The organism is Paenibacillus enshidis (assembly GCF_042136365.1).
Taxonomy (GTDB): domain Bacteria; phylum Bacillota; class Bacilli; order Paenibacillales; family Paenibacillaceae; genus Paenibacillus; species Paenibacillus enshidis.
This window is the reverse complement of sequence record NZ_JBHHMI010000008.1, coordinates 115,344-173,014: the sequence shown is the minus strand read 5'-3', so window position 1 is coordinate 173,014 and position 57,671 is coordinate 115,344. Positions and strand designations below refer to the sequence as shown.

The window sequence follows — 57,671 nt, the reverse complement described above, 5'->3', positions numbered from 1 at the left end:
AGGCGGCAACCCTGCCCGTATCCGGCCTGACGGCGCTTAATGCGCTGCGAAAAGGCGGCATGCTGCTCGGCAAGCGCATTTTCATTACAGGCTCTACCGGCGGTGTCGGGCTGTTCGCCCATCAGCTTGCGGCCCAGTCCGGCGCGTTCGTCGTAGGTACAGCAAGCACGGAGGAGAAGGCCAAGCTTGTCCGGGAGGCCGGAGCCGACGAAGTGATCGTCGGATATTCCGAAATTTCATCAGTCGGCAAATTCGGGCCCTATGATCTGATCATCGATTCGGTAGGCGGCGATACGCTGGCTGCTCTGCTGCCACAGCTTGCGCCGCAGGGCATCTGCGTCGCGGTGGGATTTTCCTCTTCAAATACGGCGACGATCGATATGATGAATATGGTAACCAGCGGAGGAAGAACCTTGTACAGCTTCTTTCTCGGTGAGGAGCTCACTCGTCAATCTGCCGCGGACGATCTAGGCTTGCTGGCCCGCTTGGTCGCAGACGGCCGTCTAATGCCACGGATTGAAGTGGAGGCGCCTTGGACCGAAATTGACACCGTCGCCCAAAGTCTGATAGAGCGGAAATTCTCCGGCAAAGCCGTGCTCCACATAGGTTGATTGTAAAGCTATGTAACAATGATGCCTGGAATCCAAAAACGGATCTGCAAAAGAACCAGCGGTGCTCCCTGACTCGAAACGAGTCTTGGCTGCCGCTGGTTTTCAATGAACTGAGGAGTTGCACCTCTACGTTCGGTATAGTAATGCGTCCCGCTTCAATATTCACACAGCTTATTCCCCTGAAAAATCCGTTGAAATCGTGACCTCTGCCCACTGCTCTGCCTCGGCTGCACGGGATCGGGACGATTCCCGGGCGAGCTTGAGCGCATCCGAACCGAGGAGCAAGCGCAAAGGCGGTTGTTCCAGATCGGCAATATCCGCTATGGCCTTCGCGGCACGAGCGGGGTCTCCGGGCATCTTCCCGTCGATTTCTCTGCGGTAACGATGTATCTTGCCCACGGTCTCCTCATAATCCTCACCCACTTCCCTTATTTGCATGGACGAGCCGCCCCAATCCGTGCGGAAACCTCCTGGTTCGATAATGCTCACTTTAATCCCAAGCGGCTTCACCTCATTGGTTAACACTTCTGAAAAACCTTCTACGGCAAACTTCGCCGCTTGATAAGCGCTGAGTCCGGGCGAGCCCCCAACCCGGCCACCTATCGAGGAAATTTGTATAATGTGGCCGGAGCGCTGCTTACGCATAACCGGAAGAGCAGCCTTCGTCATATGGGCAACGCCAAAAAAATTCGTGTCAAATTGAGCTCGCAAATCTTCCTCTTCCGTTTCTTCAATCGGTGAACTGTTGGCATATCCGGCATTGTTCACAAGCACATCCAGGACGCCAAACGTATCGATGGCTTGCTGTACCGCCGCTTCCACCTGCTCTGTATCGGTAACATCCAAAGCGACAGGAAGAATGCGGGCACCATACTTCACTGTCAAATCGTTCAATTGCTCCGGCCGACGCGCCCCTGCAACAACTTGATCCCCCCGTTGCAAAACTTCTTCAACCAGATTTCTTCCAATTCCGCGAGAGCTGCCTGTAATCAACCAAACCTTCCCCATATTATCTAAAACCTCCTTCAAATTGTTCAAAGCTATTATCCAGCAAACTATCAATTGAAAGTAGGTCATTCCTGCCCTATGTTTGCCTAATACTGCAATCCAACATTCCCGTACAAAAGCAGCGAGCCCCCAGGAAATCCTGGAAGCTCGCTGCTTGTTTGGGCCTATGTGTTTTTTCGTATCTCATGGATATCTTTTAGCGGCGGCAGACCAAAAATCCGCCGGTATTCCCTATTAAACTGCGTTGGGCTTTCATAACCGACTTCCCGCGCTGCCGTGGTCGCATCCGTGGCTCCACTCAGCATAAGACGCCTTGCCTCCTGAAGGCGAAGACTTTTTTGATACCGCAGCGGCCCCATAGTGGTGACTGCCTTAAATTTGTGATGCAGCCCCGAGACGCTCATATTGCACATTTTGGCCAGTTCGGCAATAGTGAATGATTGAGTGTAATTCTCCCTGATCCAGGTAATGGCTTTGCCTACTCCTTCAGACTGTTGATCAAAAAAGGCTTGCTGAAGAAACAAATAGCCATAGTCGCCTGTTAATAAATGAAAGATCATTTCCCGTTTGATCAGGCCAGACAGAAACGGGACATTTTGCGGTTCGTCCAGCAGCTTCAACAGCCGGATAAATGCATCCTGCAGATTGGAATTGCTTTTCCCGATAAAGGCCGCCCGGTTCCATTTTTTATTTTTCAGCTTGGCATGAATTCCGGCTTCCATGATAACGGAAGCGATCTCTTGCATCGACAGATCGATACGCAGACCAATATACGGGGATCTCTCTTGAGCACTTACGGTTTGTCCGGATGCAGGCATATCAATTAAAGAGGCCAAGTAATCGCCCGCTCCATAATAAATGATCTCTTCACCAAGATAAAGTTTTTTAGTCCCTTGCAAAATAAGACAAAAAGAAGGGGCCAACACGCTTTGCGTCAGCATCGTCGGCCGGCTGTGCTTATAGATTGAAAGAAACGGAATGATCGTTTGGTTGCGGCCCTCTGGAAACGCTCTTCTATCAACCATCATGAGCAATTGGTCCAACAAATTCAGACCGGATGGACCAGGCTCCGCAAAGTCAAGTGCGACAATCCCTTCCTGCTTGTTCTCCAACATGGATTCACCTCGATTTTTAATCAGGCCCCTGAATCAATTATGTCACTTTCAGGTTCTGATTTAAACCGTCGGAATCGTTCATGTCGTTAGCCTTCTCGCTTCCAGGCCTCCGTATTCAGTTCACTGTTGATCATCGCGGCAGCAAGTGAGCCCATAGAGGCGGCAGCAATAGCCTGATTGAATCGCGATGATACATCTCCAGCGCTATAAACGCCCGGAACGGTCGTTTTGCCGAATTCATCGACGACCACGATTCCCGCTTCCGTCATATCACATCCGATGGCTCGCGGCAATTCCGAACCTGTAACCAGATCAGGTTTAAAAAAGATCCCTCTGCATGGAATGGCCGTCCCATCTTCGAGAATAACCTGTTGCACGATCCCGTCCTGTGCATCGATATGTCGGATTGGCGAGTCAAACACAGGCACTTGATGCCGCTGAAGCTCCTCGCGCTGCGCATCTGTCAGCTCGTCAGGGCCGTTCGTGCAGAAGGTGAAATTGCTCGTCCATCCGGAAATCAATGGGGCGAAGTGCATAATATCTGCCCCCTTATTAATGATGACAAGCGGCTGATCCCTTAACTCCCAGCCGTCGCAATACGGGCAGACGAAGGCGCTTTTCCCATAAACCTCCTTCAGTCCCGGAATATCCAGCGGCCGATCCTTCATTCCAACGGCAAACAGCAGCTTTTTACTTGCAAAGGTTGTTCCTTGCGCAGTCGTAATTTGAAACTGACCATCCCCTCCTGCAATCGACACGGCCGTATCCTCAACCAAAGATACAGAAGGATAAGCGCTAATCTGTTCCTTCGCAATTCGCCGAAACTCACCAGGGCTTATTCCGTCGCGGGTGAGGAACCCGTGGGCCTCGCGGGTCACGGCATTGCGTGGACGGCCTTCATCGATCACCGCCACATTTTTTCTTGCCCGTCCCAGTACGAGAGCGGCGTTCAACCCTGCCGGGCCGCCGCCAATAATTGCTACATCGAGAAGTTGTTTTTTCGTTTGTTTTTCCATCTTTTCAAACCACCTTAATAGATATTTTATATCCACAATTAGAATAAAAAATAGCTCTTTTATAACTAATAAGGACCCTTAATATCTATAATAAACAACTCCACTGCAATTTGCAACGTTTGTTTGCCTTCGATCCGCCAAAAGCGCATCCAGTTTTGTTTTCAAATAAACAGACTGTTAAAATGGAAGTATAGAATCCTAATGGAAATGAGGCTTTTTGTGATGTCGTCCAGTATCATAGACGTACTGCAGCTTGAATATCAACGATTTTCAGCCAAGGAAAAAGAGATTGCTGATTACGTGATGCGAAATCGGCAATCTATTAACAATATCAATATTAAGGATTTGGCTTCATATACAAATGCGTCAACGTCAACCATTACCCGTTTTTGCAAGAAAGTGGGCTGCGATACGTTTGTCGATTTCAAAATCCGGCTGAACCGCGAGACCCAAAAGCCCCGCAATGATACGGATTTTTTTATCAAAACGCAAAATCTGTACAATGATATCATAAATGCCACAGCCGAAATGCTGGATACGGAAAGAATTAAAGAAGTCGTTGAACTGATTAAGGCCTCCCGCAGAACCTATGTTTACGGACTGGGCAGCTCCGGTCTCTCCGCTCTGGAATTTAAATACAGACTCACCCGTATGAATCTTGTGGTCGATGCTGTGACAGATTCACATATGATGACGATGAGCGCCTCCCTGCTCGGGAACGATGATCTTGTGATTGGATTGTCCAATTCGGGACGTACAACAGAGGTGAGTCAGGCGTTAAATCAGGCTAAAAAAAGAGGCGCCAAAATCATCGGAATCACTAACTTTGACCATACCCCTCTATCCGAGGTTTCGGATATTTGTCTGTTCACCCCGGAAATCGGACGATCGGGCGATGTGAATTTTATCAACAGCCAGCTTGCCATCATTTATATTTTGGACGTCATGTCTCTGCTCCTCCTTGAAGACGAGAATTTATTAAAGGCACGGCAGCAAACGCTGCTGGCGCTGTATTCAACGGAATAGAGCGGGCAGTCTCTGCGAGCAACGCTCCAAGAACGAAGCATTCCTCCCATCGCTGTTGACCCTCCGGGCCAAAGGAGACCGCTGCCCTTTTCCGGAATTGCTTCGTTCTTTCCGCTGCTTCGAGTATCCCCCCACTTCTAAATAAAAAGAAGAGCGAGTATTGGTGTGAAATTCGACACCAATACTCGCTTGATTAAGCTCAACAGTATTATTTTTTAGAGGATTCCGAATGCTTTAATTTTGCAATCTCCGCTACAAAACGTTCCGTAATCTGCTGCGGACGGGTGATGGCTCCGCCAACAACAACACAATATACGCCAGCTTGCAGGCAGCTTCCCGCCATCTCAGGTGTCATGATATTGCCTTCCGCCACAACGGGAGTCTTTACATGGGACACGATATCTTTTAATATGGCAAAATCATGATCATACAGTTTACTTCCGGCTGTCTCCTCTGTGTACCCGACCAAAGTAGAAGATATCAAATCAAAACCAAGCTGTTCCGCATAAACCGCCTCTTCTGTGGTCGAGATGTCTGCCATCAACAGAAGCTGTGGATACTTGCCGCGAATCTCGCTGACAAGCTCCTTCAATGTCTTGCCATCCGGTCTTGGACGCAGCGTTGCGTCCAATGCCACGATCTCCGCTCCAACTTCAGCCAACTCGTCGATTTCACGCATCGTTGGTGTGATGAACACCGGATTGGTTCCATAGTTTCTTTTTACAATTCCGATGACAGGCAGGTTAACCTGCTCCTTAATTTCTTTGATATCAACCGCCGTATTGGCACGAATACCAATAGCCCCGCCTTCTTTGGCCGCAACAGCCATTCTGCCCATAATATACGAACTGTGAAGGGGTTCATGCTCCAATGCTTGACATGATACAACGAGGCCGCCCTTTAATCCCAAACTATTCAAATCATTCATTGCCACTACTCCGTTTCCAAATATTCTTCAATTTCATTCTTGATTACCGTAACCTGTGGTCCATAAATCACCTGTACTCCGTTGCCGACAAATACGACACCTTTGGCTCCTGTAGCTGCAAAGGCATCCTTTTGCACCTTATCCTTGTCGATGACGGAAACCCGCAGCCGCGTAGCGCAGCAATCGAGGTCTGTAATATTGTCCGCGCCGCCAAGCGCGTTCAATATGGCGACCGATCTGGACTCTCCCGCCGGTGATGAAGTACCTCTGTTACTTGGAGCTGCTGCCCCCGGATCTGGTGCTGCTTCATCTTCACGCCCTGTTGTCTTCAAATTCAGTTTAACGATCAAAATGCGGAATGTGAAGTAATACAGGAAGAACCATAGGACACCGATCACCGGCACCAGCATCCAGTTGGTTTTCTCATTGCCCTGCAGAATTCCAAACAGGATAAAGTCAATTAATCCGCCGGAGAACGTCTGCCCGATTGTAATTTCGAAAATGTGCGCCAGCATAAAAGCAAACCCGTCAAATGCGGCATGAATCACATACAGGATCGGAGCTACGAACAAGAAAGAAAATTCCAAAGGCTCAGTAATCCCTGTCAAAAATGAAGTGAGCGCGGCAGACAGCATCAATCCGCCAACCACTTTTTTACGTTCAGGCTTGGCCGTGTGATAAATAGCCAGTGCTGCACCCAGTAAACCAAACATCATGGTGATAAAACGGCCTGACATGAATCTGGATGTGCCGATAAAGTACTTCTCAGTAGCGGGGTCCCCCAATTGCGCAAAAAAGATGTTTTGCGTTCCTTCGTATACTTTGCCCGCTACTTCCATCGTGCCTCCCAGGCCGGTTTGCCAGAAAGGAAGGTAGAAAATGTGATGCAACCCCAGCGGACCAAGCATACGCAAGAAAAATCCGTAAAACAGCGTCCCGATATAACCTGTTTTGTCAACGAGACTGCCGAGGCTTGCTATACCGATTTGGATGGTCGGCCAGATTAAAAATAAAGCAATGCCGATGAAGATCGCCGCAAAGGACGAAACAATCGGAATAAATCGCGAACCGCCGAAAAAACCAAGAAACTGGGGAAGCTCGATTTTATTGTACCGATTATGCAGCCACGCCGTGACCAACCCGACAACAATACCTCCCAGGACCCCTGTCTGCAAGGTTTGAATTCCCAGTACCATGCCCTGTCCCGCGCCAGCCAGGTTGTCCGTGACCAGCTTTCCGGTATTGATCAACATCGCATGGATTGAGGCATTCATAACCAGATAGGACAGACCCGCTGCCAAACCGGCTGTTCCTTTATCCGCTCTTGCCATGCCCACGGCAACACCGATGGCGAAGATCAAGGCGAGATTATCGAACACAATGCTGCCTGCGCTGCTCATCACGGTAAAAATTTGCTGCAGCCAGGTGATTTGCAAAAGCGGATACGAGTTGATCGTATTGGGATTCGATAATGCGCCCCCGATGCCTAACAAAAGACCGGCAGCTGGCAGTACCGCAATGGGCAGCATGAAGGACTTGCCGAATTTCTGCGCCTTCTCAAAGTATCGTTTCATGAGGACCACCCTTCTAAATCTATTTTCATTCACATAATAAATTTGAAAATAGTTTTCGTCAAGGGGAATATAAATCGCTTTCATGGCGTGTGAGATATTAGCGAAGATTGAGGCCCCAGAAAAGAAAAAAAGCTCCTACACCATTCTGGATATTTATAAAGCACGTGGACTACGCTTCACCAATTGTCAATTCGTTATAGAAGGAAGCGGAACTCTCCTGCGCCAAGAAGACGGCGAATCAAATTCACCGTCCTCTGCTTGTTCTATATATGTTGCGAATTAAAAATTAGTTGCAATAATCTTCGAAGCAAGTTCGCTTGTCATAAAATCCATCGCGGAAACACCGAAGCGGCCGCTCGTGTTCGTGGTAAAGAATTGATTGACCTTTGGATTGATCTCGTCCGAAATCGCTCGAATGTTCGGAATGCCGAACAAGGCCGGGCTGTACCCGCTTGTGAAGTTAATGTATAACATCGATGGATTGGACGAATTCGCTTCGTTGTATTTGTTCTGAATATCCGTCCACTTCTTGTTTCGGTCCGTTACTTTGTAATAATCCTGGATGTTCAAGTCGGCTGCATTATGGATTTCGAAAGAGGTATTGTCTTTCCAAGCCGTTGCATCAATGCCTTTCGGAAGCTGATCTGCCGCAAATCTTCGAAGAAGCACGATCTTGCCCCTGGCCTCGCCTAGAGTAGGGATGTGATCCGTCATCAACCATTTGTTCGGATTTTTATTAACGTACCACTTAAAGGTCTCCTCATAGGAACGTGTATTTTCGGCGGCGGTATGTTCCTGTTTCACGCTCATGATCACGGTTTCCGTCGGGTTGTTATTCAGGAACGAAATCACGGCATTCAAGACGCCGTCAAAGTTTTGATTCTGATACACCGCACCGTGGTGAATCGTGAAGGCGTCCTTGAAATGTCTCGTACGAATATCCAGATAGCGGACCCCACTGGACAACTGCTCTGCAATCGTGAGATCCTGCGTCTTGGCCGTACCGTAAACCGACTCGTACATCGCACCGGAATCATGTGTTCCCGGGATCGAGAGAGCGGATAGCGCGGTCTGATCGCTAATCTCCCCCATCCAATTGGAATTGCTGTAAGCCATGGATGTGTTCGCCAAAGACGTGACACACACAACAACGACGGCAACAAACAGAAGAGCTTTCTTAAACATTTTTGTACCACCTTGCCTCTCAATGGATTTATTATTGCTGACCTTCCAGCCAACTCTCCGTCTCTTCCTGCGCTCTCTTCATTCCTTCGGCAGGCGACAATTCACCTAACAAAATGCGCTCTACGTTCTCCGACAAAATATAACGCGGTTGTCCGGAACGATAAGGATAGCGGGGCGCCCACAGTTGGCTCATTTGTTTGAGAATAATGTCCATCTGCGGCTCTGCCTTCACACTTTCCCAATCTGCCGCTGCCTTAAGGACAGGCATACTCTGGGAGCGCTGTTCTTCCCACATGTATTTCTGAAAAACTTCGCTTCCGCTAAACTTCAGCCATTCCCAGGCAAGATCCTTGTTCTGGCTTGTTGTACCGATGGCAAACGGGCTTCCCGCAAACATGCCGCCCATTCCTTTCTCGGAATGCTTGAAGAGAAGCGTCGCCTGGTAACGGTCTTGCGTGCCGAATGTTTTGATGCTGTCGATGAAGCCGGGTGCTACGCGCAAGTTGATGGCGACATTGTTGTTATCCTTCAAGAAGTTCTCGCTCCCTTGGTCCACAAGCACACCCTCCGGAGCATACTGGCTCGCTTCCTTCAGCCATTCCGCCGCCTCGATCATCGTCGGCGAAGCGAATTCCACCTTCATGCCTTTCCACAAGAACCCGGTTCCCCACTGACCGCCAAGCGATTCGTTGACGTTCATGACAGTATCTGCGGCATCCTTTCCATTAAAGGTCAACCCATAGTTTTGTTCACCGGTTTTCGGGTTGTTTCCCGTCATCTTCGCCGCTTTTTCCAGCACCTCATCGATCGTTGGCGATTCGGACAAATATTCGACACCCCAATCGTCGAAAAGCTGCTTATCATACACAAGGACACGCGCATCGCCGATGAACGGCAAACTGTAAATTTCCGGCTCCTGGTCGTTCGGCCCCATCGCTCTCCAGCCGTCCACCTGACCGTTCAGATAAATACCCAGATCGAATTTGTCTTTTTCAATATAAGGCTGAAGCGGCTCCAGCAGTCCTTGTTCCGCGAACGTAGCGATTCCGGGCACTTGGTATACGTCAGCTGCGCCAGACTGGAGCATCGTCTGTGTCTTCTCGTTGTAGCTATCCCATCCCATAAGCACGAATTCGACCGTCACGCCGGGATGCTGTTTTTCAAACTCTTCTTTCAATACATGAACCCCTTTAGATGTCACTCCCGTGACAGGGTCCGTCGTGTCCTCAAAGGAGAAGCTTCCGATCAATTGCACCTTCACTGTTCCCGACAGTTCCTGCTCAGATGAACTCCCCGGTTCGGATGAGGAGTTCTGCGATTCGGATGCCGAACCGGCAGACTTGTTGTTCGATGCGCTCGTATCGGCGCTGTTTGTCCCGCTGCATGCGCTGAGTATGGCCATAACTATGAAGAACAGAGCAACGGCGCTAAACCTGGATTTTCCTTTGAACATCGTGATTCCTCCATAGATTTAAGTATTTACCTGCACTTTCTCCCTTTCTTCCCCCGCCCCATCACTCTCCTTTCAAGCCACTTAATGCAATGCTTCGAATGATATATTTTTGGAAAAACAGGAACACCAGCAGCATAGGCAAGATGCTCATCGCCGCCAGCACCATCGTAACCCCGGCGAGCCGGCCGCCGTTCTCCGTGGAGAAACTGGACAGGAACAACGGCACAGTCTTCAGATCCTGGTCGTTAATGACAACAAGCGGCCATATGAACGAATTCCAGCTGTCTTGAAAAGACAGGATTGAAAGCGTTGCCGTAATCGGGCCGGTCAGCGGTGCGAAGATGTAGAAGAACGTCTTGAATTCACCGGCACCGTCCATTTTGGCGGATTCCCTCAGCCCCTCCGGAAGCTGATCGAAATATTGCTTCGCCAGCACAAGACCGAGCGCATTAACGATCGAAGGAAGGATGAGCGGGTACTTCGTATTGATGAGACCTATATCGTTGAACATTGTAAACATCGGGATGAGCCGCGTTTCGAACGGAATCATCATCGTTGCCAGCACTGCAAAGAATAACAATTTCTTTCCCTTAAAGTTACCTCGTGAGAATGCATATCCGCCAAGCAATGCGGAACTGACGCTAAGAACGACGCAAAAGACGGCGATGACGATCGAATTCCAATAGGCCAGAAGCAATTTGTTATTCTCGAATACAAGTCCGTAATGAAACCACGAGAACTGCTTGGGGATAAGCCGTGGCGGGAATGGCATCGCAACGTTCGCCGTTTGCTCCAGACTGACGCTGATCATCCAGACGAACGGATAGATCATAGTGAAGCCAGTGGCTACCAGCAGCAGGAAAACCATGGCGTTCAAGATTTTCTGCCTATCCTTCATGCGAATCATATTGGATCACTCGTCCTTCCTAGATTTTTATGCGCAACAACTTGGTATTGAAATACGTGAAGATCAGAATAAGCACGAATAAAATATAGGCTGCGGCCGATGCAATACCGTACTCATGGCCGCCGAAACCGCGCTCGAATATGAATCCGACGACCGTATACAGCGACCGGGCCGGGCTACCTTGCAGCCCACCGAGCATGTACGCATCGGAGAAACGCTGCAGTCCTCCGATCCAGCCGAGGATGAACAGGATGGTCAGACTTCCAAGCATATTGGGCAGAGTGATCCGCCACCATTGCTGCAACGGCGAAGCGCCATCGATCGATGCCGCCTCATAGTATTCAATCGGGATCGCTTGCAAGTTCGCCAGATTAATAATGATAACGAAGCCAAGCCAGTGCCACACAGCCAGGATCACTGCTCCCCATTTGGCCGAGACGGGCTGTGACAGCCACACGACCTTCTCAAATCCGAGCAGCTCAGCAACATAATTCAACGGCCCATCTGGATGAAGGATCGCGAGGAACACCGTTGCCGCCGCCACCATCGAGGTTGCATTCGGAATATAGAACAACACCTTGAAAAAATACGAAGCCCGCCGCAAGCTATTAATCAGACAAGCGATTAGAAAACCGATCGGAATCGCGATCAGAAGTTGAAAAATCGTGATGTAGATCGTGTTGTAGACCGCGTACCAGAACGTCCCCGAGGTGAGCACGTCCGCGTAGTTCTGAATTCCGACGAACCGTTCCTCCGCCCCCCGCATGAAGCTGAGCCGCAGCGACTCGATCAAAGGATAAAGGGTAAAAATCAAAATGCCGAGCAATGTTGGGAGCAAAAATACATACCATACAGCATGCGATTCCCGTCTCGAGGCGCTCCTCCATCTTCCGAACGCCTTAGCTTTTGATTGTCTTGCATTCACCTGCAACATGATTGTCGGACAACACTTCGGCTGTCCTCCTCCCTTCTATCATGGAATCAGACAATATGGTATCGATACCATATTTGTCAAAGAAAATAGGCATCATCCGACGACCAACGCTTCGCTAGCTCCATGCAGGCGGATACGTCCATAACGGACACCGCGTCTACCCCCATGTCAACATACCTGCGGAGCAACGCCCCGTTCGCCGGCAGCGTATAAATCCAGACGAGCAAGCCGCGCTGTGCCGCATGCTTGATCAATGCTTCGCGGCACGATTCGTAATGGGCGTTCACCCCCTCAAAACCTGCTTGCTTCACCTGTTCGCAATATCGCCGGATATCCGCATCGTAATCGTCATCAGATGTGCTTAGCGGGATGTGTGGCAAATTCCATACGACATGCTTTGCCCGGATGCCATGTGCAAGATGGTCGGTAACACCCGTAAAGTACACTTGACTCCAGGCGTCCAGTCGGTCCACGACCTTCGCTGCGGCTTCATAAGCTTCGGGTGTCTTCAAATCCAGGTTGAATTGAATACGCTTATTGAGGAACTGTCTCAATACGGTTTCCAGCTTCTCGACCGGATCGTGTTCGGCACCCATCCATTCCGTATATGTGTAGAGCGAGACATCAGGTTCATCATCATGATAAAGCACCGCTGCGCCGTCCTTCGTCGCGCGAACGTCCACCTCCAGCATGTCGGCGCCTGCATCGAAGCCGGCTTGACAAGATTCTGCCGTGTTGTAAGGGGTTCCTTCGCAGCCGGTATGCGCGATGATCTGATAGCGTTTCATTGTGCCAACTCTCCTTCTCCAGTCAATTCTACTCCAGTTCCAGTGATCTCCTCCGCGATCAACAGTTCGTCCATCGTACGTTCCACCCTCTACAACATTGATATGGTATCGTTACCAGAAATGATTCTGTGTACATTCTAGTTGGCTTATGTAAAATCTATTGCTATTTTTTGTTTGACATTATGTAAATTGCACAAAACGAAAAAAAAATCACCCCTTCGGGTGACATAGATTGTTCTCTGGAAACACTACATTAACGCTCGACTACTTTCACGTACGACGAGTCGATGCTGCAATATAATATCCGAATCGAACGTGAACTCCGGGTGTACGATCAATTGATGCATATAGTCGACCGACTTCCTTCCAAGTTCCTCCACCGGTTGCTCCATTGAGGTAATCGCAGGGCGAACCAACTCCGTTATCCGACTCCCGTCAAAACCGACGATGGAGATATCTTCCGGCACCTGCAGTCCGTAATCCAGCGCACAATTGAGCGCCCCAACGGCCATATCGTCACTGGCTGCAAATACGACCGTCGGCAACTCATCTTGTCGAATGATTTCCTGCATCAGCCTGCGCCCTGAAGGCAGCTTGTAATCGCCGAATTTGACGAATCGTTCGTCCGGCTCCAGCCCATGCTTCTTCATCGCATCAAGAAATCCGCGATACCGATTCAATCCGGAAGTAATGTCATCCAAATCACCGCCGAGATAAGCAACGTTTACATGCCCTGTCTGAATAAGATGCTCCGTCATGTCGAAAGCGGCTTGATAATCGTCGATCATCACTGACAAGTGTGCGGATGACGGAGCTTTCACACTGGAAAACAAAATCGGCATCGAGGCGCCCGCAAAAAAATCAAGAATGCGGTTATCAAACTTCTGATGCATTACAATGATGCCATCGACCCTCATGTTTTGAAAAATTCGCAAGTACTTCAGTTCTTTCTCCATGCTCTCCGCGATGTTGCCAACAAGCAGATTATATCCTTTCGCACTTGCGGTTTCCTCGATGTTGCTTAAGATCGTGGAAGAAAATTGATTCGTCAAATCAGGAACAATGATGCCAATGATACTCGTCTTCTGCGACTTCAAGCTGCGCGCGATGTGACTCGGCGAATAATTGAGCTCTTCAATGACCCGATTGACCTTCTCGAGCAGCGCCTTGCTCACATACTTCTCACCGTTCAACACCCTGGACACACTGGTAACAGACACACCGGCTCTTCGCGCGACGTCTTTAATGCTTGCTCCCACCTTGCCACCCCTTAACCGATTACGTTCCTACAATTACGATATGATACGTCCGTCCATTCGTCAACTTTCATGATGGGCGAGAAAGACCGACGAAATTCAAGAGCGCCAAAAAAGGTTTGGCGTAACGTTACGCCCTCCTAACTTCCGCCCATAACATCAGGTTTGCCCCCTCTGAACACCTCAACCATTACCAAAGCTCCCATTCTAAATCCCTGGACAAAAGCTTCACTTGCAAGCATCGAATTAGATTCATCATTCAAATCCAATATTTGCTCAAGAGCTGCAAAATCCCTCTCCGAAAACCTCTGTTTGAGCTCCTCCATGGATTCAGTAATTTTTCTATTAAGTGGGCGATATTCGGGATCTGTGGGAAACATCCCCTCTGCAGGGTCCAGGTTGCCTCTGTAAAGTTCCTCCAAGATACTTTTCATTTCACACTTCCCCTTTAAGAAAATTATGTAAAAAGCCGTGTACAGTCGTTTATCACTTAAGCTAAGTTTAAGCTATGTGAAAACAATATAGTGAGTTTTATGCATTTTTCGCATAAAATCTACTTGTGAGTGGATATTTTCTCTCCAAATGAATGTATAATAAGCCAACCGTATCCAAAGAAATATATATAATTACACAGCAATCCGTTGAATTGTATAATTTCATTGTGGTAACATAAGAATAGAAAAAGGGATCGGCTGCAACCGATCCCCTTGTACAACCACCGCTAAAAGAGCGGGCAGCCATGGAAAGAACTCAAAAGAAATGAGCCGTTTACCTTGCCAGGGCGGCTCGTTTCCGTTTATCGAAAGACAGCACGGCAATTACAAACATGCCGAATGCAAGCATCAAGTATAATGCTTCAAAAACTGTCATAGCCTCACCTCCCTTCCGGGAGATTTGGCTGCCGCCCTGTTAGCTGATATGTTGTACAAGGCAGATTATACCACAATAAGCCCCGGGCAGTCAGTCCCGAGGCTATTTATTTATGTAGTTATTTGGCGTTTCGTTTAACCTTCGCATCTGCCTTTACGTTCAATGTCATCCAGAACTTTTCCAAAACTCATCACGGATACATCTCCTTCGCATTCTGGATTAGTTCCTGTAAATTCAGCTCATCCGCCGACATTTGTTCTCTCGAAATAATCCGCCATTCACTGTCCCTGCTTGCCCACCTTATCTATTACTTCCACTTTACGGGCTGCCCCATGCTGACGGACGCGGGAATTAGACTCAGCATGCCTTTGCACGGCGATCGTCTTCACTCAGTCTTACGAAGCTGTCCGGCGAACCCTTTGTGGGCCTCAAGAATAACTGTGCCTTAAGAGCCACTATTTCCACATGTTCCAATAACACCGGCTTCCATCTGGCCATCACCTACGATGCTGAAGATCTGGTTACTGTAGCCGGCTTCATCAAAGCTGGTCTGGGTGTTTCGATCCTTCCGCAGACCCCAGGACTGGAGCTGGAGGGACTTGTCTGGATTCCGATAGCCGAGGAAGGCTGGGAATGGGAGATTGGCCTGAAATGGCGAAAAGACCGCCACCTTCCGGCAGCGGCCAGGGAGTTTATTGATTTTATTAGACAGCGGTGAGGTGCTGCTATTTCAGTAAATGGCGGACAGCAATCTCCTTATTGGAGAGCCCGTCGGAATGCATCTATTGACCTCCGTTCAAATAATGGTTATATTTGTAATATATTATCAAAAAAATATTAGAGGTGGTTCGTTTGAACAATACAACCACGATTCTCAAAGAGTTGGAACAATTTATACAGAAGGATGGTTTAAACATCAATCAATTCGGGAAACGGTCCGGGATGAATGCAGGTACGGTGAGTTCCATCTTGAATAATAAGAGGGTGCTTGCCGTGGATCAGTTGGACCGGATTACGGCAACAATGAATCTACCCCATGGGCATTTTTACGAGCAGTACATGCAAGAGTATCTGAATGAAATTGCCCCGAATTGGCGCAGAATCAAACCTTTCTTATACCGCTGCACTGAGTTGGATAAGCTGGAGTGCATCAAGCAGGCTGTAAATTTGTTGATGGATAACCTGTTATATTTGTCTTCTCTGCTTGAGGTAGCGGAAGATTTTTTTGGCCAGGGCAAACATACTGCAGCAGCAATTCTTTACGAGAGCATAGCTTTAAGCGAGAAAAATCAGCATTCAGAGCGGTTAGCCTTTTGTCAGTACAGATTATTTCTAATCAGACAGGGAAAGGATCTTGAACAGAATTACCAGGCAGCCATACAATTTGAGCCTTTCGCTGATCGACTTCATGAGATTGAACAACTGGATGCACTGAAGGATTTGGCGAATACATATCGCTCATTACACCGATGGGAGAAGGTTTACACAACTGCTGTTAAGTTGCAACATATAGCAAAAATCCAATACTCGTTATCACATTCATCTAATAAGGAACTAACAGTAAGTCAAAAAAATCCATCAAGACCCCTATTTTTTTATGTGGCATATAGCAATCTGTTAATTGGTGGTTTTTTCCACGATCAGGGTAACTATGAGATGGCATTGGAAATGGCCTATAAATATGCAGATTTAGAATGGGTGAAGGAGACGGATGAAGAAACACTTCACTGGAAAGGTCTATTTCAAGAGTGGGCCAGAGCTAATATTTTTTTAGCTAAGTTAATGTCAGGTGACACAAAATTGCTTTCAGAATATGTGAACTACATTGAATCGAGAGAAATTGAAATGATTCGTGGCTTATGGAATGTCATGATGATGGCAAATCGATTTGGAGTTGATGTGGATCATATTCTCACAAAATTTGGTGCTGTACTAACCAATCTCCATGAACAAAAAGGAAACGAAATATATAACGATCAAAATATTGCCGATCAACATGTTGGTCTACTATCTGAGCTGGCGCAATATTATTTATCTAAAGGCCATTACGAAAAGGGATTTCATCATTTGTTAGACGGCCTGAAAAAATCTACTATAATTAATGATGAAAGCACTATGCTTCGGTTTATTCGACTATTTGAACGTTTCCGAAAGTTTGCATTAGTCGAAACAAAGCTGGAGTATCATAACTTAGTGGAAATGGGAGGAAAACATGAAGAAAATAATTTCTCTGCTGTTCGTAACTAGTTTAATATTATTTGTGACTTCGAACTCTATTATTCAGTTGTCATCAATCCACGGAGGTGGATAAGCTAGCCCATTCCGACAAAGATCAGTGGGCGAACCGTTGATTTCATTAGTCATGTTTCACATTTGAAAATCTTATTAAGTTCATTATCGACTATGGTCTGGCAGTAATTATTGCATTATTCATATATGTGTTGATTGGGAAATTTTTTACGAGAAGTGATGAAAAATAAAACATAAGGACTCCTATTGGCTATATACCGATGGAGTCCTTCAATATATCAACATCTCTCCACCGGGCCTCCATAGTCAACTAATTCGGGCATGTTACCGGATAAGAGAGAAACAAAGAAACTGGCTGAAAGCCAGTGCTTGACTGTAACATCGCGGAACAATGAATGAAAAAGCTAAATGTTAATCGCCGATCATTTGCAGCTCGATTTGCTTCATTTCATAAAAATATCCCTTTTGCTCCATCAACTCTGCATACGTGCCTGCCTCAATGACTCTTCCCTGGTCCATGACCAATATGCGGTCCATCTCCTCCAGGCCGGTCAGCCGATGGCAAATCAGCAGAAGCGTATCGTCAGCCGCCTGAGTCAGCAGGTGCCGGAAAACGCGCTGCTCCGTTACGTAATCCAGTGAAGATGTCGGCTCGTCCAGAAGCCATAACCGCCCTTTCCGGAGCATTGCCCGGGCCAGAGCCAGACGCTGCTTCTCTCCCTCCGACAAGTTCTCCCCTTTTTCATACACTGTATCATCGAGCGATTTATTCGGCAGTTGCGCTTTTTCCAGTATAGCTGACAACACTTCGTCGGAAGGAGGTTCCCCATTCAGCAGCAGGTTGTCCCGAATGGTGCCCCGGAAGAAATGGCTGTGCTGCAGCACAACATTGGACGCTTGCCAAATGCTCGCTTCATCCAGTTCCTGGGGCGAAACTCCATTTAAACGAATCTGGCCTTCTGTCGGTGTGCGCAGCTTGAGCAGCAATTCGATGATGGTTGTTTTACCTGATCCGCTCGCCCCGACAATCGCGGTTTTGGAACCCGGCGGAATATGAAGAGAAATGTCCTTCACCGCTGGACGCCACTCATCTTCATATTGAAACGTAACGCTGCAGAGATCAATCGAAACGGCCTGCTTATCTGAAAGAACACCGCTTGGTTGCGGCAGCTGCTTATCCGCGGCATGAACCGTTTCCGCAATCCGCCTTGCCGCATGCTCGCTATCCTGCTTATAAGCAGGCAACGTAGCCATTGCCGCAGCTTCTTCAAACACCGTGAGTGAAGCCATCACCAGCATAGCGAGAAACACGCCGGCAAGTGAGCCGTGTATAATCAAATAGGCGCCAAGCACCAGCACACCCCAGGAAATGAGGTATGTCACAAAAGTATGCAGCGATTGCCCGCGCAGCAAGTGCCGGGCTGCTGCCTGCTGCGCGGCTGCCAATGTGACGAAGGTTTGCTGCAGCTGCTGCTCGCGCTTTTTCAATTGCCCGTATACTTTCAAATCGCGGAACCCGTAAAGCAATTCAGTCACTTCAGTGGAAAACGCCGCCCGCTGCCGGCGCACATGGCCATGTATCTTTCTCTGCCCGAGCAGAACAAGCCCTGGAACCACAAAAGCCGTTGCCAGCATCCCCAGCACAAACAAACAGGCCACCCAGAACGAAAAGGCCGAAGTAAACAAAACCGTAGCCAAAAACACCATCACGACAACGACAGGGGGATAGGCGACACGTATAAAATAATGCTGCAAGCTTTCCACATCCCCGACAATCCGCGCGAGCAGCTCGCCGCTCCGCTGTTTGCCCAATATCCCAGGTGTCAAAGGAATTAGCTTGGCAAAAAAGGAGGTGCGCAAACGGCTGAGTATGGAGAACGTCGCCCGGTGGGAATACAAGCGTTCGGCGTAGCGGCTTGCCGCCCGCAGCAGGCCAAGTATTTTGACCAGTGACGTCAGCACAATCAAGGTATAAAGCGGCGGGGCAAACACCGTCTGGGAAATCATATAACCGCTTGCGGCAAAGAGGCATACACCCGCTATACCGGCGATGAATCCGCCTATGATCGCCATGACAATATCCTTCCGTTCCTGAAGCATCGCCTTTGTTAAAATAGCCAGGTCATTCATGCGAATCCTCCTTTGCGCTGAACCTCCACCATCTCGGCATATTGGGGCAGACGGGCAAGCAGCTCATCATGACGACCGCAGTCCAGCAGCACTCCGTTGTCCATAAACAAGATCCGGTCGGCATGCCGTATCGTGTACAAGCGGTGAGCCACGGTAATCATGGTCGCTTTTGTTGCAAGCTCGGCAATGGACCGCTGCAGGACGCGTTCGGTGTGCAAATCCAATCCCACTGTGGGCTCATCAAACAAAATGACAGCAGGCTGCTTCAAAAAAGCACGCGCCAGCGCAAGCCTTTGCTTCTCACCGCCTGACAACCCCCTGCCTCCTTCACCGACAAAGGTGTCATAGCCCTGCTCCAGTTCGGCTGCAACGTCAGCAAGCCCGGCGGCCTCCGCCGCCTGCACGACTTCAGCTCTGGAGACGTCCCGGTTCGCGCCAAGTGTTATATTGTCGGCAAACGTGCCGGCGAAAATATACGGATGCTGGGTAATGTAGCTCACGTGCTCAAACCATGAAGCTTCATCGTATTGCGCAAGCGGACGTCCGTTCACCAGCACTTCTCCCGCTGCCGGCTTCAGCAGACCGGCAATGAGATGCAGTAGAGTTGTTTTGCCGGACCCGCTTTTTCCGACAATGGCGATTTGCTCCCCAGGTCCAAACGACATGGAACCGGCTGCAAGCTCGAACGAATCCGGCGCATACCGAAAGCGGACATCCCTCAGCTCGATGGATGGCGGCATCCGAATCAGATCTAAATCGGCACCCTCTCCTCTATCCGTTGGTACGCTCTCTTCCCTTGTTTCTGCAAGCATTTCTTCCACTTTACGGACTGCACCCATGCTGGTGCGGCCGCTGTGAAACGCAGTTCCCGTGTTTTTTAACAGGCTGTAAAATTCGGGCACCAGCAGCAGAATCAAAAAGGCGGTGTGAAAGGACAACGATTTGAACACCAGCAGCTGCAACGCTAGCTCAAGCGCAACAATGCCTATGCTGAGCATCACGATCGATTCCAGCATAAAGGTATTGGTAAAGGCAATCCGCAAAATGCCCATCGTCGCATCCCGATAACCAAGGCTGCTGCGTTCAATTTCCTGCTGCTGGTGACGGGCCCTGCCATACAGCTTGAGCGAAACCAGCCCTTGCAGCGAGTCGAGGAACGTACCGGAAAACTCGGCCAGCTGCGCAAATTTCTCCTCCGATTTGTTCTTCGTTTTCAGCCCTACAAGCACCATAAATATCGGGATAAAAGGGGCGGTAACCAGCATAATCAAGCCGGAATTCATATGCAGTGTGAAAACAACGATCAAGATCAGAATCGGAATGACGGCGGCTTCCATCATCCGCGGCATATACTGGCTGAAATAACTGTCCGCCTCATCCACGGCATCCAGCGCCACACTCACCTTGCCACCAGTTTGCCCGCGCAGTGCCGAAGGTACGGAAGCATCGGCCAGCTTTCGCAACACCTTGGCCCGCATCTCCGTTTTGGCATTGGCAGCCATATGCAAGCCGACTCGCCCGTTTTCATACGACAGCAGCGCTCGCGCAGCCATGACAGCCAGCAAAAAGCCAAGGATGACAACAACCGACGACAAGGAAGCCTGCTGCACAAAAATCCGCTCGACGGCTTCAGCGAGCAACACGGCCTGGCCCGCAATGGCTGCACCAAGCGCAAGCGACAGGCCACCCAGGAGAACAAGACGTTTTCTTTGTGCAGACATGAGCTCGGATATAAGACTGGTTTTCCTTTTCACGCAGACTCCCCTCCTTTATACATACGCCTGTAAGGTACTCCCAACATGCAGTCATACATACACTGGCTCATTTTTTACCTTTGACATAATCCGCATCAAACAGGAATAACCTGAAGACCAGAATAAGCGACGGAACCAGCAGGCACAGGCCGCCGATAAAGGCAACCACAAGCGCAATGCCCATCGACTCCTGCGTAGCCCCGCTTTGAATGGTAATGTACGGATCCAGAATATAAGGATATTGCCCGATCCCGTACGCAAAAAAGGCACAAAAAAACTGCAGCATGACACATATAAAGGCCAGTCCGTAACGGCGTCCACTGTACAGCAGCCACAGGGCTATGATGAAAAAACCAACAGAAAGCGCCAGCAGCCACCATAAATCCATCATGTTTTGAAAATGCCGCTCATTGTGCTGGCTTAGATAAATAAATGCCGTAAGTGCCGCAATAATCGTGGGCGTGCTCCAAAACAGGGCATAGGTCCGCATCAGCTTCAGCGCTGACTGATCGTCCGCCCGGGAAGCGTAGAAGGCCAGGAATGATCCGCTAATGAACAGCACCGATACGATGGCCAATGCGACGATGCTCCACGACAACGGACTTGATATCAGCGACCCATATTCCAGAGAAACAGCTCCGCCTTGCTCCACAATAAAACCGCCCTCGGAAAGCGTCAGTGCCACCGACAAAGAAGCCGGAATGAGCAAACCCGTTGCCCCATATAAAAACAGATAGACGATGTTTTCTTTGGAGCCGTAATTTTCAAACGCATAAAAGGAGCCGCGAATAGCCAGCAAAATAATAGCGATACTTCCCGGCACAAGCAGCGCAGAGCCGTAATAATAAGCCGTGTCAGGGAAAAAACCGACGATGCCTACGAAGAAAAAAACAAAAAACACATTGGTAATCTCCCAGACAGGAGATAAATAACGGGATATCAAACGACTGATCAGATGATCCTGTTTCGTGAGACGGGCATAAAAGGCAAAAAAGCCGGCGCCATAATCAATGGAGGCCACAATTAAATAACCGTACAAAAACAGCCAGAGCACCGAGATGCCAATCAATTCGTAACTGATCATACCGGCTCACCCTTTTCCATGGATTGAATATGCTGCTCTTTCATAAGCTTGTCCAGCTCGGCTTCTGCCGGTTTATCACGGAACAAGCGCCTCAGCACCAAGACACACATAATCCCCAGTACAATATACAAAAGCAGGAAGAGGAAAAAGAGAATCCTCACACTCGGTGACGAAGTGGCCGCTTCCTCTACGCGCATATATCCACGGATAATCCACGGCTGCCGCCCGATTTCCGCATAGAACCAGCCCAGTTCAACGCCTAGAAAAGATAGCAACGTACTAAAAACAATCCCCCGCAGCAGCCACTTGTTAAGCTCACTGCGTTTTTTCCAGAACAAAAACAGAAAATACAACAGCGCAACGGCCAACATGGCAAAACCGATCCCGGCCATGAAATCAAATAAATAGTGCACAAGCAGCGGCGGCCGTTCATCGAGGGGAAACTCCTCCAGCCCCGTTACCTCGGCATTAAAGTCGCCAAAGGCCAGGAAGCTGAGCGCTTTCGGAATGTGGATGGCTCCCATGACCTTCTGCTCCGCATTCAGCCAGCCCAATAAAATCAAATCCGCACCGCTTTCTGTTTCAAAATGCCATTCCGCCGCCGCCAGCTTCTCCGGTTGATGCTCTGCCAAAAACTTGGCCGACACATCTCCGGCCAGGGTTGTCAGCAGGCTGAACACCAGCACAACCGCCATCATGAGCTTTAATGCTTTCTTGTGATACGCCGACGGCCCTTTTCTCAGCATCGTGTAGGCCGCAATTCCCGCCAGCAGGGCAGCTCCCGTCAAATAGGCCGAGGTTACGACGTGAAAGACTTTGGAAGGCGTTGCCGTATTCAACATCGCCTGCAGCGGATGGACCGCCGTAAATTGGCCCGCTTCCATGACAAAACCTCCAGGCTGATTCATAAATCCGTTCACTGTCGTAATAAAAACAGCGGACATGCCTGCCCCGACGACAATCGGAATGGTCAGCAGCCAATGGATATACGGATTGCGAAACCGGTCCCATGTGTACATATAAATCCCCAGGAAAATAGCTTCAAAAAAGAACGCAAAAACCTCCATAAATAGCGGGAGTGCGATCACATTTCCCGCCAATCGCATAAAGTTTGGCCACACAAGCGAAAGCTGCAGGCCAATCGCCGTTCCGGTCACCACGCCTACGGCCACGGAAATGACAAATCCTCGCGTCCATCTTTTGGCCATGAGAATATAATGGGGGTCCTTCCTGCGTATGCCGACGAATTCGGCAATGGCAATCATGAACGGAACACCAACGCCAATCGTGGCAAAAATGGCATGAAACGCCAAGGTCATCCCTGTCAGCCATTTGCTCCACAGCACAGTATCTATCACCACGCCAGACTGTCTCCTTTCAATCACTGTTATTTCAAGCATCGGGATTGAATCCAGCCGAAACCTGCCCGATATTTAAAATTTATTATAACGACGCAATGTCTCAAATTAATCACGAAAGGAGCTCAGTTCAAAAAAGAATCAAATCTTTCTGACAACTCGGTGAAAAACAAAGAAAACCACCCCATCGAGTCATTGATCCGTTTCCCGTTGTGTGGTAAAGACCGAATAATAAAAGGTATTTCTGTGCAAAATAGTCACCAAGCCGAAAATGAGAAATATGGGTTGACACACGTATTGGGGACCCAATATAATAAAGTCAAACAAAACATATGAACAATTGCTCATATATTCAATATTTTGATCAAGCCATTCAATATGTAAAAGGAGTTGATACCAAATGTCCGGACATAATCACGGTCATGATCATGGGCACAGCCATGTTCATACCAGCAATAAAAAAGTACTCCTGATATCATTCATTATTATTACAGCGTACATGATCGTCGAAGCGGTTGGGGGTGTGATTACCAACAGCCTGGCCCTGATTTCCGATGCGGGTCATATGTTGTCCGATTCCATCGCTTTAGGCATTGCATTGCTCGCATTCACGTTTGGAGCAAAAGCCGTTAACACAGGGAATACGTACGGTTACAGACGATTTGAAATTTTAGCCGCAGCTCTTAACGGCATCACGTTAATCGGGATTTCCGTCTATATTTTCTATGAAGCGATTGAACGTTTCACGAACCCGCCGGAAGTGGCTACGCTAGGCATGTTAATTATCAGTACGATCGGGTTGCTGATCAATGTATTTGTCGCATGGCTCATGATGAGGGGAAGCGATACAAAGAACAACCTGAATATGCGCGGCGCCTATTTGCACGTGCTCAGCGATATGCTGGGGTCCGTCGGCGCCATTGCCGCAGCTCTGTTGATGATGTTCTTTGGCTGGGGCTGGGCAGATCCGCTTGCAAGCGTCATTGTCGCGGCACTTGTTTTGCGCAGTGGTTACTTTGTCACAAAATCGTCCTTGCACGTCTTGATGGAAGGGGCGCCGAATAATATCGATTTGAACGAAATTGTCGATTCAATTCGAAGAGTGAACGGCGTTAAGGGAGTCCATGATGTGCACATTTGGTCCATTACAAGCAGCATGAACGCTCTTACAGCTCATATTGTCGTCGGCGGAGACAAGACGATCTATGAAGCCGAGGCGATTCTCAAAGAAGTCGAACACATGCTGGAACACAAAGAAATCCGGCACGTGACGTTACAAGTCGAATCCGAACAGCATGCCCACGATAGCTCAATTTTATGTACCGCCAAGGCCGATGCGCCCGGAGCACATGCCCATCATCACCATTGATTGAATACAGAAGCGGAAAAAAGCGACGGTTCATTGAACCGTCGCTTTTTAAATCGTCTGCCAATTCCGCCACGACCGCACCTTTTAAACCCAAGCGGTACGGGAAGCTTCGTAAATTTGCTTGACCAATCTGAGCGATTTGATGCCTGCGTCACCGTCCAGCCAGAACTTCTTCTCTTCTCGAATATGTGTGTAAAAATCATGGCATTTTCCGTACGGTGCATAATTCATGCCATCCTGTCTGTTTTCAGCCACTCGCTCACATCCTCTCCCGTACAAAATCGGCAAACGCTTTCAGAAGCTGCCGGGATTCATACTGGCCGCTGAAATCCTCGATCCCGAGATAGCCTTCATAATGGACAGCTTTCAGGGCTTGCAGCACCTCTGCATAATCGATCATTCCCTCTTCCAGCGGTGACCAGCCTGCCAACCAGCGTGCAGTCCCGTCTACTCTCCGGCCTTCCTGCTTCCAGGCCGCGTTCTTGATATGAACATGCGCCAGATAAGGGCCCAGCAGTTCCATGCCCAATTGGAACGGTTCATACCCTTCGTACACCATGTTGCCCGGATCATAGAGGACTCCGATATAATCGGGATTGCAGCCACTGACGAGACGGTAGGCCAGAGATGCGCTGGGCGCGATCGTTCTGTGATGGGTTTCTACCAACCCCTTGATGCCGTAGCGTTTAGCCAGCACTTCAGCCTCCTTCAGGTAGCGTACCGTTTCCTCATACAGCCGGGGGTAAGGCATCTTTCCGTCATATCCTGCCACGCCAACACGGATCATGTCTGCTCCAAGCTGGCTTGCCGCATGAAAAGCCTGCTCCGCCGCTTCCAGATCCCCCACCTGCAAATAAGGCATCAGGCCCGCCACCTTAAGTCCCCTGGATGCCGTGACCTCCCTGAGCTTCAGCAACTCCTCGCTCGTAAGCTGCGGATCGATAGAGCAGCGGTTATTGCGCCAATACGAGGGCTGCTCGTCCGCTGCATCCGGGGGAACCTCCCTGTACCTCCATTCCACCCCGTCCAGCCCGGCTTCCCTGGCAGCATCCGCCAGCTGCTCCGGTGTCAGGTCAGGTGTGGCTACCGTAAATACGGAAAGCTTCATATCCGTCACCCCTATCATTAAGAACATGGAATCATTGCCGGTTCGTAACGCTTAATGTGAACCCGATACATCCAGAACGATACTGCCGCCCCCGTCTTTGCGGAAGGAAGAACTGCGGATTCGCTCATTCAGCATATCCGCATACAGCTGCTCATCCAGAGGAAGGCTGACCCAGTTGTCGGTCCAGGTAGACAAATGCATGGCATTGGACAATGTCAGTCCGAGAATACCTTCCTCCCCTGGTGCCAGCAGCTTTTCCCCATGAAGAACGGCATTGGTGAAATTTTGCAAAATGCCTCTGTGCTGGGTTCCTTCCCCGCCGGTCAAAGGAATGTCGCATTTCCAGCACTCTGGACTGCCAAATCCCCCTCTGTAGCTTGCGTTAAATTCGGGCTCCGGCGTCCGCAGCCTCCAGAACGTCAGCTTGCCGTCCTCGGCCACAATTTTGCCGCGGTCACCCGTCACCTCAAAACGATTGGTGCCCGGCGCTTCACCTGTTGTCGTAATAAAAACACCTGTTGCCCCATTTTCATATTCCGCATAAGCCGTAACATCGTCCTCTACTTCAATATTGCGGTACTTGCCGAATTGGCAAAAAGCTCTGATGCGTACCGGCATCAAACCTGTCGTCCACTGCCACAAATCGAGCTGGTGCGGGTCCTGGTTCAGAAGCACGCCGCCCCCTTCTCCGGCCCAGGTCGCTCTCCAGCCCCCTGAATCGTAATAGCTCTGGGAGCGGTACCAATTCGTTATGATCCAGTTCATTCTGCGCACCTCGCCAAGCTCCCCCGACAGCACCAAATCCCGCAGCTTCTGATACAGCGGATTGGTACGCTGGTTGTACATGATGCCGAACACCCTGTCCGCTGCGGCGGCAGCCTCGTTCATTTCACGCACTGCCTTCGTGTACACGCCGGCCGGCTTCTCCACCAGCACGTGATAGCCGTGCCTGAAGGCTTGCACTGCAAGCGGCGGATGATCATAATGCGGCGTGGCGATGAATACCGCATCCATGGCTCCTGAAGCTAAAAAGTCCTCCACATCGCTGAACCTGCGCACATGATCAGGCAAATGCTGCTCCGCCCAGCGAAGGCGCTCGGGGTTCGCATCACACACCGCTGTCAGCTCCGCCCCCTGAATGTGCTGGCTCAAACTGACGGCATGCGAGGTTCCCATATTGCCGATGCCGATGATGCCGAATCGCACCTTTTCCATTTCGTGCCCGCCCTCCCTTTTCATGACCCATATCCGTTTCGCCGCCCTCCTAAAGTGTAGCCTGAGGACAAAGCCGCGAACATGACCGCAACTAAGAAGTTTTTGCACGATCCTAAGATGAATCTGATAAATCTGCTATAATAAATGATAGCGCTGTCAAAAATGTAATGAATTAAATCAGGAGGTGAAATCGCAGTGAATGACTCCAATCCGTTCTACTGCGGCCTGCTCGACGGCCTGACGGTAAGCGTCTCCCATGCCCAGCAGCGCAGCACTTACGCCGGCTGGAACCGTTCGGAAGAAAAGCCCTCGTTCAACAGGCTTTACTTTATCGCCAGCGGTGAAGGGAAGGTGATGATCAACGATGTTCCCTACTATCCCAGAGCCAACCAGATCATGCTGATGCCCGCCTTCACCCGCCAGATCACCGAGACGTCTGTTCACAATCCGTATGACCGCTATTTTATCCATTTTGACGCACGCATCGGGGAATGGCCGTTGTTTCACACCGCGAACCGGCTTTTCATCACCGATGTTGCCGATCCTGCGGCCGTCCGCTCCCTGTTCGCCGACACGATCACGCAATTCAACCGGCCCAGCGTGTATTCCGTACTGAGAATGAAAGCGTCCGTGCTCTCCATCCTGGCCTGCTGTTTTGAAGAGGAAGGGCATACCGACTTTATCCATGAATTCGTCCTGCCGGCAGAGCACGGCAGCTTGGCCGGTGTGCTGCAGTATATCAACAGCCATTTGCATGAGCAGATGGAGGTGGAGCAGCTGGCAGAGATCATGCATCTGCATCCCAATTATTTTATCGCCTACTTCAAAAAATATATGGGTGTGACACCGATGAGATATGTGCTGGAAAAAAGGATGGAAGAAGCCAGACGTCTGCTCTCTTTCTCAGATTGGAGCATCAGCGACATCGCGGAGCATATGGGAATGGAGCTGGCCTATTTCTCCAGAAAATTCAAGCAGCTGGCAGGCGTCTCTCCGAAGGTCTACCGGGCAGCCACCAACGATTCGGTTCATTCCTAGACAACGAGCGATGAATTACCTTTTGGCTCAGTGACTTTTTTAAAAAATTTGAGCGGAATGATCCTCTTTCTATTAATTGGGTGTATTATACTATTAATAGCTGTCGTTCGAACGTTCACGTTTTCAAAGCAGATTGGAGAGACGATTCCTTGATAAGAACTCACATGATCCGCATCAATACAGTTATGGAAAAATGGACCCCGTTGATCGCGCCCAGTAGTCTCGTGCTTGGCATCCTGCTGGCCCATTGGCTGAGCCCCTATACCGGGCTTGTTCCGTGGATATTCGCCTTTATGACATTTTCCGGCAGTCTGGGCTCCAGCTTTGACGATCTGAAAAGGGTACTGGCCCGCCCGCTGCCCTTGCTCGTATCCCTGCTGCTGCTTCATGTGTGGATGCCCCTGGTTGGCTGGGCCGCAGGGTCTCTTTTCTTTCCTGCGGATATATATACGATCACGGGTATTCTGCTCGCTTTTACCATTCCGACCGGAATCATCAGCTTCATGTGGGTATCCATGTTCAAGGGCAACATTGCCGTGACCCTGTCGCTCATCCTCATTGATACCTTCCTGTCGCCATTTATTGTGCCCTACACCCTGAAGATTGTGGTTGGGGCCGACGTGCAGATCGATACGTTCGGCATGATGGCAGGCCTGCTGTGGATGGTCGTTCTCCCGTCACTGCTCGGCATGCTGCTGAACCACCTGACGAAGGGGCGAATCAAAAGCAGCCTGGGGCCCCTGCTCGCGCCCTTCAGCAAAATCGGGCTGATTGCCGTCATTTCCATCAACAGCTCGGTGGTCGCTCCCTTTATCATGGATTTTGATTGGAAGCTGGTTCAGATCGCACTTGTCATTTTACTGGTGGCGGCTTCCGGGTATCTCTTCGGGCTGCTGGCAGCCCGGCTCTGCAAGTGGGACCGCGGCATCGCCGTGGCGATGACCTTTAACTGCGGCATGCGCAACATCAGCGCGGGGACAGTTCTGGCCATGACCTATTTTGCTCCTGCCGTGGTGCTGCCCGTCATTCTCGGATCCCTTTTTCAACAAATTCTGGCATCCAGCTATGCGCAGCTCCTGCGCTTCATGTACCGGAAGCAGGTTCAATAGCGGCAATGCAATCCACTTCAATCAGCCAATCCGGCATGCCAAGCGCTTGAACTCCCAACAATGTACTCGCTGTCAGCGGCCATTCCTCGCCAAATACTTCAAAGCCTGCCTGGAAAATAACCTCCACCAGCTCTTCGCGATGATTGACAACGTGTATTTTCATCTGCACCACATGCTCGGGCAGGGTTCCGGCTGCCTCCAGCGCCAAATTGACATTTTTGAACACCTGTAGAGCCTGTTGTCTGTAATCGTTCTGGCCAACCAGCTCCCCATTACGGTTAACTGCCACCTGTCCGGAGATAAAAGCCAGGCTTGCCGGTGGTGTAACAACCACCTGTGTGATTAAATGGCTGAACCTTTGATCCAGCGTAGACGGATTAATTTTTTTCATGTGATTCACTCCTCTTTTTGTTCCTTACAAAACAATAATAACATAAAATTGTTTCTCTCAAAACATTTTTGATTAGGCCTGTTCTCCACATAAAAAAAGCAGCTCCCTCATATGTTGTTTGTAGAATTGGGTTCTCCGGCGAACCATGATTTGGAAGGAGCTTGGATCACATGGGAAACGGGCATGAGCGTAATAACAAACAATATAATGTGCCACAGCCGATTCGGGAAAATGGCGCGGGCGGTCCGGATTACGGGCCACGGGATGTCCTCAGAGACAGACAAAATCCCGACCTGCTGATTCCCCCAACTACCGATAACGGTCTGCTGCCGAATCTGAAATTTTCATTCTCAGACACAAGTATGAAGCTCAACCATGGCGGATGGTCCAGAGAGATCACGGCCCGCGAGCTGCCAATTGCCACAACGCTGGCGGGTGTAAATATGTACCTGACCCCGGGAGGGGTGCGCGAGCTCCACTGGCATCAGCAGGCAGAGTGGGCTTATATCATCCTGGGGAGCGCACGCATCACGTCGGTCGATCAGAATGGAAGGAACTTTATAGGGGATGTAGGTGCAGGAGATCTTTGGTACTTCCCGCCCGGACTGCCACACTCCATCCAGGGATTGGCCTCAGGGTGCGAGTTTTTGCTTGTTTTTGATGACGGAAATTTCTCGGACTTAAACACATTATCCATCTCCGACTGGTTCGCCCATACACCCAAGGAGGTTCTGTCCTCCAATTTTGGCGTTCCTGAACAAGCTTTTGACACCATTCCCCACGATCAGGTCTATATCTATCAGGATAAGGTGCCCGGTCCCATAGAGAGCCAGCAGGTTCAATCCCCTTATGGTACGGTTCCTTTAAACCTCACTCATCGCCTGCTGGCACAGCCGCCGTTCAGAACTCCCGGGGGAAGTGTGCGCATTGCAGACTCCAGAAATTTTCCTGTATCCAAAACCGTCGCCGCCGCTCTGGTCGAAGTCCATCCGGGCGCTATGAGAGAGCTGCATTGGCATCCCAATCAGGATGAATGGCAGTACTACCTGACCGGGGAAGCGCGCATGACCGTTTTCGCAGCCAACGGAAGAGCCCGCACCTTTGATTACAGAGCCGGAGATGTCGGTTATGTCCCTTTTGCCTTTGGCCACTATATTCAAAATACCGGGACTGAAACGTTGTGGTTCCTGGAAATGTTCAAAAGCGACCGGTTTGAGGATGTATCGCTGAACCAGTGGATGGCACTTACCCCGCGCGAACTGGTCAAGTCCAATCTGAATGCAGAGGAAGAGCTGCTTGATTCCCTGCGCAAGGTAAAATGGCCTGTGGTCAAATATTCTGCTGCTCATAAGAAGTAACGTTGGACCGAATCAAAAAAAGCTGGGCCAAAACAAAAATCCCCTCCATAACAACTGTGCTCCCAAAGCACTACATGTTATAGAGGGGAAATTTATGCTCGCTACAGAATCTGCTTACGCTTCAATTCTTTTTTTCCACAATCCCAGTACAAGCCCGGATACAACTGCGCCAATAGCAACGGCCAGCAGGAAGAGCAGGGCGTGGTTGGCAAGCGCCGCTACGAAGATACCGCCGTGCGGAGCCGGGATGTTAATAGCCCAGAGCTGTGTCAAACCGCCCGCAATCGCCGAGCCCAGAATACAGGAGGTGAGTACACGCAGTGGATCAGCCGCTGCAAAAGGAATTGCACCCTCCGTAATGAAGGACAGGCCGAGCACATAGTTGGTCAGACCGGATTTTTGCTCCTGCTGTGTAAATTTGTTCTTGAAGAACGTTGTCGCCAGGGCGATCGCCAGCGGAGGCACCATGCCGCCTGCCATAACCGCCGCCATCATCTCTCCGTTCGTATTGCCGCTGGACGTAAATACGCCAATGGCAAATGTATATGCCGCTTTGTTGAACGGTCCGCCCATATCAATGGCCATCATACCACCCAGGACAAGACCAAGCAGAACCGCGTTGCCTGTGCCCAGGTTGTTCAGGGCTCCTACCATCCAAGCGTTGATCGTGCCGAAAATCGGATCGAAAATATAATACATGACCGTACCAGCAATCAGCAGGCCGAACACTGGGTAGAGAAGGATCGGCTTCAGACCCTCCAGCGTTTTCGGCAAACCGGCAAAAGCTTTACGCAGCCCAATGACGACATAACCTGCCAGGAAACCTGCTGCCAGACCGCCAAGGAAACCGGCGTTGGAGTTCACGGCCATGAGTCCGCCTACCATACCCGGCATCAGTGCCGGACGGTCACCAATGCTGACTGCGATAAAACCGGCCAGAACCGGGATCAGGAAGTGGAAAGCTCCATCTCCGCCACCCAGCGCCATCAGCAGCTTGAACAGCGGGTTGTCTGCACCCCCGATCTGCTCAAACAGGAAGGAGAGGGCCAGCAGAATCCCCCCGCCGACAACAAATGGAAGCATGTGGGAAATCCCGTTCATCAGGTCCTTGTATATTTTGCTTCCGATGCTGGCTTTCTCCTCATGCTTTTCACCCGTGGTGCTGCCGCCTTCACTGCGATAGATCGGAGCATCACCTTTTAACGCCTTCGAAATCAGCTCCTGCGGCTTGCGGATGCCGTCGCTGACCGGTCTTTGCAGCACAGGCTTGCCGTCGAAGCGGTCCATATCCACCTTTTTATCGGCTGCTACAATGACCCCTTTGGCACGGCGAATTTCTTCGGGTGTCAGCACGTTTTGCGCTCCCTCCGAGCCATTGGTCTCTACCCGGATTTGCACACCCATTTCCGCAGCCTTCTTCAGCAGCGCGTCCTCTGCCATAAAGGTGTGGGCAATGCCGGTCGGGCAAGCGGTTACCGCGACAACAAAATCCCCGTTTTCAGAAGCTGCTTTCGTTACCTCGGCAGGTGTCGACTGGGCGGACGATGTTGGCTTGCTGTCTTTTTTTCCCGCCTCTTCCTCCTGTCTGGCATCAAACAGAGCTGTCACTTCATCCGGTGTGCGTGTATTCATCAGTTGGTCAATGAAATCGTTATCAATTAACAGCCTGGATAAGGCCGCCAAGGTGCGAAGATGCGTATTGCCTGCTCCTTCCGGGGCCGCGATCATAAAAAATATGTTCGCAGGCTGGCCGTCCAGGGATTCGTATTCAACACCTTTGCTGCTTTTGGCGAATACTACGGTCGGTTCGTTAACCGCTTTGGTTTTGGCATGCGGCATGGCAATACCATTGCCGATTCCTGTGCTCGATTCCCCTTCGCGCTTCAGGATCATTTCTTTGAACAGGACAGGATCATTAATCCGTCCGCTGGTGGCAAGGCTCGCAATCAATTCGTCGATAGCGGCTTCCTTGGTGGTTGCCTGCATATCCATGATCATCGTTTCTTTAAGCATCAGATCTGTAATTCTCATTGTTTTGCACTCCCCTTGAGTTCGTTCAACACCTGGACCGGCAGCAAGGCCGCAGCCTTGTCTGCCTCCCCCCGATTTTTGCTTAACATTCCGAAATTTTCACCTGCGGCAGCAGCTGCTCGATCAGCGAACGGACGGCCAGATCGTCGGAAAAAGCCGTCGCACTGCCGGAAGCGACTCCTGTGCGGAAAGCCTCCAGCGGATCGCCGTTCAGAACATAAGTCCCGACGAAACCCGCGATCATGGAATCGCCTGCTCCGACAGAGTTCTTCACCGTCCCCTTGGGCACGGTTGCGTGGTATACCTTATCCGCTGTAATAAGCAGCGCCCCTTCGCCAGCCATGGAGATCAGCACGTTCTGGGCACCTGACTCCAGCAGCTTGCGGCCATATGCAGCGATCTCCTCACGTGTGTGAAGCTCGACGCCGAACAGCTCCGCCAGCTCATGGTGATTCGGCTTGACGAGCAGCGGCTTGTGAACAAGCGCTTTCATCAGCGCTTCGCCTGTCGTATCAATCACAAATTCCGCTCCCGCCTGCCGGCATGCGCCGATCAGCCGCTCGTAAAAATCCCCGCCAAGCGAGGGCGGTATGCTTCCGGACAGGATGACAATGTCATGCTCGTGCAGCGCTGACAGATTGCGCAGCAGGGCCTCGGCTTCCTCCTGGCTAATATCCGGTCCAAGCCCGTTAATCTCTGTCTCGTCCCCGTGTTTAAGCTTGATGTTGATGCGAGTGTCGCCCTGGACCGTCACGAAATCGGTTCGAATGGAGTCCTCGCGCAGCTTATCCTCAATAAAACGGCCGGTAAAACCGCCAAGAAAGCCGATTGCAGTATTCTCCGCTCCTAGCTGCTTCAGCACGCGTGATACGTTAATGCCTTTGCCTCCGGGCAGCTTCAAATCCCTTTTCATCCGGTTCAAGCCGCCCAGCTTTACGTCTTCAACTTCCACGATATAATCGATGGAAGGGTTAAGCGTCACAGTATATATCATGGTTCTCCCTCTATGATTTCAGTTTTCTGTGCAATCGCCCGGCGCCAGTGCTCCGGCACGGATTCCGTTATCAGCACACCTTCCTTTAATTCAAACAGTTTGGCAAAAGCCACTTCGCCGATCTTGCTGGAATCTGCCAGCACGTAAGTCTTGCTTGACAGATCGTGCGCACGCCGCTTGATTAACGCCTCCTCCGGATCGGGCGTGGTGTAGCCCATTTCGGGATCCACCCCGTTCGTGCCGATGAAGCATTTATCAAACCGGAAATTGTCCAGATTCTGGAGAGCAATGCTGCCGATGACGGCTTTCGTATGCATCTTCATCATTCCGCCCAGCAAATAGCTGCGAATCTGTTTGCTCACCAGGGCTTCGACATGGGACAATCCATTGGTCACCACGGTTACGTCCTTGGCCTCGATATGAGGAATCATCGCTAATGTAGTTGTACCCGCATCCAGATAAATGCATTCCCCATCCCGTATTTCCTGGGCTGCTAGACGACCGATGACGGTTTTTTGTTGAACGTTTTTGAACGTTTTCTCATCCATCCCCGGCTCCTGGCTTTTCTGGTTAAGCAGGGCCGCTCCTCCATGCACACGCTTGAGCAGCTGACGGCTTTCAAGATCGATCAGATCACGGCGGATCGTCGATTCCGAAGCGCCAAGCTCCTCAACCAGCTGCTGCAGTTTTACAACACCGTTAATCTGTAAGCGCTCTAAAATTAACTTGTATCTTTCCTCTGTCAGCATGGCATCTCCTCCAACTGAAGTTATCTTATCATATTATCGTTAAAAAACAATCATTTTCATTCAAAAAACTTCAGGGAATTTTAGGTTAACAGCGTTATTTTACAGAATCGTGAACAGGATTTCCAGCAGTTTGGTTTCGCTTACAAACTTAGGATTACATCTGTTGTCCTGAACTTCAGGATAAATACTGCGGGAACGCTCCAAAAAAGGCTCACCGCAAGTGCGGCACACCAAAAAACGGCATTTCATTCGGAAAGCTCAGAATGAATGCCGTCTTTTTTTGAGAGCCACTCCATGGCGGTTCGAAGTTTACCTCTTGTCTTGTTCCTCCAGGACTATATCATCTTCGGAAACTTTCTCGAACTTAATTGCTTTTTCGTAACATATTTTGCTATCATCAGCAGCCCAATTTACTAACGAAGTGATGATGTATGTACCATTCTTCTGGTGTACGGATAAGTCAGTAGTAATATACTCATATTCTGTGTGGTTCGCTCTATACAATATATAAGTGTATTTTTCATCATCGTGTAGAGAGAAGCCGTTACTTTCAGAATCCCTTGCGATTTCATTCTGAAATTGTTCAGGAAGCTCACCAATATTTAGGACTTCATATTCTACCTTCTGCTTCATCGTTTGATAATTTGAGAATGAAATGATAAGAAGAACAACTATAGATACAGTAGACACAACTACGAATAATTTTTTCAATGTTTTACTCCTTCTGTTAAATATGGTCAATAGACGGCATAACCTCTTTCCAAACATTCCTTAATATATTTTTGTCCCAGTATGGTTGCTAAACCACGATTTCGAGCATTTTGGTCAAATGTCGCTATGTAAACTTCACTGGATCACCTAGCAAAAAGTATTCCAAACCTACCGCATATACTAGCGCAGTCCGAGGTTCTTCTATCTGATCATAATACATTCCTCCTGGTAATTTTAATAGTCGTAGAATCCATGCCCACTTTTTCTACCTAAAATTATACATACAAAAAATGCCCGGTTGAGGGCCCAAATCCAATTAAACCTTTGTAGACACTGGGTTCTGAGGAATTCGAATCCCCTTCTTGCAAGTTTGCCGATATCCGTGCTTGACAGTCAAGCCGATAACCGATCGTGGCAAGGCATGTGACTCGCTGTCCGGTGGCTTTGCACGATTATCCCGTTGGATCAGGTACAAAAAACAGCGACCCGGCGGCCGAAAATACTTTAGGCACGTTAAAGAAAATAACAGATCCAACGGAGGCACGAAAAATGCCTGTTGTTACGCTATTCAGGACAAGGGAGAGGAGCAAGGACCCGAAAACATAAAAGACCCAGGTCCTCGTTGCCGCTTGAACCCGAAAGTTTCCGATGTCCTCGTTCATGCGGCCCCACACCGATCAAGCCACGCACATCATGCTCACCTTTTCCCGTTTAAGTACTGTAATTAGGCCGCAGCCGCAAGAGGCTGAACCGATTGGCGCGCGATCAGTCGGCGGTAAGGGATCGCCGGAATCGTCACGCCCATGTACAGCAATTTCCGCCACATTGTTTCTTCCCCTAGGCCCCCCCAACCCTCAACTCCCGCATTCTGAGCAAAAGGGATAATCGTGCAAAGCTGTATGGAAAGGCACCAGACAACACACTAACCTCACTCTGGCTACTAGACTCTGAGGGGGCCGAATGCCCTTCCTGCAAGAAAGCTAGCAAAAAGCGGTCTGCTTTGATTCAGCGTCAACCCAGCAGTAGATCTCCGTTTTACCCCGTTATTTCAGGGCTTGTTTGACGATTTCATGCTGCGAAAGTTGAGTTATAAGGTGCAGGGTTTACTCGTCTTTGCCAAAATAGCGGAAGCTGGAAAAATCAGCATGGCTGCCTGCGAACTGCTGCATATCGTGAGCACCAATGCCGATAAAATTGCCTGTAAAGCCCCCAGACAGGAAACTGATCCGCTGCTGCTCAAAGAGCGGCTTCCAATCCCCGGCATCCGCATCCGTCCCGGTCCGGTAATAAAACTGCGCATCCGCCTCATTAACCTCCACAGCCAAATGAACGGGCACATGCTCGTCAATAACCACCGCTTCCGGCAGCAGCATAAATTGGTCCCCTTCACATTTCATCATCCGAAGCACCTTTCCCAGTGTCTCATCCCGGCTGACACAGAGATACAGGTAGCTCTCATCATTCAAATAGAGCAACAGCCCGGCCATTTGCAAATAGCTCTGTGGGTCATACTCCAGCACCGTTTCTGCACGGAACCGTTTATCCGTCTGCCGAATGGCGAGCAAGTGATGCCGGAAAAGGCTCTGCACCGACTCCCCCGCTGTAATTCTAAGGTAGCCGGGACGCGCCGCCAGCGAGCACCAGCTTTCATCCGCCAATATGCGCAATGTATTCCAGGCTTTTTTCAGCTCTGTACCGTCGAATTCATCCGCGAACTCCCGGTTCCGCACCTGCATGTCTGCGTTAAGACCCGCACCATCTGGCACAGGAACCTGTACCAACGGCGTATTGCCGCCTGCCGTCAGTCGCAGCCAGCCATCACTATCCCAACAGACCTGCTGCAAGGCAGTCTCCCGTCCCAAAATCGCATACTTTCCTTCCATGGGCCGGGTGCACAGATGCACCATGTACCAATCTCCGTCCGGAGTCTGCACCAGGCTTCCGTGTCCCGCACACTGCAGCTCCAGTTCCGGATGATCCCGCGAGGTCAGCATCGGATTGTGAGGGTCCACTTCGTAGGGACCGGACAACTCCCGTGATCTCGCTACGGTTACCGCATGTCCGGAGCCGGTTCCCCCTTCGGCTGTAATCAGGTAGTAATAGCCGTTCTGCTTGTAAATATGGGGCGCTTCCGTTTTCTTTAACCATGTCCCGTCAAAAATTTTGACAGGCTCGCCGATTAAACGCTGTTGCACGCTGTCATATTCCTGCATAACGATGCCGCTTGATTTATTGCTTTCCTTGATCCGGTAATCCCATAGGGCGTTCAGCAGCCATTTGCGGCTATCCTCATCATGGAATAGGGAAGGATCGAAGCCGCTGCTGTTCAAATACACAGGCTCCGACCAGGGTCCATCAATCGAAGGGGCAGTAATCAGAAAATTATGAGCATCCTTGAAGGGACGCCGGGTGCTCTTCACATCTGTATAAACAAGATAGAAAAGCTCATCATGATAGCTGAGCTGGGGAGCCCAGATGCTGCAGTTCTTCGGATTGCCCCGCAGATCAACCTGATCGGTCAAAATATCGACGTAATGCTCCCAGCGTGCCAGATCCCGCGATTGATACACCCGCACGCCGGGCAGCCACTCGAAGGACGAGACGACGATATAGTACATCTCCCCGGCCCGCACGATGCACGGGTCAGGATTAAAGCCTCGCAAAATCGGATTCTCAATCATTTTGTTCATAAGGTTCCAGGGTTCTCCTTTTCCTCATCCGCCGTAGTCAGACGCCTGTTCCGAATCGCACATAAAACCGCAGCCGCAAAATAACAAAATGCGAGCGGAAAGCCAAGATATTGAGTACCGAGGAGCAGGCATAATCCAGCGAGCACATAACAGACGGCCGCCGCCATTAAGCGACGGTTCTTGCCTGCACATAGCCCGGCCAGAATCGCCAGGATCAGCACGGCCATGACCGTAATGCCGAACCAGGCCCCCAGCGTGCGCATTCCCTCATAGCTTTCCTGCAGCATCAAACCGCCGTCACTCTCCTGCAAAAGCGGAAAAAGTGTCGTTTCGAAGGTTCCCAAAGGCATCTGCAGGATCACCATAGAAAATCCGCCAGCAAACACAGCCGACAGTACAGATGCAAGCCAGCATAGGCCGATTTCCCATTTTCGTAACGTCATCGCCTAGTCCCCTCCATCCTGCCAAAAGTCCGTTCCGGCAAAAACCTTGCCTTTCGTCCATGCCTTCTCCCCTGCAGCCAGGCACCCTGCCCACGGCACACGAATCGTGCGCAGTGCCGCCGCATCACGTGCGTTATATTCACGGTAATCGACTGTTTCTTCGTTCGCCGGATTGTCCCAGTTATCCCAGCCTGCAGAATGAATGTGCCCGCCCATGCGGCAGCCGGCATACACCGTTTTTGCATATTCGCGCCACGGACGGCCAAGAAAAACGGATGAAACGCCCGGATCGGCGGTCAAGAAGCAATTTTTGAACACATAACCATACTGCTGCCCTTGCGGCGTAGACGCGGCGGCGATGTACCCCTGCTGACCGCCTGCATGCCGCAGGCTGCGGATTTCGCAGCTCTCGAAAAAAGCGGTCGCCCCGCCAAAAATGAAGTCCACCGTTCCTTCAATATGGCAGTGCTGGTACAGCTGCCGATACTGTGCATGGTGCTCGCGCAGCTGGATGCCGCCAAAGCTCGCCCGCTCCTTCGGCTTGGGCGGAAGCGGTCCGGTAAACAGGGTGTCCTGATGCCCCTTGAAGGTGCAATTCCGGAACACCGTTTCATCGCAATGCGCATATACGGCCACCGCTTGCCCAATCTCCTCCCCTTGCCCGGCTGTATTGGAGACAGTCAAATTCTCCAGCACCAGTCGGCGTCCTCCCAGAAACAGGGTGGGAGTGGCGAACGTTCCGATTTCCTCGCCCTGCTCGTCAAGCTCTTTGGCATACCGGTCCATAGTGATTTCCACCTGACCGATGCCCACCATACGCAGCCATGAGCGGTAAATGCGAACCGTCTCCTTATAAACCCCTGGCAAAATATACAGAGTCTCCGGCTGCTGCGGGTCGCTCTGCTCCAAAGCATCAATAGCAGCCTGAATGGTGGCGAAATCACAAAAGGGCTCTTTTCCTACCAGCATCATGCGCACGTCCCTTCCTTGCAATGATCCGGAAATTACAGATGGCTGGCCAAAAAACGCTGCCATGCCACCCTCATTTCCAACGTCTCCATATGCCCTCCGGAAGTGATCACAGGCTGCCAATGCTCCGGCTTGCCTGCTTCACGGTATGCTGCCGCCAGCCCTTCAGCCAGGTGCTCGACCCCTTCAATAGGACACAGCCTGTCATTCCTGCCCGTCAGACTCATGCGCGGGCGGGGGACAATACCTTTCTGAATGTCCAATGTGGTGAAATGCTTCAACAGTCCGGGAACATACGAATAAAAACCATGATGGTCCAAGCCTCTTTTGGCGATAAGCGTGTGGGCTTCCACCTGTCCGCAAATGTCGATGACGACCCCAATCCGTTCATCGAGCGCCCCCAGCCACCATGCCATCAAGCCGCCCATCGACATGCCGATGGTCGCGATCCGTGCAGCATCAATTTCCTTGCGTGTACACATATAATCAAGCAAACGGCAGTTATCGTAGAGCATCATGCCCCACATGACCCGGCCGTGCCACAGCATTTCTTTTACCAGTTCGCTTTCGGTTTTACCGCCCCGTTCATTAAATCCCCACATGTCGATGCAGCACACCGCATAGCCCATCCCTGTCAGCACCGAGGCGAATGACGGCTGCTGCAAATACGGGCTGCTGCGGATCAGCTCGTTGCGACCGTTGGCATAATTTCCGCCATGCGAATGATTAAACACGACCAGTGGATAAGGCCCCTCACCTGTTAAAGGAAAAGCGATAGAGGCAGGCACCCGCTCCAGCCCGTTAAGGTCCAGCAAAACGGATTCCAGCCTGTATCCGTCCCGCTCCTCCTGCTGCATCATTTCTGCCGACATTGGCGTTTCCGGAGGGATATCACCCAATAAACTCAGCAACAAATCCTTCTCCATACCCATCCTCTCCGTTCACAAAGTCGATGCCGGCGTCACGGTCACCTGCTCCATCAGCTTTTCCGGTTTGGCGGTATTCTTCGAGCGGCAGTTGATGACCTCAACCTCTTCCCCGTTTTCAATGTAAAAAGCAGGCCCTTCATGGTTTTCGATCGTCACCTGCTGGAACAGAATGTCCCGCACATTGCCCAAATAAAAGCCGCGCTTCTGCATCTCTTCCAGTCCTGACATCATTGCCGGAAGACCCGGAATGGCTGGTTCAGCCATGGAAATGTCGATATTCGTGAATGTAATTTCAGAAACATACTGTTCTGCCAGCCCGTATAGAAAGCCTGCGGAGGCGTGGACATTGCGGGCCGTAATATGATCAAAATGAATGCGTCTGAAGCATGGGGTTTCCTCCGTAACCGGATACGGATTTTTGTCCCACACATATTTGTCCTTGCCGCGCGGGCCGCAGAAATAGTACAGATTCAGAATGAAAGGACAGATGACCTGATCCATGACGATGTTGGTCACGCGTATATCCTCAATCGTACCTCCGCGTCCTCGTCTGGATTTGAGCCGGATACCGCGGTCTGTCTGCTGGAAAATGCAATTGCTGATCGTGACATTGCGAATGCCGCCGCTCATTTCGCTGCCCAGCACGACTGCGCCGTGTCCATGCACCATTGTGCAGTTTGTAATCGTAATATTTTCACATGGAATACGCTCTGCGCTGTCCTCCGTCCCGGACTTGATCGCAATGCAGTCATCCCCGACATCAATGCTGCAGTTGCTGATGCGCACATTGCGGCACGATTCGGGATTGATTCCGTCCGTATTCGGGGAATCCGCAGGGTTATAGATGGACAGGTTGTCAATGGTAACATCGCTGCAACGGATCGGATTCACCGTCCATGACGGCGAGTTACGCAAGTTCAGGTCTTTGATGGTTACCCGTCGGCAGCCGTCCAAACTGATCAGCTTGGGACGTGGAAACTGTAAATCCTCGGGCGCGTTCCGCTGCTTCTCCCACCAGGGCTGGCCGTTTCCTTCCAGCGTGCCCGATCCAGTGAGCGAGATGTTCTCCAGGTTCTCCCCATAAATGCAAGAGGCATGAACCTGCCGGTTAACCCCCTCCCATCTGGATTGCACCGCCGGATAATCTTCGGGGTCCGCGCTGAAGCACAGCACGGCGCCTGGACTCAAGTGCAGCTCAATATTGCTTTTCAGAAAAATAGCACCCGTCCGGTACGTTCCCGCAGGAATATACACCGTGCCTCCGCCGGCCCGGTTTGCTGCTTCAATCGCATCCGCAATGGCTGTAGTGGCAAGCGTCTCGCTATCGCGGGACGCTCCGTAATCTGTGATGTTATACACCTGCATTAGAACTCTCTCCAATCTGCTGTCCGGCAGGATCCTTCAGTCGCTCGTACTCGCAGCATGCCTTCAGGAAAGCCCCCAGCCCTTTCTGGTCGTTGGTTATAATCGGCTCGCTGATATAATAAGCGAACGTCCCGTCCCTCTTGTCGGCACCGCCCAGGCCTGCGACCTGACAGACTTTGTTCAAATTGATCAGGCCCTCTTTTGTTTCCGTCACAAATTCGGTGATAACACCCTGGAATGCGCGGTCGAGCGGGTCCAGCCAGATTTGGTCCAGCACACCCAGCCGAATGCCTTTGGCCATGGCATACGTGATCATGCTTGATGCGGAGGCCTCGAGATAATTGCCCTTGCGTTCCGCCTGATCGACCACCTGATACCAGACGCCGGTGGCCTCATCTTGATATTTTTGCAAAGCTGCCAGCGTATCCCGCAGGATGCGGCACAGCGTGTCATAATCGGCATGACTGTCAGGCAGCAGCTCCAGCACATCCGCCAGTGCCAGCACATACCAGCCCAGGGAACGCCCCCAGAAGTTGGGGGACAATCCCGTATCCGGGTTGCACCATGACTGCACACGCTTCTCATCCCAGGCATGATACAGCAGGCCCGTGGTCTCATCCTTTGTATGCCGTTCGCACAGGATGAACTGCTTTGTCACATCGTCCAGCCCTTCACCATTTTCGAAGGTCAGCAGATACTCCAGATAAAACGGGGATCCCATATACAAGCCGTCCAGCCAGATTTGGTATGGGTAAATCTTTTTATGCCAGAATGCCCCCTCGGAGGTTCGCGGATGCGATTCAAGCTGTTCCCTTAACAGGGCAGCCGCTTGCTTGTATTTTTCCTGCCCGGTTTCGCGGTACAGAGAGAATAACAGCTTGCCATTGTTGATATAATCGATGTTGTACTCTTCCTGATGATAACCACGGATGCTCCCATCCTCCTGGATGAAGTAGTCCATGTTGTCCTGGATGAACCGGAAATATTTCCGGTCCCCCGTCCGCTTCCAGAGTCCTTCAAAACCTTTCAGCACAACCCCGAAATCGTAGGACCACTTGCTGTTATAACCTCTCGCCTCATACAGCCTTGGCGTACGTTTCATAATGGAATCGGCCGTCCGCACGGCCCACTGTGTATTCAACGTCTTCCCCTCCCCGGTTTGATCATGTCATTGCGTTATTGGCCTCTCAGGGATTCGAGCTTTTGTAAGCCGCCTCATATTCGCTGATGATTTGGCCTCCACCGGCATTCTTCCAATTCTGCACCGCCTGCTTGAATCCGTTTTCATCAATTTGGCCCATGATATACATGATGGTGGCGTCTGTGATGATCTTATCGAGCTCTGTTCCCTTTTCATTAGCGGTTGCCGAATCCAGCGGAACGCTAGGGTCAAGCACGGCAAATTCCGCATTCTCTTTCACCAGCTGATTGGCCAAATCTTTATCCGGATCGGCATCCTTCAAGGAATAGGTGACTTCACTCGGTCTGGAGCTGGAAAATGGCTGTACATCCGCCTGCCACTTATCCTGATCCAGCTTTTTGAACGCCTCGTTCCCGTCAAATTCATAGTGAACCCCTTCAATGCCGCCGGTCATATACATGTACACTTCTTCATCGATCAAATCGTCCACGAACTGCAGCAGCCGCTTCAGCTCCGCTTCGGTTTTCACCTCTGACTTCGGAAACGCCAGCAGTCCGCCGACGCCGTTGCCCTCGGACCAGATATGATATTGGCCGTCGCCTTTTGAAATTTTGTTGACAGGCACGACCTGCATCCCGTCCTGAATCCCCTTCGCCAGATTCTTCAGGTTCGCGATATCAATCATCCCGGTATAAATGCCTGTCTTGCCCTGGGCAAACTGCTGCTGCTGGTCCGATTTGGCCGTCACCGCAAAGTCCTGGATCAAATACCCGTTCTCATACAACTTCCGCGAATAATTCAGCGCTTCCATATACTCCGGTGTATCGAATTCAGGCGTAAACTTGCCCTGCTCGTCAACCTTCCAGCCGTTGGGGGCGCCAAAATAGGAGCTTATCGTTTTAAAGCTGCTGTATCTCAGATCAGAACGGTCCCCAAATCCAACCGTATCGTCTTTCCCGTTCCCGTCCGGATCGTCCTCCGTAAAGGCTCTAGCTACTTCGTACAGTTCATCCAGGGTTGTCGGTACTTTCAGCCCCAGACGGTCAAGCCAGTCCTTGCGGATCACCAGTCCGCCTCGGGCCAGATCCTTCTGAAACGGCACCCCATACAGCCCGCCTCCAATGGAGGCGGCTTTCCTTACTTCCTGCGGGATTTCCTTCAGGTGCTCGTAATCATCCAGGTATGGACTGACATCCCAGAACAATCCGGATTTCAAGGAACTGCGCACAGACGAGTTATCCAGCAGCGTCAAGGTAACAATGTCCGCCAACTGTCCTGAAGCAAGCGCCGTGGTGATGCGCTCCTCCTTGGAGGCGTCAGGCACCCAGTTAAAGGTGACCTTCGTATTGGTATATTCCTCAATCTTCTTCTGAATGACATCTGTCGGCGGAGAAGCCGTGTGCAGAATGTTCAGCCACGTCAAGGACAGGGCCGAATTCGGGTCATAGGTTTGATTGGCGTCCGCCCCCTTCTCGGCTGCCCCTCCTCCGCATCCGGTTAAAACCAGAGTTCCGGTCAGAAGCACGGCTATGCTGATCGCCAACGTTCGCTTAAAGCTCTTTTTTTTCATAGGCTCTACTCCTGTTATGAATGAGTTTTATGAGTGAACTTCCTTATACGCCGCTTCATATTCCTCAATCATCCGGTTGCCGCCGGAATCCCTCCAGGTCTGCACCGACGCCTTGAAATCCTCCAGACTTGATTCGCCCAGGATATACTTGTAAGTGGCATCTGTCATGATTTTCTGCAGCTCGGAGCCCTGTGTCGTGTATGTTTCCGAGTCCAGCGAATAAGCCGGATTCAATACGGCATGCTTCGCATTTTCCTTGATCAGCTTATCAGATTTCTGCTTTAACGGGTCTGCATCATGGATGTCATAGCCGAACTCTTTGGGACGGGTGGAAGAAAACGGCTGCACCTCCTGCTGCCACAAATCCGTATCTGTAATCGTCGTCGCATTATCCGCATCTACCGTATAATGCGTGCCTTCGATGCCGTAAGTCATCAGCGCGTAGACATCCTCGTCCATCAGATCATTGATGAATTTAAGGATACGCTTCAACTCAGCTTCATCCTTCACTTCCGATCTCGGGAACGCAATGAGGCCTCCGATGCCGTTATTGGCCGCCCAGATCGCGCGGTCGCTTTCGTTGCCGGTGGTAGTGATGTTGTTGACAATTTCAAGCTCCATGTTGTCCTGTATGCCCTTGGCCATATTCAGCAGGTTTTTGCTGTCAAATAAAGCGCCGACGTAGATGCCCGCTTTCCCCTGGGCAAATTTCTGCTGCTGGTCCGTTTTGGCCGTGACGGCAAAATCCTTGTTAATGTAACCGTTATCAAATAAATTTTTCATAAAATTCATCGTATCGATATATTCCTGGGTTTCAAATTCAGGCGTCATTTTACCGTCTTCGCTGACCTTCCAATTGTTCGGCACGCCGAAATAAGAGCCCAGCGTCTTGAAGGCGCCATAGATCAGGTCATTCCGGTCCACAAAACCGGTCGTATCAGCTACACCGTTGCCGTCAGGGTCCTGTTCGGTAAAAGCCTTCGCGACAGCCATCAGGTCATCGGTCGTTTTCGGAAGCTCCAGGCCGAGCTTATCCAGCCAGTCCTTGCGGATGGTAATCCCGTTGCGGGCAAGATCCTTCTGGAAAGGAACCCCGTACAGCTTGCCGCCAATGGAGGCCGATTTGCGGGTATCCTCAGGTATCTTCGCCAGGTTCGGGAATTCATCGAGGTATGGACCTACCTCCCAGAACATGCCGGATTTCAACGCATTCCGGACGGAGGAGTTATCAAGAATCGTCAGAGTAACGACGTCCGCCAGGGAGTTGGAGGCCAATGCCGTATTGATCCGCTCCTCCTTGGAGGCATCCGGAATCCAGGAAAATTGAATGTCTGTGTTCGTTTTCTCTTCAATCTTGTTCAGTATGGTATCCGTTGGAGGAGAAGCTGTGTGCAAAATATTCAGCCAGGTAATCGTTGCTTTTGCGTTTTCATCATAACTCCCGGCCTCCTCTCCCGTACTCTGACCGCCGCCGCATGCTGTCAACAGCAATGCGCAACAGAGGAACAAAACCGCCGTTTTTATACCTTTTCGCTTCATTTTCACTGCCCCTTTTTATATTTTTGGTGAGACGGATACTGCTATATCTTCCTCCTTCGCCGCAGCCGCCCGTTCCATCCGGGTGAATACCTGATGGGTCATCCACATCACGAGATAGCCGATCAGACTGGCTCCGGCAAAGGTAAGAATTCCTGGATAAAAACGCAGGATGAGTCCGCCGGATACGGCCATCGCCACAAACAGCACAAGTGTGTATTGCAGGTGGGAGAAGCCGATCACAAGCGACATCCGGATTTTGAACCCGATGCCCTTCCAGTCGTAATGGACGAGCAGCGGAAAAATATAAGCCAGCGAAATCATATACAGAAAAACGCCAAGCAGCACGACCACCCGCACATACCAGGAGGAGACATACAGGAGATCGACATACAGCACATATCCGGCAAGTCCATAGATAACCCCGAGCAGCACGCCCTCCTTGAAGTTCTCCCGGAAATAGCGGACAAAAGCGGGAAATATAGCCTCATCCTCATTACCGCGAATCCACTGCCGCTGGATGCTCAGCATGGCAGCCGTCGCAGGGCCGATGCCGAACACACCCAGACCCAGGATGACAGCCAGTGTCCACAGCAGATTCAAATACACCAGCCGCAGCAGGCGCATGCACCATTGGTTCAGCGTTTCCACAAACTGTATCATCGCGCATCCTTCCCATCCTGATTAATAAACGCCGTCTTCTCCGAATTTCTTCGCGAGCTTGTTGGACAAGACCACCAGGACCAGACCTACGACACCCTTGAACAAGCCTACCGTCGTACTGAAGCTTAACTGGCCGTTCTTGAGCCCTGCCGTATAGATATACGTATCAAAAATTTCGGCAACCTCGCGGTTCAGCGAGTTCAGCAGCAGGTACATATGCTCAAAACCGAGATCCAGCGTGCTGCCGATCTTCAGGATCAACAACGTAATAATAACCGGCCGGATCGCCGGCAGCGTTACATGCCAAGTTTTCCGGAATCTGCCCGCTCCGTCCATCTCTGCCGCCTCATACAGTTGAGTATCCACAACGGTGATAGCCGCCAGATAGATGATGGTGGACCAGCCAAGCTCCTTCCAGATGATCTGCCCGATGTAGACCGGACGCAGCCATTCCGGCGAGGTGAGGAAGCTGATTTTCTCGCCCCCAAGACCGGCAATGACCTCGTTGAGCACACCCCCGTCCACGGTCAGGAACACGTAGGAAATGGAAACGATGATGACCCAGGACATAAAATGCGGAATATAAATGACCGTCTGCACGGCCGTTTTGAAATACCGGTTCTTCACTTCATTCAGCATCAGGGAGAGAATGATCGGCAGCGGAAAGAAAATGACAATATTCAGCGCGAACAAGATCAGCGTATTGCTCAGTAACATAAAAAAAGTAGGCTCCGTAAATAAGCGGATAAAATGCTTTAACCCGACCCACGGGCTGCCCAGAATCCCGAGAAACGGCTGATAATCCTGAAACGCGATGATCAACCCGCCCATGGGAAAATACTTGAAGATGATAAAATACAGCACTCCAGGCAAAACCATCAGATACAGGAGTTTGTTTCTTCGGATACTTTCGAAATGACTGGCCGTTTTTTTCCTTTTTTCCATTTTCACATCCACTGCTGCAGCTGTTGAAACCTTCACTTGGCAACCTCCTTTAGACGCTCCGTTTACGTCTTCCAGCGTATGTGTTTTCCCGCATTCCGTACATAATCATTAATTGATAGCGTTTGCAAAAAGCTGTAACACCGCGGCTTTCCGTACTTCTTACCTTAGCTGGTGATTACTTTATCAGCTCATGATTATCGGCAGCCGCAGACCGTCTTTCGCCCGTGCAGCAACACCTCACAAGCTGATTATGTACGTAACCGGGGGCTCCTGATAAAGTCTACATGTAAACGAATACAGGGAGGATAACACATGGCACAACGACTCAGAAAGAAAAACACTGTGGGCGGCCGCATTTTCACGACGGTAAACAGTACACTACTCATTCTCATCGCCCTTACCTGTCTCCTGCCTTTTGTAAATGTGATAGCCAGTTCCTTCGCTTCAACCCAGGAAGTAGTGGCCAAGAAGTTCATTCTGTTCCCGACCACATTCTCCCTGGATGCTTACAAGTACATCCTTTCCACACCGACTATTTTCAAAAGCCTGGGCGTATCCGTCGGAGTGACACTGGTGGGAACGTTCGTAAGCATGGTGCTGACTGCATTTATGGCCTACGGATTGTCCCGAAAATATCTGCTGGGCAGAAATGTCATCAACTTTCTTGTCGTCTTCTCAATGCTGTTCAGCGGCGGCATGATTCCAACCTTTCTAGTGGTGAAAAGCCTCGGTCTGATCGATTCCTACTGGTCGCTTATTCTTCCGGTGGCCATCAACGCCTTTAACATGATCATTATGCGCAACTTTTTTCAGGCCCTGCCCGACAGTCTGGAGGAATCGGCCAAGATGGACGGCGCAACGGACTTTGGCGTATTCCTGAAGATCATGCTGCCCCTGGCGCTGCCATCCATCGCAACGATTTCTTTGTTCTATGCCGTTACTTATTGGAACACTTATATGAATGCCATTCTTTATTTGAACGATTCCAACAAATGGCCGATCCAGATCCTGCTGCGCCAAATCGTCATCGTCTCCAGCGGCATGCAGGCCGAAAACACCTCCGTGGATGTCATTCCGCCGGCGCAAACGATCAAAATGGCGGTGATCGTGATCGCTACCGTACCGATGCTGATCGCGTATCCTTTTGTGCAGAAGCACTTTACGAAAGGCGCGCTGCTGGGAGCAGTTAAAGGATGAACCGTTTTTAAAAGAAAAAGAAGTCTTTGCTTCCGCAATGTTCTGCAGAAGCGAAAGGCTTCTTCTTTGTTGTCCTCAGTTGGCCTGCTTCATTTTCCGGTATGCTCCGGGCGTGACATGCTCCTTCTTGCGGAAGGAGCGGATAAAGTTCTGCGGATTCTGATACTGAAGCCTTTCCGCAATTTCCTTGATCGTCATGTCCGTATCGATCAGCCACCTCTTCGCCATATCCAGCCGGTAATTCATCAGATAATCGCTGAAGGTTGTGCCAAATTCTTTTTTGAAAATACTGCTCAGGTAGTTCGGATTGTAATGCAGCCGGTCCCCGATCATTTCGAGCGACAGCTCATGGTCGTATTCGGCACGCACGATGGCGGCAATCTTCTCCGAAAGGGAGCGGAACTGCTGGTTCGTCTTCTCCTTCATACTGCGCACCATCGGGAAAATCACCTGCTCCACGAGCAGGCGCTCCACCTCTTCGGGATTTCGGATGCTTAGCACCCGCTGATATAGAGCGTGATTATCATGGGTCATCAGCACATCAATGCCCAGCACCTGCTCAAGCTGAATGAGGTTGTTCACCAGTCGTACGAGCGTGACTTCCAGATGGACGGCATTTTTGTTATGCTTCATCAGCTCAGCCAGCAGCGGATACAGTGCACGGGACACCTGCTCCTCATCCCCGAGCCGGATGGCGTCAAACAGCTGTGTTTCCAGCTGAACAGGATAATGCAGCAGCACCGGACCCGAGACGACCTTGGTGATGTCTTCATAAAAGATAATCGACTCCTTGCCCAGATTCAGGCGATGGTGCAGGGCCTGCTTGCTCATCTCACAGGCCTCCTTGCTGTGCAGCAGGTTGCCGTACGATTTGCTGATCCCGATGCTGATGGAGCATTGCAAATACTCCTTCACCGTGCGGATCATCGTTGTCGCATAGTCCAGCGCCTGCCGCCTGATCTCCTGCTCGTTGTTTTCCGTAAAGGCTACTATGGTCGCCTGGGTGTCATCGTTCAGGATGATCGGAAGCAGCCTCTGTTCTGCAGAAATGACCTCCTCCGCCACCTTGTTCACCGCCAGCAGCAGGACGTCCTTGTCGGACGCCGCCCGCTTGCCGAGGTTGTCGAGTTGGACAAGCATCGTCACATACACCCGGCTGCCCAGCACGTTATAACCAAACCTCGGCAATTTGTGCTCCAGCTCCTCCCTGGTGACACGGTTGCGGAACAGGTTGAGGATCAGCTGCGTCTCCAGCTGAGGCAGCTCCGACTGAACCAGCGTTTCAAGGCTTTTCTTCTCCGTAATAATCGAATCGATGGAGTTAATGATCCAGTCGATTTCATTGTTGGACGTAAATTGCGGGTCCTCCGGCAGGCTGCGTTTGATGCGCAAAATCGGCTTGGTGAAATAAACGGAAATCGCATAAGCAACCGCGGCGATAAACAGCATCAGCAGCAGGCCCATCGTGATGAGGCCGAAACGGGTCATTTTTAAGGCGTCATTCACTTCCTTCTGGTCCAGCAGGGTGATATAAGTCCAATTGTTGTAAGCGGATTTGGCATAAAGCACCTTCAACGGTGCCTCCTTGGAACGGTCCAGAGAAAGCATCCCCGCGTCCTTCTGCCCGGCGGCTGTGCTGGAGAACGTGCGCAGCTGGTCAGCCGTTAACGAGTTTGCTCCCGGATCGGTTTCATACATCAGGTCGCCCTGCCTGTTGACAATAAAGACAGCCGGATGATCCCCGGTCTTGATCATGCGGTCAAGCGTCTCCACAGAAATATCCGACAATGCGATCGCCTGCTTCTTCGTGGAGAACGCAGGCAGTGTATTAACAAATCGAATGCCGGTATCCGTCTTGAGCCAGAACAAGCCCTGGGCCTGATTGTTGATATAGGTATCGTATAAACGGTCCAGATCCGCTTGTGTCAGATGAGAGAGGCTACCGTCCGATAACTGCCATTTCTGCTTCAGGCTGATCAGCGTATAGGTCGTTCCTTCCATGCCCATCGAAGCGATGTAGTTGAGCTGTGTGTTGATGTTTCGGTAGGCGACGAAATCCTTCTCGGTGATGGGGTTTTCCACTACCTCATTGAAGGATTGGGTTGTACTGTATGTACTGAAAGCGTATTCAATCGTCTGAATTTTTTGCTCCAGATTGTTTTTGATCTGTCTGATGTAGCTTTCCTTGCTGTCCGCCATCCGGTCAACGACGGAATTCATGGTATGGTAGTAAATATATATTTCAAAGCTGGTGATCAATCCAATGCCCAAAACCAGAATCGGAATAAAAATTTTGTAAAACATAACCCCTTTTTTCATTGCGATCCCCCATCGGTCTGTGTAATTATATGTAATTATAGCGTTTCCAATGTGAGGAAGCTATGATAAACTTCAAGAACTTGGCGTGAACTTATGAATTTTTCATACGCGAAAAAGCCGGCAATGGGGCCTGCTGCTTTCGTATGTTGTAAGAGGCTCCGAGAACGAAGCATTCCTACAATCGCTGTTGACCCTTCGGGCCAAAGGCGAACGCTCCGCTTTTCCGGAATTGCTTCGTCCTCTCCGCTGCTGCGTGTATGCCCCCCACTTAAACCTTTGCTACGCCTGCGGAGTCTCTGCTCCCATTTCAATCCACATGCTCCATGAGGAGCGTGACCATGTTAACCTCTCGTTGTCATCATAGCTTGACCGATTTCAATCCACATGCTCCATGAGGAGCGTGACGCCGGGCCTTAAAGGAGTTGTTATCATGGCAAGCACAATTTCAATCCACATGCTCCATGAGGAGCGTGACGGAGGGGGGCGCGCCGGTCCGCGAGATGATCTACGATTTCAATCCACATGCTCCATGAGGAGCGTGACTTGTAAGCTCCATAGAGTTGTAGCCCATCAGTTCAGCAAAATTTCAATCCACATGCTCCATGAGGAGCGTGACGACAACAATTGGCATTGTCGGGCATTGTGTGAATATTTCAATCCACATGCTCCATGAGGAGCGTGACGACTGATAATAAAACGGCCAAGGAGAAATACGAGGCTATTTCAATCCACATGCTCCATGAGGAGCGTGACATGTCTTGACAAGTCAAGCCCTTTGCAATATAAAGCAATTTCAATCCACATGCTCCATGAGGAGCGTGACAAACAAAATCGGCAGCAGCACCAACACCCTGAAATATTTCAATCCACATGCTCCATGAGGAGCGTGACCGCACCGGAACCGGAAAGCTGGACGTATAACGGAGTATTTCAATCCACATGCTCCATGAGGAGCGTGACAGTTGTTGCAATTAGGTCCTAAAACGGAACAAGTGATTTCAATCCACATGCTCCATGAGGAGCGTGACAGGAGAGTTCAAACCGATTGATAGTTGGACTGTTATTTCAATCCACATGCTCCATGAGGAGCGTGACTTCTGGGCGGCTTCGTCGGCTATAAAGTTGGCCGATTTCAATCCACATGCTCCATGAGGAGCGTGACGCTGAAAGCCTCAAATCAAGCGGTAACGCAGGAATTTCAATCCACATGCTCCATGAGGAGCGTGACAGCGAAAATGTAGGGGTTTCATCTACTTTTGGCATGAATCTCCTATAAATCCTTGTAAAACAATGCTATAAAAGTTTCAATTCACAGTTGACTTTTCAACTTCCAACTTAAAAAGGGATGTTTTCGACAAAATTCGCGGTGCGAATGTCTCAGGGATTTCATGTGCGCTTCACATTCGCACCTCAGAGAAGTGGTCGCTGGCTATACTCTTTCACCTCTTGTAAATGTGCCTCGACTGTCTGAATCGTCTTGTCTTTCTCGCGGATATGCGCGATATAATCCATTTGGCCCCTAATTATAAATCTTTTGCCCTACTAAAATGAGGTATAAGGTCTTATTGACGTTATTCGACAGATTCTATCGATTTCCTTCCAAAAAGATATTAATTCTGGTATAAATCTAAAGATATACTATTTGCATATACAATCTGAGAAAGCTTCCCTCGGCTAAACATCCCAACCGTCGGACAGCTCTTAGATCACTTAACTTAGTAGTGCTTGACAATTTTAAAGTTTAGATACTAAACTTTAATTATGAAAAATAATCCGAAATCCCAACCACATCCTAAACAGCATGAAGCCAGCCTTCGTCTGGGCCGTCTTATCATGCAACTGCGCAAGCTGGAAAGCTCGCCTCGTGTCTTCGGTGCAGCCGGGGCCTTAACGCCCAGCGAAATTCATACGGTTGATGCGATTGGCCCCGAAGGTGGTGTTCTGATGAAGGAGCTTGCCGCACGGCTGGGGATCACCAAAGGAGCTGTTACTCAAATCATAGACCGTTTGGAGGTTAAAAAGCTGGTCAGACGTTCTCCTCACCCCACCGTTGCCAAAGGTGTCCTCCTCCATCTTACGGAGACCGGAATAGACGCGTTCCGTGCTCATGAGGAAATGCATATAACCTTTTATAACAAGCTGCGGGCAGCTTTTACAGAAGAAGAGATCACGGTTTTTGAACAATGTGTCGCAAAATTTAGCGAGATTTTGAACGAGTAATTTTTTTTATAATTTAAGTTTAGTTACTAAACATAAAAACTTGCATTTTTTAGCAAATAAAGGTGGTTATGACTATAGATCAATCCAAAGCTGACATTCCGAACTTCCGCCTTTTCCTTACGTCTATAGGCATCGGCGCATTCCTCTCGCATTTCACGGCCGGGGTTGTAACGGTTTCCCTCCCCGAGTTAACCCGCACCTTCCAGGCCAGTATTGAGCAGACACAGTGGATTACAACCGGCTATTTGTTGATCATTGCCGTTCTGCTGCCGATCATGGGCAAGCTCGGGGACCGTTACGGACACCGACGTATGCATAATACAGGCTACTTGCTGTTCACCATCAGCTCTGTCCTCATTGCCCTCTCACCCACGCTTGGAGCCATCCTAGTTACGCGGGCCGTGCAGGCGGTGGGGGCATCAATGTTTCAAGCAACTAATATTGCACTAATCACTCTATTGATGCCAAAGGAAAAGCGGGGACGGACGCTCGGGCTTATAAGCACGGCTGTTGCATTAGGCGGGATGTCAGGCCCTGTCGTAGGTGGCATGATTTCGCAGTGGCTCAGCTGGCAGTGGTTATTTCTGATCCATGTACCTGTGTCTGCGGCCGCTACTTATTTGGCCATCAAGTACATCCCGGCCACAGGATCAGCTCCGGGGAGAAAGGTATCTTTTGATAGCACTGGCGCATTATTGTTCACAGCCCTGGTGGGGATGATTCTATTCGGAGTCACAAGAGCGGCCGACTGGCATTTAGCCTCTACAGAAGCATGGGTTGTCAGCTGTTCGGCGCTCATCGTTCTATGGTTATTTTCTAGGCATTCAAGACACCACAGCTCCCCGTTCCTGCCCTTGCAAATGCTGCGAGAGCCTGTATTGTCATCCGGATTATTTGTCAGCCTTATTTCCTTCTTGCTTGTAAATTCCGTGCAGGTTATTCTGCCCTTTTATTTAACAGAATCCACGGATATGACACTATGGGCAAGCGGCACACTTATGGCTGTCTATCCCGTTTCTTTGGCGGTATGCGGACCGGTCGCGGGTTGGCCGTCCGATAAGCTTGGAACCAGGCTGTTTCCTCTGCTCGGTCTGACGATGATAGGAGCAGGACTGCTGTTATTCGTATTATTACAGGATCGGCTTGCACCCGTCTTGACCGGTGGTTTGCTTGTCCTGCTGGGTGCAGGAATGGGGATGATTGCATCGCCCAATAGCAGCCTTATCATGAGCAGCATTGCTTCCTCCCATGCAGGCATGGCAGGCGGACTCCTTGCGCTCAGCCGCAATTTAGGCATGGCTTTCGGGGCGTCCGTCGGGCTGGGCTCCGTACAAGACTCAACGTATAACGCAGTATTTGTTTTGGATATCTTTTTATGCATATCTGCCATTCTGGTGTGTGTCTTCGCCGGTCGTATGCAGCAGCATACGATACGTTCTGAAATAAGGAGAGAGAAATAATGCGTGATGCTATTCTTGTGATTGGCGGTTATGGCCATGTAGGGAGCAAAATTTGTACACGTCTTGCGCAGAAATATCCTGGAAAGGTATATGCTGCAGGCAGAAGTCTGGAGAAAGCGGAGGCGTTCAGCCATGCAACCGGGGGCCAGGTACTGCCGATGAAGATCGATATGAGCAGTGAAATCAATGGCGAAATCCTGTCCTCTTTTAAAGTAGTCGTCATGTGCCTGGATCAGCAAAATACTGCCTTTGTGCAGGCCTGTCTGCTGCAAGGGATTCATTATATAGATATCTCAGCCGACTATGGCTTCTTATCCAAGGTCGAACAGCTTCATCCGTTAGCTGAATCACACGGGTCTACTGCCGTACTCAGTGTGGGGCTTGCTCCAGGGCTGACCAACCTGTTGGCTCTACAAGCCAGCCGTCAGCTCGACACGATCGATGAAATTAACATTTCCATTATGCTGGGTCTCGGGGATTCTCATGGCAGAGCAGCGATTGAATGGACTGTCGATAATCTACGGCACAACTTTACCACTTGGCAACAGGGGAAAAAAATCGAGAGAGTAAGCTTCACAGATGGAAGAACAACCGACTTTGGCAGCGAGATAGGAAAAAGAACCGCTTATCGCTTTAATTTTGCGGATCAGCATATTTTACAGCATACGTTAAAACAAGGCCCTACCGTATCTACACGTTTATGCTTCGATAACGAATGGGTCACAAAAGCAATTGCCGTCATGAAGCGGGTGGGGGCTTTCCGCGTGCTCAATGCTCCAAGGGGACGGAATCTCGCGATAAGCCTTCTATCCTCAATTAAGATCGGAAAGCCGATCTATGCTGTCAAAGTTGAAGCCAGCGGTCGCAAACAGAACAAACCAGCTCTGGCAGAATGCTCTCTGCACGGCTCGCATGAGGCGGATGCTACGGCTGCTGTAGCCGCAACCGTAGCGGAAAAACTGTTTACCTCAGCTCTTCCATACGGAGTCTATCATATTGAAGAATTATTCGAGTATGCAGAATTTGATTTCAATTCACATGCTCCATGTGGAGCGTGACGATGGATGCGCCCAACCGTAAAACGTACATGGCATATTTCAATCCATACGCTCCATACGGAGCGTAACCCTGAGTTTGTGCGGGGGTGTCACGAATGGCTAAACATTTCAATCCATACGCTCCATACGGAGCGTAACATGATTTCAAATTCCCGTATGCTTCATACATTGCGATTTCAATCCATACGCTCCATACGGAGCGTAACCATTCCAACGGTAGGGACCGTCCGAGTACATTAGGATTTCAATCCATACGCTCCATACGGAGCGTAACGCGCGGCGTGCTGATAGCAATGGTGTGCGGTGCTATTTCAATCCATACGCTCCATACGGAGCGTAACACCAAAAACCTTGGCAATTTTCAGAGCCTGAAGGTTATTTCAATCCATACGCTCCATACGGAGCGTAACCTAACCCAGCCATTTCAATTTCCTTATTTCGAATTTCAATCCATACGCTCCATACGGAGCGTAACCTGCGCCGTCTGAATACGAGAGACGACAGGCAGAACTATTTCAATCCATACGCTCCATACGGAGCGTAACTCTGAATCCATCAAGGATCGGTGCCAGATGTTGATATTTCAATCCATACGCTCCATACGGAGCGTAACCTGCTTGCTGCTCCATCGTGGACGAACCACCAACCCGATTTCAATCCATACGCTCCATACGGAGCGTAACCAGCTTCCGATTCAGATGTACTATTTATCGCATTGATTTCAATCCATACGCTCCATACGGAGCGTAACGGCATTTATGAACGCTACACGCTTGAACAAACGCAATTTCAATCCATACGCTCCATACGGAGCGTAACGTGCCTAAAGATGCGATCAAGGCGTCCCAGGACGCATTTCAATCCATACGCTCCATACGGAGCGTAACCTCGTCCAGCGTCAGCCCACCGCGACGGCCGTTGTAATTTCAATCCATACGCTCCATACGGAGCGTAACGGACTATTATGCCAGCTAAAGCAGCGCAACGAGTAATTTCAATCCATACGCTCCATACGGAGCGTAACCCTCCAGACCGCCACGGCCAAAGGCTCTATAACATTTCAATCCATACGCTCCATACGGAGCGTAACGGGATAAGCTGGATGATTTGCTTTTGGCTTTAGGATTTCAATCCATACGCTCCATACGGAGCGTAACGGATCACTGAGAGGGTGACTAATTTAGGCAATATTTCAATCCATACGCTCCATACGGAGCGTAACTAATGTCCGCATTTTTGGGCAATGTGTACGTTAATTTCAATCCATACGCTCCATACGGAGCGTAACCTCAATAACGGAGGTGTTCAAGTACCATGGCCAAATTTCAATCCATACGCTCCATACGGAGCGTAACTGAGGAGGTTCGGGGATTGGTTGAAACAGTGAAAAAATTTCAATCCATACGCTCCATACGGAGCGTAACGCAAAGGCCACCGAAGGTAACAACAGCAAGCAAATATTTCAATCCATACGCTCCATACGGAGCGTAACGTGAGTCAACGGTGAGCGCGACTTATTTAGGGGACATTTCAATCCATACGCTCCATACGGAGCGTAACATGTTCCTGTATCGCAAATTTATAAAGTGAGGTTTATTTCAATCCATACGCTCCATACGGAGCGTAACCGGCGCCCCAGGATAACACATATGCCAGCAAAAGACGGATTTCAATCCATACGCTCCATACGGAGCGTAACAGCGAAAATGTAGGGGATTCATCTGCTTTAGGTATGAATCTCCTACAAATCCTTATAAAACAATGCTATAAAAGTTTCAATTCACAGTTGACTTTTCAACATCCAGCTTAAAAGGGGATGGTTTCGACAAATTTCGAGGTGCGAATG

At 50.2% G+C, this 57,671-nt stretch carries 47 protein-coding genes, 2 pseudogenes and 2 CRISPR repeat arrays (1 of these 51 only partly in view); of the genes and pseudogenes, 12 read left to right on the top strand and 37 right to left on the bottom strand.

The window, feature by feature from the left end:
* Window positions 1-611: the 3' portion of a zinc-binding dehydrogenase gene (locus tag ACE41H_RS11865; RefSeq protein WP_375355467.1), read on the top strand. The gene continues 331 nt to the left of window position 1, outside the view; 611 of the gene's 942 nt are visible here — the last part of the coding sequence; its start codon lies beyond the left edge, outside the window; its stop codon occupies window positions 609-611.
* Window positions 612-782: 171 nt separating this feature from the next.
* Here the strand turns inward: ACE41H_RS11865 and ACE41H_RS11860 are convergent, their stop codons facing one another.
* From ACE41H_RS11860 to ACE41H_RS11850, 3 genes are all read right to left on the bottom strand, one after another.
* The gene (locus ACE41H_RS11860; RefSeq protein ID WP_375355466.1) at window positions 783-1,619 is read right to left on the bottom strand and encodes an oxidoreductase; all 837 of its coding nucleotides are present in this window, start codon (window positions 1,617-1,619) and stop codon (window positions 783-785) included.
* A gap of 164 nt (window positions 1,620-1,783) precedes the next feature.
* A complete protein-coding gene (locus tag ACE41H_RS11855; protein ID WP_375355465.1) occupies window positions 1,784-2,734 on the bottom strand; it encodes an AraC family transcriptional regulator in 951 nt (316 codons plus the stop codon).
* An 86-nt stretch (window positions 2,735-2,820) separates the two neighbouring features.
* On the bottom strand, window positions 2,821-3,750 hold the full coding sequence (locus ACE41H_RS11850; protein WP_375355463.1) for an NAD(P)/FAD-dependent oxidoreductase: 930 nt from the start codon (window positions 3,748-3,750) through the stop codon (window positions 2,821-2,823).
* A gap of 222 nt (window positions 3,751-3,972) precedes the next feature.
* On the opposite strand from ACE41H_RS11850, the gene ACE41H_RS11845 reads away from it, so the two are divergent.
* Complete coding sequence (locus tag ACE41H_RS11845) at window positions 3,973-4,776, top strand: MurR/RpiR family transcriptional regulator (protein ID WP_375355462.1); 804 nt, start codon at window positions 3,973-3,975, stop codon at window positions 4,774-4,776.
* A gap of 208 nt (window positions 4,777-4,984) precedes the next feature.
* Here the strand turns inward: ACE41H_RS11845 and ACE41H_RS11840 are convergent, their stop codons facing one another.
* The 10 genes from ACE41H_RS11840 to ACE41H_RS11795 all read right to left on the bottom strand — a co-directional run bounded on the left by ACE41H_RS11840 (window position 4,985) and on the right by ACE41H_RS11795 (window position 14,671).
* Window positions 4,985-5,704: an N-acetylmannosamine-6-phosphate 2-epimerase gene (locus ACE41H_RS11840; RefSeq protein ID WP_375355461.1), complete on the bottom strand. Its 720-nt coding sequence runs from the start codon at window positions 5,702-5,704 to the stop codon at window positions 4,985-4,987.
* A 5-nt stretch (window positions 5,705-5,709) separates the two neighbouring features.
* Complete coding sequence (locus ACE41H_RS11835) at window positions 5,710-7,278, bottom strand: PTS transporter subunit EIIC (RefSeq protein ID WP_375355460.1); 1,569 nt, start codon at window positions 7,276-7,278, stop codon at window positions 5,710-5,712.
* A gap of 279 nt (window positions 7,279-7,557) precedes the next feature.
* Complete coding sequence (locus ACE41H_RS11830; protein ID WP_375355459.1) at window positions 7,558-8,463, bottom strand: phosphatidylinositol-specific phospholipase C; 906 nt, start codon at window positions 8,461-8,463, stop codon at window positions 7,558-7,560.
* 31 nt (window positions 8,464-8,494) lie between these two features.
* Window positions 8,495-9,916 carry an extracellular solute-binding protein gene (locus ACE41H_RS11825; protein WP_375355458.1) on the bottom strand — a complete coding sequence of 474 codons (1,422 nt, stop codon included), beginning with the start codon at window positions 9,914-9,916 and terminating at the stop codon, window positions 8,495-8,497.
* A 61-nt stretch (window positions 9,917-9,977) separates the two neighbouring features.
* Entirely contained in the window at window positions 9,978-10,823 is an 846-nt protein-coding gene (locus ACE41H_RS11820; RefSeq protein ID WP_375355456.1) for a carbohydrate ABC transporter permease, read from the bottom strand.
* 19 nt (window positions 10,824-10,842) lie between these two features.
* Window positions 10,843-11,661 (bottom strand): carbohydrate ABC transporter permease, encoded by an 819-nt coding sequence (locus ACE41H_RS11815; protein ID WP_375355455.1) that lies wholly within the window; start codon window positions 11,659-11,661, stop codon window positions 10,843-10,845.
* Between the two features lie 173 nt (window positions 11,662-11,834).
* Window positions 11,835-12,545, bottom strand: coding sequence for a glycerophosphodiester phosphodiesterase (locus ACE41H_RS11810; RefSeq protein ID WP_375355453.1), 711 nt, complete (start codon window positions 12,543-12,545; stop codon window positions 11,835-11,837).
* 248 nt (window positions 12,546-12,793) lie between these two features.
* Entirely contained in the window at window positions 12,794-13,804 is a 1,011-nt protein-coding gene (locus tag ACE41H_RS11805; protein ID WP_375355452.1) for a LacI family DNA-binding transcriptional regulator, read from the bottom strand.
* A 137-nt stretch (window positions 13,805-13,941) separates the two neighbouring features.
* On the bottom strand, window positions 13,942-14,235 hold the full coding sequence (locus ACE41H_RS11800; RefSeq protein WP_375355450.1) for a DUF6809 family protein: 294 nt from the start codon (window positions 14,233-14,235) through the stop codon (window positions 13,942-13,944).
* Between the two features lie 334 nt (window positions 14,236-14,569).
* Window positions 14,570-14,671 carry a putative holin-like toxin gene (locus ACE41H_RS11795; RefSeq protein WP_375355449.1) on the bottom strand — a complete coding sequence of 34 codons (102 nt, stop codon included), beginning with the start codon at window positions 14,669-14,671 and terminating at the stop codon, window positions 14,570-14,572.
* Window positions 14,672-15,041: 370 nt separating this feature from the next.
* Here ACE41H_RS11795 and ACE41H_RS11790 point away from each other — a divergent pair.
* Window positions 15,042-15,389, top strand: a pseudogene (locus tag ACE41H_RS11790) (LysR substrate-binding domain-containing protein); the annotation flags it as partial.
* 134 nt (window positions 15,390-15,523) lie between these two features.
* Entirely contained in the window at window positions 15,524-16,918 is a 1,395-nt protein-coding gene (locus ACE41H_RS11785) for a transcriptional regulator (RefSeq protein WP_375355448.1), read from the top strand.
* Window positions 16,919-17,332: 414 nt separating this feature from the next.
* Here the strand turns inward: ACE41H_RS11785 and cydC are convergent, their stop codons facing one another.
* The 4 genes from cydC to ACE41H_RS11765 form a co-directional block, all read right to left on the bottom strand.
* Complete coding sequence (cydC, locus tag ACE41H_RS11780; protein ID WP_375355447.1) at window positions 17,333-19,051, bottom strand: thiol reductant ABC exporter subunit CydC; 1,719 nt, start codon at window positions 19,049-19,051, stop codon at window positions 17,333-17,335.
* Entirely contained in the window at window positions 19,048-20,805 is a 1,758-nt protein-coding gene (cydD, locus tag ACE41H_RS11775; protein ID WP_375355446.1) for a thiol reductant ABC exporter subunit CydD, read from the bottom strand. Before cydD ends, cydC begins: the two co-directional genes overlap by 4 nt.
* Before the next feature lie 67 nt (window positions 20,806-20,872).
* Window positions 20,873-21,889 carry a cytochrome d ubiquinol oxidase subunit II gene (locus ACE41H_RS11770; RefSeq protein ID WP_375355445.1) on the bottom strand — a complete coding sequence of 339 codons (1,017 nt, stop codon included), beginning with the start codon at window positions 21,887-21,889 and terminating at the stop codon, window positions 20,873-20,875.
* Window positions 21,886-23,250, bottom strand: coding sequence for a cytochrome ubiquinol oxidase subunit I (locus ACE41H_RS11765; RefSeq protein ID WP_375355444.1), 1,365 nt, complete (start codon window positions 23,248-23,250; stop codon window positions 21,886-21,888). The genes ACE41H_RS11770 and ACE41H_RS11765 overlap by 4 nt, the downstream gene beginning before the upstream one ends.
* Before the next feature lie 397 nt (window positions 23,251-23,647).
* Here ACE41H_RS11765 and ACE41H_RS11760 point away from each other — a divergent pair, with 397 nt between their 5' ends.
* Window positions 23,648-24,616 (top strand): cation diffusion facilitator family transporter, encoded by a 969-nt coding sequence (locus ACE41H_RS11760; RefSeq protein ID WP_375355443.1) that lies wholly within the window; start codon window positions 23,648-23,650, stop codon window positions 24,614-24,616.
* An 84-nt stretch (window positions 24,617-24,700) separates the two neighbouring features.
* Here the strand turns inward: ACE41H_RS11760 and ACE41H_RS11755 are convergent, their stop codons facing one another.
* Genes ACE41H_RS11755 through ACE41H_RS11745 form a run of 3 tightly spaced genes read right to left on the bottom strand, consistent with a single transcriptional unit; the run spans window position 24,701 to window position 26,939 of the window.
* A complete protein-coding gene (locus tag ACE41H_RS11755; RefSeq protein ID WP_375355442.1) occupies window positions 24,701-24,871 on the bottom strand; it encodes a hypothetical protein in 171 nt (56 codons plus the stop codon).
* Window positions 24,872-24,875: 4 nt separating this feature from the next.
* Window positions 24,876-25,724: a sugar phosphate isomerase/epimerase family protein gene (locus ACE41H_RS11750; protein WP_375355440.1), complete on the bottom strand. Its 849-nt coding sequence runs from the start codon at window positions 25,722-25,724 to the stop codon at window positions 24,876-24,878.
* Between the two features lie 51 nt (window positions 25,725-25,775).
* Window positions 25,776-26,939, bottom strand: coding sequence for a Gfo/Idh/MocA family protein (locus ACE41H_RS11745; RefSeq protein ID WP_375355438.1), 1,164 nt, complete (start codon window positions 26,937-26,939; stop codon window positions 25,776-25,778).
* 195 nt (window positions 26,940-27,134) lie between these two features.
* On the opposite strand from ACE41H_RS11745, the gene ACE41H_RS11740 reads away from it, so the two are divergent.
* Both ACE41H_RS11740 and ACE41H_RS11735 read left to right on the top strand, forming a co-directional pair.
* Complete coding sequence (locus ACE41H_RS11740; RefSeq protein ID WP_375355437.1) at window positions 27,135-27,977, top strand: helix-turn-helix transcriptional regulator; 843 nt, start codon at window positions 27,135-27,137, stop codon at window positions 27,975-27,977.
* Window positions 27,978-28,126: 149 nt separating this feature from the next.
* Window positions 28,127-29,086: a bile acid:sodium symporter family protein gene (locus tag ACE41H_RS11735; protein WP_375355435.1), complete on the top strand. Its 960-nt coding sequence runs from the start codon at window positions 28,127-28,129 to the stop codon at window positions 29,084-29,086.
* On the opposite strand, the gene ACE41H_RS11730 is transcribed toward ACE41H_RS11735, so the two are convergent.
* Entirely contained in the window at window positions 29,061-29,477 is a 417-nt protein-coding gene (locus ACE41H_RS11730) for a RidA family protein (protein WP_375355433.1), read from the bottom strand. The two genes, ACE41H_RS11735 and ACE41H_RS11730, sit on opposite strands and share 26 nt — an antisense overlap.
* Before the next feature lie 170 nt (window positions 29,478-29,647).
* On the opposite strand from ACE41H_RS11730, the gene ACE41H_RS11725 reads away from it, so the two are divergent.
* Window positions 29,648-30,835 carry an oxalate decarboxylase family bicupin gene (locus ACE41H_RS11725; protein ID WP_375355432.1) on the top strand — a complete coding sequence of 396 codons (1,188 nt, stop codon included), beginning with the start codon at window positions 29,648-29,650 and terminating at the stop codon, window positions 30,833-30,835.
* Window positions 30,836-30,949: 114 nt separating this feature from the next.
* On the opposite strand, the gene ACE41H_RS11720 is transcribed toward ACE41H_RS11725, so the two are convergent.
* The 15 genes from ACE41H_RS11720 to ACE41H_RS11650 all read right to left on the bottom strand — a co-directional run bounded on the left by ACE41H_RS11720 (window position 30,950) and on the right by ACE41H_RS11650 (window position 47,571).
* A complete protein-coding gene (locus ACE41H_RS11720; RefSeq protein WP_375355431.1) occupies window positions 30,950-32,866 on the bottom strand; it encodes a PTS fructose transporter subunit IIABC in 1,917 nt (638 codons plus the stop codon).
* Between the two features lie 82 nt (window positions 32,867-32,948).
* Window positions 32,949-33,860 carry a 1-phosphofructokinase gene (gene pfkB, locus ACE41H_RS11715; protein ID WP_375355430.1) on the bottom strand — a complete coding sequence of 304 codons (912 nt, stop codon included), beginning with the start codon at window positions 33,858-33,860 and terminating at the stop codon, window positions 32,949-32,951.
* On the bottom strand, window positions 33,857-34,609 hold the full coding sequence (locus tag ACE41H_RS11710) for a DeoR/GlpR family DNA-binding transcription regulator (protein ID WP_375355429.1): 753 nt from the start codon (window positions 34,607-34,609) through the stop codon (window positions 33,857-33,859). Before ACE41H_RS11710 ends, pfkB begins: the two co-directional genes overlap by 4 nt.
* Before the next feature lie 309 nt (window positions 34,610-34,918).
* Entirely contained in the window at window positions 34,919-35,320 is a 402-nt protein-coding gene (locus tag ACE41H_RS11705; protein ID WP_375355428.1) for a hypothetical protein, read from the bottom strand.
* Between the two features lie 26 nt (window positions 35,321-35,346).
* Window positions 35,347-35,448, bottom strand: coding sequence for a GNAT family N-acetyltransferase (locus ACE41H_RS11700; protein ID WP_375355521.1), 102 nt, complete (start codon window positions 35,446-35,448; stop codon window positions 35,347-35,349).
* 975 nt (window positions 35,449-36,423) lie between these two features.
* The gene (locus ACE41H_RS11695) at window positions 36,424-38,001 is read right to left on the bottom strand and encodes a glycoside hydrolase family 43 protein (protein WP_375355520.1); all 1,578 of its coding nucleotides are present in this window, start codon (window positions 37,999-38,001) and stop codon (window positions 36,424-36,426) included.
* A 5-nt stretch (window positions 38,002-38,006) separates the two neighbouring features.
* The gene (locus tag ACE41H_RS11690) at window positions 38,007-38,453 is read right to left on the bottom strand and encodes a hypothetical protein (protein WP_375355426.1); all 447 of its coding nucleotides are present in this window, start codon (window positions 38,451-38,453) and stop codon (window positions 38,007-38,009) included.
* Window positions 38,454-38,456: 3 nt separating this feature from the next.
* Complete coding sequence (locus ACE41H_RS11685; protein ID WP_375355519.1) at window positions 38,457-39,422, bottom strand: pectinesterase family protein; 966 nt, start codon at window positions 39,420-39,422, stop codon at window positions 38,457-38,459.
* A gap of 35 nt (window positions 39,423-39,457) precedes the next feature.
* Window positions 39,458-40,348, bottom strand: a complete 891-nt coding sequence (locus tag ACE41H_RS11680) for a dienelactone hydrolase family protein (RefSeq protein ID WP_375355425.1) — start codon at window positions 40,346-40,348, stop codon at window positions 39,458-39,460.
* Window positions 40,349-40,363: 15 nt separating this feature from the next.
* Entirely contained in the window at window positions 40,364-41,716 is a 1,353-nt protein-coding gene (locus tag ACE41H_RS11675; RefSeq protein WP_375355424.1) for a glycoside hydrolase family 28 protein, read from the bottom strand.
* Entirely contained in the window at window positions 41,703-42,857 is a 1,155-nt protein-coding gene (locus ACE41H_RS11670; RefSeq protein ID WP_375355423.1) for a glycoside hydrolase family 88/105 protein, read from the bottom strand. The genes ACE41H_RS11675 and ACE41H_RS11670 overlap by 14 nt, the downstream gene beginning before the upstream one ends.
* Window positions 42,858-42,903: 46 nt before the next feature.
* Window positions 42,904-44,427, bottom strand: coding sequence for an extracellular solute-binding protein (locus tag ACE41H_RS11665; protein WP_375355422.1), 1,524 nt, complete (start codon window positions 44,425-44,427; stop codon window positions 42,904-42,906).
* 27 nt (window positions 44,428-44,454) lie between these two features.
* A complete protein-coding gene (locus ACE41H_RS11660; protein WP_375355421.1) occupies window positions 44,455-45,966 on the bottom strand; it encodes an extracellular solute-binding protein in 1,512 nt (503 codons plus the stop codon).
* A 15-nt stretch (window positions 45,967-45,981) separates the two neighbouring features.
* Window positions 45,982-46,626 carry a YesL family protein gene (locus ACE41H_RS11655; RefSeq protein WP_375355420.1) on the bottom strand — a complete coding sequence of 215 codons (645 nt, stop codon included), beginning with the start codon at window positions 46,624-46,626 and terminating at the stop codon, window positions 45,982-45,984.
* A 21-nt stretch (window positions 46,627-46,647) separates the two neighbouring features.
* Entirely contained in the window at window positions 46,648-47,571 is a 924-nt protein-coding gene (locus ACE41H_RS11650; RefSeq protein WP_375355518.1) for an ABC transporter permease, read from the bottom strand.
* A gap of 312 nt (window positions 47,572-47,883) precedes the next feature.
* On the opposite strand from ACE41H_RS11650, the gene ACE41H_RS11645 reads away from it, so the two are divergent.
* The gene (locus ACE41H_RS11645; protein ID WP_375355419.1) at window positions 47,884-48,768 is read left to right on the top strand and encodes a carbohydrate ABC transporter permease; all 885 of its coding nucleotides are present in this window, start codon (window positions 47,884-47,886) and stop codon (window positions 48,766-48,768) included.
* A 75-nt stretch (window positions 48,769-48,843) separates the two neighbouring features.
* On the opposite strand, the gene ACE41H_RS11640 is transcribed toward ACE41H_RS11645, so the two are convergent.
* Window positions 48,844-51,087 (bottom strand): helix-turn-helix transcriptional regulator, encoded by a 2,244-nt coding sequence (locus ACE41H_RS11640; RefSeq protein ID WP_375355418.1) that lies wholly within the window; start codon window positions 51,085-51,087, stop codon window positions 48,844-48,846.
* A 304-nt stretch (window positions 51,088-51,391) separates the two neighbouring features.
* A CRISPR array of direct repeats spans window positions 51,392-52,315; the repeat unit is 33 nt; unit sequence ATTTCAATCCACATGCTCCATGAGGAGCGTGAC.
* Between the two features lie 605 nt (window positions 52,316-52,920).
* Here ACE41H_RS11640 and ACE41H_RS11635 point away from each other — a divergent pair.
* The 3 genes and pseudogenes from ACE41H_RS11635 to ACE41H_RS11625 all read left to right on the top strand — a co-directional run.
* Window positions 52,921-53,307, top strand: a complete 387-nt coding sequence (locus ACE41H_RS11635; protein ID WP_375355416.1) for a MarR family winged helix-turn-helix transcriptional regulator — start codon at window positions 52,921-52,923, stop codon at window positions 53,305-53,307.
* Window positions 53,308-53,375: 68 nt separating this feature from the next.
* Window positions 53,376-54,767, top strand: coding sequence for an MFS transporter (locus ACE41H_RS11630; RefSeq protein WP_375355415.1), 1,392 nt, complete (start codon window positions 53,376-53,378; stop codon window positions 54,765-54,767).
* Window positions 54,767-55,123: pseudogene (locus tag ACE41H_RS11625) on the top strand (saccharopine dehydrogenase NADP-binding domain-containing protein); the annotation flags it as partial. The gene ACE41H_RS11630 and the pseudogene ACE41H_RS11625, both read left to right, overlap by 1 nt.
* A 670-nt stretch (window positions 55,124-55,793) precedes the next feature.
* Window positions 55,794-57,524: a CRISPR direct-repeat array (repeat unit 33 nt; unit sequence ATTTCAATCCATACGCTCCATACGGAGCGTAAC).
* Between the last annotated feature and the right edge of the window lie 147 nt (window positions 57,525-57,671).

Bases quoted from the DNA above. Each gene is read 5' to 3' on its own strand.
- ACE41H_RS11800 (WP_375355450.1), bottom strand. From the start codon at position 14,235: ATGAAAAGTATCTTGGAGGAACTTTACAGAGGCAACCTGGACCCTGCA.
- ACE41H_RS11645 (WP_375355419.1), top strand. From the start codon at position 47,884: ATGGCACAACGACTCAGAAAGAAAAACACTGTGGGCGGCCGCATTTTC.
- ACE41H_RS11725 (WP_375355432.1), top strand. From the start codon at position 29,648: ATGGGAAACGGGCATGAGCGTAATAACAAACAATATAATGTGCCACAG.
- ACE41H_RS11850 (WP_375355463.1), bottom strand. From the start codon at position 3,750: ATGGAAAAACAAACGAAAAAACAACTTCTCGATGTAGCAATTATTGGC.
- pfkB (WP_375355430.1), bottom strand. From the start codon at position 33,860: ATGATATATACTGTGACGCTTAACCCTTCCATCGATTATATCGTGGAA.
- ACE41H_RS11635 (WP_375355416.1), top strand. From the start codon at position 52,921: ATGCAACTGCGCAAGCTGGAAAGCTCGCCTCGTGTCTTCGGTGCAGCC.
- ACE41H_RS11640 (WP_375355418.1), bottom strand. From the start codon at position 51,087: ATGAAAAAAGGGGTTATGTTTTACAAAATTTTTATTCCGATTCTGGTT.
- ACE41H_RS11835 (WP_375355460.1), bottom strand. From the start codon at position 7,278: ATGAAACGATACTTTGAGAAGGCGCAGAAATTCGGCAAGTCCTTCATG.
- ACE41H_RS11760 (WP_375355443.1), top strand. From the start codon at position 23,648: ATGTCCGGACATAATCACGGTCATGATCATGGGCACAGCCATGTTCAT.
- ACE41H_RS11825 (WP_375355458.1), bottom strand. From the start codon at position 9,916: ATGTTCAAAGGAAAATCCAGGTTTAGCGCCGTTGCTCTGTTCTTCATA.
- ACE41H_RS11855 (WP_375355465.1), bottom strand. From the start codon at position 2,734: ATGTTGGAGAACAAGCAGGAAGGGATTGTCGCACTTGACTTTGCGGAG.
- ACE41H_RS11665 (WP_375355422.1), bottom strand. From the start codon at position 44,427: ATGAAAAAAAAGAGCTTTAAGCGAACGTTGGCGATCAGCATAGCCGTG.
- ACE41H_RS11720 (WP_375355431.1), bottom strand. From the start codon at position 32,866: ATGAGAATTACAGATCTGATGCTTAAAGAAACGATGATCATGGATATG.
- ACE41H_RS11655 (WP_375355420.1), bottom strand. From the start codon at position 46,626: ATGATACAGTTTGTGGAAACGCTGAACCAATGGTGCATGCGCCTGCTG.
- ACE41H_RS11630 (WP_375355415.1), top strand. From the start codon at position 53,376: ATGACTATAGATCAATCCAAAGCTGACATTCCGAACTTCCGCCTTTTC.
- ACE41H_RS11750 (WP_375355440.1), bottom strand. From the start codon at position 25,724: ATGAAGCTTTCCGTATTTACGGTAGCCACACCTGACCTGACACCGGAG.
- ACE41H_RS11845 (WP_375355462.1), top strand. From the start codon at position 3,973: ATGTCGTCCAGTATCATAGACGTACTGCAGCTTGAATATCAACGATTT.
- ACE41H_RS11675 (WP_375355424.1), bottom strand. From the start codon at position 41,716: ATGCAGGTGTATAACATCACAGATTACGGAGCGTCCCGCGATAGCGAG.
- ACE41H_RS11770 (WP_375355445.1), bottom strand. From the start codon at position 21,889: ATGATCAGTTACGAATTGATTGGCATCTCGGTGCTCTGGCTGTTTTTG.
- ACE41H_RS11795 (WP_375355449.1), bottom strand. From the start codon at position 14,671: ATGACAGTTTTTGAAGCATTATACTTGATGCTTGCATTCGGCATGTTT.
- ACE41H_RS11690 (WP_375355426.1), bottom strand. From the start codon at position 38,453: ATGACGTTACGAAAATGGGAAATCGGCCTATGCTGGCTTGCATCTGTA.
- ACE41H_RS11660 (WP_375355421.1), bottom strand. From the start codon at position 45,966: ATGAAGCGAAAAGGTATAAAAACGGCGGTTTTGTTCCTCTGTTGCGCA.
- ACE41H_RS11745 (WP_375355438.1), bottom strand. From the start codon at position 26,939: ATGGAAAAGGTGCGATTCGGCATCATCGGCATCGGCAATATGGGAACC.
- ACE41H_RS11840 (WP_375355461.1), bottom strand. From the start codon at position 5,704: ATGAATGATTTGAATAGTTTGGGATTAAAGGGCGGCCTCGTTGTATCA.
- ACE41H_RS11650 (WP_375355518.1), bottom strand. From the start codon at position 47,571: ATGGAAAAAAGGAAAAAAACGGCCAGTCATTTCGAAAGTATCCGAAGA.
- ACE41H_RS11710 (WP_375355429.1), bottom strand. From the start codon at position 34,609: ATGCTGACAGAGGAAAGATACAAGTTAATTTTAGAGCGCTTACAGATT.
- ACE41H_RS11860 (WP_375355466.1), bottom strand. From the start codon at position 1,619: ATGGGGAAGGTTTGGTTGATTACAGGCAGCTCTCGCGGAATTGGAAGA.
- ACE41H_RS11830 (WP_375355459.1), bottom strand. From the start codon at position 8,463: ATGTTTAAGAAAGCTCTTCTGTTTGTTGCCGTCGTTGTTGTGTGTGTC.
- ACE41H_RS11685 (WP_375355519.1), bottom strand. From the start codon at position 39,422: ATGCTGGTAGGAAAAGAGCCCTTTTGTGATTTCGCCACCATTCAGGCT.
- ACE41H_RS11730 (WP_375355433.1), bottom strand. From the start codon at position 29,477: ATGAAAAAAATTAATCCGTCTACGCTGGATCAAAGGTTCAGCCATTTA.
- ACE41H_RS11695 (WP_375355520.1), bottom strand. From the start codon at position 38,001: ATGATTGAGAATCCGATTTTGCGAGGCTTTAATCCTGACCCGTGCATC.
- ACE41H_RS11810 (WP_375355453.1), bottom strand. From the start codon at position 12,545: ATGAAACGCTATCAGATCATCGCGCATACCGGCTGCGAAGGAACCCCT.
- cydC (WP_375355447.1), bottom strand. From the start codon at position 19,051: ATGAATGACCTGGCTATTTTAACAAAGGCGATGCTTCAGGAACGGAAG.
- ACE41H_RS11820 (WP_375355456.1), bottom strand. From the start codon at position 10,823: ATGATTCGCATGAAGGATAGGCAGAAAATCTTGAACGCCATGGTTTTC.
- ACE41H_RS11680 (WP_375355425.1), bottom strand. From the start codon at position 40,348: ATGGAGAAGGATTTGTTGCTGAGTTTATTGGGTGATATCCCTCCGGAA.